The organism is Mycobacterium sp. NGS33 (genome assembly GCF_059812885.1).
This window is the reverse complement of the sequence record NZ_JCALDN010000025.1, coordinates 1-54,444: the sequence shown is the minus strand read 5'-3', so window position 1 is coordinate 54,444 and position 54,444 is coordinate 1. Positions and strand designations below refer to the sequence as shown.

Below are 54,444 nucleotides of genomic sequence, written 5' to 3'. Positions count from 1 at the left end.
CGCCGTCGAACAACACCAGCACTAGCGCGATGGTGATGACCCGCTCCACCACCCGCTCGGACGGCGGCTGCACCACGGGCACGGCGTGCACCGCCACCGCCGTTCCGACCAGCACCAGCAGCGGCACTGGGATTTTGAATCGCTCGGTGAGGCGGTTCGCCAGCACCGCAACCAAACCGACGGCGCTGGAGAACAGGACCATCAGCGCATAACGGAGGCTCTCGTTCACGATGGCAGCAATCGGATGCCGGCGACCACGCGCGGCGCACGCGGTCGACATGCCTCGACCGTCCCGGCCCGTTCGTTGATAACTAGCACGCGCACCTTTCGATCGGTCGACAACGACATCGCCGACCAGACTTCCCGGCACACCGCGACGCAGTCTAGCCGGTCGTGAGATTCACCGGCGCGGAACTGCATTGACAGAGGGCATGGGCCGTTGTCGCCGAACAGTTCCTACCGCGTCAGCAGCGCCACGCATTCGCTGTGATGGGTCAGCGGGAAGGCGTCGAACACCCTGATCTTCTCGACGGTGTACCCGTGCTTGCGGTAGATCCCGATGTCGCGCGCGAAAGATGCTGCCTCGCAACCGATGTGCACGATGCGAGGGACGGCCGCGGCCGCGAGCAGATCGATGACCTCGCGCCCGGCTCCCGCCCGCGGCGGATCCAGTACCGCCACATCCGCTCTCGAGGCGCGCCCGCGCTGCGCGGCCAGCGCGCGACGCACCGAGTCGGTGACGATGTGCACCTGGGGCAGGTCGGTCAGGGCGGCCCGCGCGGCGCGGGTCGACCCGCGGGAGGTGTCGACGCTGAGCACCCGTCCGGAGCGCCCGACCGCCTCGCCGAGCACCGCGGCGAAAACGCCTGCGCCGCCGTACAAATCCCACGCGCGCATCCCGGCGCCGGGCTGCGCCCAGTCGGCGACCAGATCGCTGTAGACGCCCGCGGCGTCGCGGTGCGCCTGCCAGAACGCGGTCACCGGCACCTGCCAGCTACGCCCCGCCACCCGCTGCACCGCCTCGTAGCGTCCCTGGACCACCTTGGTCTCCGTGTGCCTGCCCTGCCGCAGCGTGCGCACGACGTGACGCACGCCGTCGTCGTCGACGGCCACGTGCAGTTGGGCCGTCGGGGGCCACTCGATGTCGTCGATCCCGTCGAGCATGCCGGGCGGCAGCTGCGCACAGCGCAAGTCGGTCACCAAGTCCTCGCTGTGATAGCGGTGAAAGCCCGGCCGGCGGTCGGGGCCGACATCGAGCCGGACGCGGGTGCGCCACCCCGTCGGCGCGGAGTCCGCCAGCGGCTCGGCCTCACCGCTCCAGCGATGCCCCCCTAGGCGCTCGAGCTGATTGGCCACCACTTCGGCCTTGAGCGCGCGGGCCACCTCCGGGCCGGCGAAGGCCAGGTCGCAACAACCGGCGCCGCCCACCCCCGCGATCGGGCACAGCGACGCGGTGCGCCCGGACGCCGGCTCGATGACCTCGAGAACCTCTGCGTGCCAATAGGATCCGCGATCCGCGGTGACCCGGACGCGGACCCGCTCGCCGGGCAGGGCGTACCGGACGAACACCACGCGGCCTTCGTGGTGCGCGACGCAGCTGCCCCCGTTGGCCGGAGCACCGGTGGTCAGCGTCAGCTCCCCCACCGGGGGCGCCGACGCGCGGGACGCGCGCGTCGATTCGCGGGTCAATCGAAGATTCCCCGACGAGCGTCACCCGGCGCCACGTGCGGCTGCAAGGTCTTGCGCCGTTCCGACGAACTCAATTGCCACGGAACCGAAGTCACCATGACGCCCGGCATGAACAGCAGCCGCCCCTTGAGCCGAAGAGCGCTCTGGTTATGCAACACCTGCTCCCACCAGTGACCCACCACGTACTCCGGGATGAACACCGTCACCACGGTGCGCGGCGACTCTTCCCGGGCCCGCTTGACGTATTCCAGGACGGGGCGGGTGACTTCGCGATACGGCGAGGCGATGACCTTGAGCGGCACGCTGATATCGCTTTCTTCCCACTTGTGCACCAGCTCGCGGGTCTCCGCATCGTCGACGCTGACCGTCACCGCCTCGAGAACGTCGGGGCGGGTGGCCCTGGCGTAGGCCAGCGCACGCAAAGTCGGCAGGTGCAATTTGGACACCAGCACCACGGCGTGATTGCGGCTCGGCAGCACCACGTCGTCCTGGGCGGCGGCCTGCTCGGCCAATTCGCGGTTCACGGTGTTGTAGTGCCGGTGAATCATTTTCATGATGCCGAACAGCAGGCTCATCGCGAACAGGGCGATCCACGCGCCGGCGGCGAACTTGGTCACCAGCACCACCAGCAGCACCGCCCCGGTGGACAGCAACCCGACCGTGTTGACCACCCGCGAGCGCATCATCTTGCGCCGCGCCCGCGGATCGGTCTCGGTGCGCAGCAACCGGCTCCAGTGCCGGACCATGCCGATCTGGCTCAGCGTGAACGAGATGAACACGCCGACGATGTACAGCTGGATCAGCGCGGTGACCTCACCGCGGAACGCGATGATCGCCAGCAGCGCCGCCCCGGACAGAAACAGGATGCCGTTGGAGAACGCCAATCGGTCTCCGCGGGTGTGCAATTGGCGCGGCAGGTAACTGTGCTGCGCCAGGATCGAGCCGAGCACCGGGAATCCGTTGAAGGCGGTGTTGGCGGCCAGCACCAGGATGAGGGCGGTCACCGTGGCGATCAGCAGGAACCCGATGTGGAAGCTGCCGAACACCGCCTGCGCCAGCTGGGTGACCAAGGTCTTCTGGTAGTAGTTCGGGGGCGGGCCGGTGAGCTGCCGCGCGGGATCCTCGACGAGCTTGACCCCGATCTTCTCGGCCAGCACGATGATGCCCATCAGCAGGGTGACCGCGATGCCGCCGAGCATCAGCAGCGTCGTCGCGGCGTTGCGCGACTTGGGTTTCTGAAACGCCGGCACCCCGTTGCTGATCGCCTCGACGCCGGTCAGCGCCGCACAACCCGACGAAAACGACCGCGCCACTAAAAACGCCAACGCGAAACCCACGACCTGGCCGTGCTCGGCATGCATCTGGAAACCGGCGGATTCGGCCCGCAGCGGATTGCCCAGCACGAAGATCCGGAACAGCCCCCAGCCGATCATCACCAGGACACCGACGATGAACGCGTACGTCGGGATGGCGAACGCCAACCCGGACTCGCGCACGCCGCGCAGGTTCAGCGCCATCACGAGCAGGATGGCCACCACGCAGAAGAACACCTTGTGCTGGGCCACGATCGGGATCGCCGAGCCGATGTTCGCCATCGCCGACGCCGTCGAGACCGCAACGGTGAGAACGTAATCCACCATCAGCGCGCTGGCGACGACGAGGCCGGCGGTGTCGCCGAGGTTGGTGGTGACCACCTCGTAGTCGCCGCCGCCGGACGGGTAGGCGTGGACGTTCTGGCGGTAGCTGGCCACCACCACCAGCATCACGGCGGCCACCGCAAGCCCGATCCACGGTGTCAGCGCGTACGCCGTCACCCCGGCCACCGAGAGCATCAGGAAGACCTCCTCGGGCGCGTACGCCACCGAGGACAGCGCGTCGGAGGCGAACACCGGCAAGGCGATCCGCTTGGGCAGCAGGGTGTGACTCAGCCGGTCGCTGCGAAACGGCCGACCGATAAGCAACCGACGGGTGGCGGTTGAAAGTTTGGACACGAGAGCCAAGAGTAAGCCCAGACGGGTTTGGCGGTAGCGTTCGTAGGAGAATGTTCGCCGACCGAAACGGCTGGCCGACGTGGGTTGCCAGTTGACGCGGGCCGAGAGGACCTCAAGTTGCGAGTAGTGGTGATGGGCTGCGGCCGGGTCGGTTCCTCGGTCGCCGACGGGCTCTCCCGCATCGGTCACGACGTCGCGGTCATCGACCGGGACAGCACCGCCTTCAACCGACTCAGCCCCGAATACGCCGGCGAGCGGGTGCTGGGACAGGGATTCGACCGAGACGTGCTGCTGAGGGCCCGCATCGACGAGGCCGACGCGTTCGCCGCGGTCTCGTCCGGCGACAACTCCAACATCATCTCGGCCCGGCTCGCGCGGGAGACCTTCGGCGTGAAGCGAGTCGTGGCCCGCATCTACGACGCCAAGCGCGCCGAGGTGTACGAGCGGCTGGGCATTCCCACCATCGCGACCGTGCCCTGGACCACCGACCGCCTGCTCAACGCGTTGCTGCGCGAATCGGAGACGGCCAAGTGGCGCGACCCGACCGGGACGGTCGCGGTGTCCGAGGTCGTCTTGCACGAGGACTGGATCGGGCATCGGGTCACCGACCTGGAGCAGGCCACCGGCGCCCGGGTCGCGTTCCTCATCCGCTTCGGGGCGGGCGTGCTGCCGGAGCCCAAATCGGTGATCCAGGCCGGCGACCAGGTGTATGTGGCCGCGATCTCCGGCCGCGCCGCCGAGGCGGTGGCCATCGCCGCGCTACCCCCGAGCGAAGACCTGTGATGAATTCGAGCGACTACCTGATTGAGGAGCGGCGCCGATGAAGGTAGCTGTCGCCGGCGCCGGCGCGGTGGGGCGCTCGGTCACCCGGGAACTCATCGGCAACGGCCACGACGTGACGTTGATCGAACGCAACCCCGATCACGTCGACGTCGACGCCATCCCGGCCGCGCACTGGCGGCTGGGCGACGCATGCGAACTGAGCCTGCTGGAGTCGGTGCACCTGCAGGAGTTCGACGTGGTGGTAGCCGCGACCGGCGATGACAAGGCCAACGTCGTGCTGAGCCTGCTGGCCAAAACGGAGTTCGCGGTCCCGCGGGTGGTGGCCCGGGTCAACGATCCCCGCAACGAATGGCTGTTCACCGACGCCTGGGGAGTCGACGTGGCGGTATCGACGCCGCGCATGCTGGCGTCGCTCATTGAAGAGGCGGTCGCCGTCGGAGATCTGGTGCGGCTGATGGAATTCCGCAAGGGCCAGGCCAACCTCGTGGAGATCACCCTGCCCGATGACACCCCGTGGGGCGGCAAGCCGGTGCGCAAGCTGCAGCTGCCGCGCAACACCTCGCTGGTGACGATCCTGCGCGGCCCGCGCGTGATCGTGCCCGAGGAGGACGAGCCACTGGAGGGCGGCGACGAACTCCTGTTCGTCGCCGTCGCCGAGGCGGAAGAGGACCTGCAGAAGATGCTGCTGGGCAGCTACAGCCCGGGCGGCGACTGATCAGTCGGTGACGGCGCCGGGCTCCAGTTCGACCGCGGGGGCGTCGGCGGCGGCGATGGCGCGCTGCGCCGACTTGATCGCCGCGTAGGTGGCCAGCGCGGCCAGGGCGGTCAGCGGCCAGCCCATCCCGATCCGGGCTGCCGCGAGCCAACCGGTCCGGTCGGCATCGTACAGCAGGCCCTGCACCACGAACCGGGCGGCGAACACCAGCACCCAACCCAGCGACGCTATGTCGAAGGCGTAGACGGCCCGCGGCACCTCGCGCCAGCGGTCGCCGCGCCCGGTGGCCCAGCTCCACCCGTAACCCACCAGGGGCCGGCGGATCAGCACAGACGCCGCGACGACCACCGCCCACACCAGCGACATCCAGATGCCCAGCAAGAAGTAGCCCTTGGACTCGCCCAACACGTAGGCGATCAGCGCGCACAGCGCGACGCCGAAGAAGCCCGAGAAGGCCGGCTGCGGGGAGTCGCGACGGATGAGCCGCCACACCAGGATCAGCGCGGCCACCGCCAGCGCGGCCACGATCGCGGGAACCAATCCCGACACGCTCGAGGCGATGACGAAGACCACCACCGGAAGAGACGAATAGATGACACCGCTGACACCGCCTGCCTGTGCCAGCAGGCGTTCCGGGCTGATGCGGTTGGTGCTCATGTGTTCCGACGCGCCCGACTCCGGCGGGGTTGCCCCCGGATCTTCGGGGTCAGTCACCGCTGAATTTCGTAGTGCGGGTTGTAGATCGCCTTGCCACCGTTCTCCAGCTTGCCGAGGCGTCCACGCACCCGCAGGGTGCGGCCCGAGTCGATGCCCGGGATGCGGCGCTGACCCAGCCACACGAGCGTGACGGTGTCGCTGCCGTCGAACAATTCGGCGCGCACCCCGCCGGAGCAGGCCCTGCCATTGCACTCGACGCTTCGCAGCGTCCCCACCATCGTGACCTCCTGGCCCCGCTGGCAATCAATCGCGCGTTGCGCGCCGGTGCTTGCGACCTCGTCGGAGAGTTCCTCCGAATCGAGTTGCTCCGGATCCTCCGTCAACCGACGGGTGAGCCGGCGCAGATACCCTTGGGCCCCCATGGCCACTCCTGACAATGCTGATAAGCCTCGACGCTTCCATTTATGCCAACGGACACCGTAGACCTCTTGGTTCCCCAGCGCCAACCGACTCAAACCTCGTGTTGGAGGGCGCGGGAACGGCGGGGCACTATCTAGAGGTGGTGGTCGATCTGCGCGGTGTCACGACGGTGTTGTTGCCCGGAACCGGCTCCGACGACGACTACGTCCACCGGGCATTTTCGGGCCCGTTATCCGAGGTCGGGGCGGTGCTGGTGACCCCGCCGCCGCGGCCCGACCGCTTGATCGAGGGCTATCTGGCGGCGTTGGACGGCGCGGCGCGGCGCGGGCCGATCGCCGTGGGCGGGGTGTCGATCGGCGCCGCGGTGGCGGCCGCCTGGGCGCTGGCCCACCCCGACCGCACGGTCGCGGTGCTGGCCGCACTGCCGGCCTGGGCGGGCGCGCCCGGGTCAGCGCCCGCGGCCCTTGCGGCGCGGTATTCGGCGTCCCAGTTGCGCGCCGACGGGTTGGCGGCGACCACCACCCAGATGCGAGCGTCCAGCCCGCCGTGGCTCGCCGCGGAGCTGACCCGGTCGTGGGGCGCGCAGTGGCCGCACCTGCCCGACGCCATGGAAGAGGCGGCCGCCTACGTCGCGCCGAGCTGCGACGAGCTGGCCGTGCTGGCCGCGCCGCTGGGGGTGGCGTCCGCGGTCGACGACCCGATTCATCCGTTGCAGGCCGGGATCGACTGGGTCGACGCGGCGCCCCGCGCCGCCCTGCGGACGGTGACCCTCGATCAGATCGGGGCGGATCCCGCCGCCCTGGGAGCGGCCTGCCTGAGGGCGCTGGCCGACCTGTAGCTCAACCGCCGGTGGTGGTGCGCAGCTGTTGCATGGCCGACCCGTCGACGCTGCGGCGCGCGGCCGGCTCGTTGGCCGGTGTCTGCTGCTGCCCCTCGGCCTGCTGGGCGGCCTGCTGCGCGGCGGCGGCTTCGCGCAGCTGCTGGGCCATCGGCTCGGGCAGCTGCACGGCCAGCGGCGTGCGCACCGGAAGCGGGGTGTCACCGCGCCGAACCACGGTGTCCGCCAAGGCCGCTCGCGCCTCCTGCTCTAGGGCTTCCATCGTCTCGTGCGGGCCGTTGATGACGCAGCGGATCATCCAGCGATAGCCGTCGACGCCGATGAAACGCACGACGCCGGTGGCGGTGCCGACCACCTCGCGACCCCACGGACCATCCTTGATGCTCACCTGGGCGGAGTCGTTGCGCAGCGACTCGGCGAGCTCGCTGGCCACCTCGCGCCACAGGCCGGCGGTCTTGGGCGCGGCGTAGGCGGCGATGGTGAACCGGCCGTTGGGCGTGACGACCCAGACCGCGCTCGGCACACCGGTTTCGGTCAGCTCGACCTGCAGCTGCCCGGCCTCGGGCATGGGAATCAGCACCGAGCCCAGGTCGAGGCGGGCCAGCTCCGCGACCGCCGGGTCGTCGAAGTCCTCGATGTCGAACGGTCCCTCGAGCTCCTCGGGGCCCGGCTCGTCGGCCGCGACCGCGTCGGCCGCCGGGATGTCGGCGCCCGAGGCGTCGTCGTCTTTGGGTGTGCGCTTACCGAATGCCATCACAAACTCGCATGTCCGCCGGAGGAACCGTGACCACCATCGCCACGGGATGTTTCGGCCAGCCCGGCCTCGTCGAACGACGACACCTCGACCAACTCCATTAATTCGACTCGCTGCACCAACAACTGGGCGATGCGATCACCGCGGTGCACCACGATCGGCTCGGCCGGATCCAGGTTGATCAGCGCAACCTTGATCTCGCCGCGATAGCCCGCGTCGATGGTACCCGGACTGTTGACGATCGAAAGTCCTACTCGCGCAGCCAATCCCGACCTCGGATGCACCAAGCCGACCATGCCGAACGGGATGGCGACCGCGACCCCCGTTCGCACGAGGGCGCGGCGGCCCGGCTCGAGTTTGACGTCTTCGGCGCTGTAGAGATCGATCCCGGCGTCGCCCTCGTGGGCGCGGCTGGGCAGCGGAAGCTCGGGGTCAAGGCGGACGATGGCCAGACTGGTCGACACGGGGGCACAGACTACCCTTGACTGCGTGTCCGATACGCGCGTCGCGCCGCACAACGTGCGGTATCGCGAACGATTGTGGGTCCCGTGGTGGTGGTGGCCACCGGCCTTCGCGCTGGCGGGCATCATCGCGTTCGAGTTCAACATGGGCGTCACCCGCCAGTCGGCCTGGTGGCCGTACGCGGCGCTGTTCGCGGTGGCGGCCGGGGCGCTGTTGTGGCTGGGCCGCATCGAGATCCGGGTCACCGCCGACCCGACCGCGCCCGGCGAAGTGCAGCTGTGGGCCGGCCAGGCGCACCTGCCGGTCACGGTGATCGCCCGGTCCGCGCAGATAGCGCCCTCGGCGAAGTCCGCGGCGCTGGGCCGCCAGCTCGACCCGGCCGCCTACGTCCTCCACAGGGCATGGGTGGGGCCGATGCTCCTGGCCGTACTGGACGACCCGGACGATCCGACGCCGTACTGGCTGGTGAGCTGCCGTCACCCCGAGCGGGTGCTGTCGGCCCTGACACGGTAAGAGCGGCTATCAGGCCGCGCAGTCGGTACAGATCATCACGCCGTTTTTCTCACTGGCCAGCCGACTGCGGTGTTGCACCAGGAAACAGCTCGAGCAGGTGAACTCGTCGGCCTGCTTCGGAATCACGCGCACCGACAGTTCTTCCCCGGACAGGTCGGCACCCGGCAGTTCAAAGTTCTCAGCGGATTCGGATTCGTCGACGTCGACGACGGCCGAGGCCGCCTCGTTCCGTCGCGCTTTGAGCTCCTCCAGCGAATCCTCCGAAACGTCGTCCGTCTCGGTGCGCCGTGGAGCGTCGTAGTCGGTAGGCATATCTCTTCCCCTGCCCTATTGCCTCTGCATGCCCGCGATATCCAGGCATCGCTTTGTACCAGCGTCGAACGCATCCACCAAATGATTCGTGCCCGTATCGCGGCCCATTAAGGTGTGATTTGCGTCACACCCCTGGTTTTACCCTTGCGCTCGTCTCTGAACAGTGGGTTTAGCGTGCCGCTAGAGTGCACCTGTGGTCACGCAAATCACCGAGGGTACAGCGTTTGACAAGCATGGTCGGCCTTTTCGGCGGCGCAACCCCCGGCCCGCCATCATCGTGGTGATTCTTCTCGCAGTGGCCACCGGCGTCATCTGGACGGTCGCCCTGACGCGGCCCGCCAAGGTGCACGAGGCCGCGGTGTGCAATCCCCCGCCGCAGACGGGCGGTTCGACGCCGGCCCAGCTCGGCGAGCAGGTGCCTCGCAGCGCCATGATGGACGTCACGCCCGCCAAACTCGCCGACACCAAGGTTCGCGTCCTCAACGCCAGCGGCCGCGGCGGCCAGGCCGGCGACGTCGCGGGCGCCATGAAAGACCTCGGCTTCGCCCAACCGACCGCCGCCAACGACCCGCTGTATGCGGGCACCAGGCTCACCTGTCAGGGCCAAATCCGTTTCGGCACCGCCGGACAGGCCACCGCGGCCGCCGTGTGGCTGGTCGCGCCGTGCACCGAACTGTTCAACGACAACCGCGCCGACGACTCCGTCGACCTGTCGCTGGGCACCGACTTCAGCGCGCTGGCGCACAACGACGACATCGATGCCGTGCTCGCCACCCTGCGTCCCGGCGCCACCGAACCCTCAGATCCCACGCTGCTGGCCAAGATTCACGCCAGCAGCTGCTGACCGCGGGCGGTCAATCCAGAATCGGATCCAGGCCGTGGAAGCGCTCCAGGACGGCCAGCAGCTCGTCGGCGATTCCGGGCGCGGCGGCCAGCGCCAGGCCTGCCCCGGCCTCCCCGGGCGCGGGCAGGACCACCCGGGCCCCCGCCTCGGACGCGATCAGCGCACCCGCGGCGCGATCCCACACCTGCAGGCCGTGCTCGTAGAAGGCGTCGAGCCGGCCCGAGGCGACCATGCACAGATCCAGTGCGGCCGAGCCGATCCGGCGGACATCGCGCACCACCGGCAGCATGCGCGCCAACAGCGCCGCTTGCGCCGCGCGGCGCTGCCGCGAATAGCCGAAACCGGTGCCCAGCAACGCCATCGACAAATCGTCGACGGCGGCGCTCTGCAACAGCTGCGTCCCCTCGTCGTCGGTGACATGCGCCCCCAGGCCCAGCGCCGCCGAATAGACGCGGTTCCCGACGACGTCGGCGACCGCCCCGGCCACCGACTCGCCGTTGATCTGGGCGCCGACCGACACGGCGTAGGCGGGGATGCCGTAGACGAAATTCACTGTGCCGTCGATGGGATCGAGCACCCAGGTGACCGTCCCGGCGGGCGTGCCCGCCGGGTCGTCGGGCCCGCCGCCTTCCTCGCCGAGAATCGGGTCCCCAGGCCGTAATTCGGCCAGCCGGTCGCGCAGCAGCCGTTCGGTTTCGGTGTCGACCACGGTCACCGGGTCGGTCGGAGTGCTCTTCGATCGCACCGCGCCACTGTCGGGGGTGTGCAAGCCGCCCGCCTCGGGGCCGAAAACCTCTGCCTGCCGTCGCCTCACGAATGCGGCGGCCTCCGCGGCCAAGGTTTCGGCGACCGAGCGCAGCCCTACGAGCTCGTCATCGGAAGGGGTCACCGGTCTATCGGATCACAGTCGCCGGGCTCGCGCAGACGCCACGGACGGCACCGCCGCGGCGCTAAGGTGAGCGGACAGCCCCGTCACGCCGAGGAGATTCGATGACCAGCACCGACTCGACCACGGAGACGCCCGGTGTCGCCGCCGGCGACGGCCGGCCAGCGCGCCGCGGGTTCGGCATCGACGTCGGCGGCAGCGGCATCAAGGGCGGCATCGTCGACATGGACACTGGGCAGCTGATCGGCGAGCGGGTGAAGCTGCTGACGCCGCAGCCCGCGACGCCCTCGGCCGTCGCCAAGACCATCGCCGAGGTGGTCGACGCTTTCGGGTGGACCGGCCCGCTGGGAGTGACCTATCCCGGGGTCGTCACCCACGGCGTCGTGCAGACGGCGGCCAACGTGGACAAGTCGTGGATCGGCACCAACGCGCGCGACATCATCAGCGCCGAACTGGACGATCAGGACGTCGTGGTGCTCAATGACGCCGACGCGGCGGGCCTGGCCGAGGAGCACTACGGCGCGGGCAAAGGGAAGTCGGGACTGGTGGTGCTGCTGACCTTCGGCACCGGGATCGGTTCGGCGGTGATTCACAACGGGACGCTGATTCCCAACACCGAGTTCGGCCATCTCGAGGTCGGCGGCAAGGAGGCCGAGCAGCGGGCGGCGTCCTCGGTGAAGGAGCGCAACGGCTGGTCCTACGAAAAGTGGAGCAAGCAGGTGACCAAGGTGCTGGTGAGCATCGAGAACGCGGTGTGGCCGGATCTGTTCATCGCGGGCGGCGGCATCAGCCGCAAGGCCGACAAATGGGTGCCGCTGCTGACCAACCGCACCCCGGTGGTGGCCGCGGCCCTGCTCAACACCGCCGGGATCGTCGGCGCGGCGATGGCCGCCACCTCTGACGTGACCCACTGATTTCGCCCGGCAGAGCCGTAGTACCCCGCACTGTCGTTACAATGGTGCTCGGCGAATGCCCAACCGACAGCGTGCGGCTACTCATGCTGATACCAACGCCGACATCGACATAGCAGACACTTTCGGTTAACCATGCCCACTACCCACCGAGAGTGAGCCCAAACGAAGGGGTGTAAGTGGCAGCGACGAAAGCAAGCCCGGCAACGGATGGGCCGGTGAAACGCACCGCCACGAAGTCTCCGTCCTCCCCCGCCAAGCGACCCGCGGCCAAGGCTGCCAACGGCTCGGCGCCCGCGAAGCGGGCCGCCAAGACGGCCTCACCGTCCACCAAGTCCGAGGCCGACGGGGCCGCCGACGCCAAGACGCGCGCCGCGGCCAAGGGCGCCGGCGCCAAGGCGCCCTCCGCCCGCGGAACCAAGGCGGCCAAGGGTGGGCCCGCGGATCCCGACGCCCTCGATTCCGACGGCGCCGTCGAGGATCTCGACAACGAACCCGACCTCGAGGCTGAGCCCGGCGAAGACCTCGACATCGACACCGACCTGTCCCTCGACGACCTCGAGGAAGACGTAGCGTCCGACGGCGAAGACGCCGAGGAGGGCGACGCCGACGAAGGCGAAGGCGAGGAAGAGGCCGAGGAAGGGGAGGCCGCAGCCAAGCCCGCCAAGGCCGGCGAGGCCGCGGCCGAGGAGGACGAGGAGATCGCCGAGCCGTCCGAAAAGGACAAGGCCTCCGGCGATTTCGTGTGGGACGAAGACGAGTCCGAGGCGTTGCGGCAGGCCCGCAAGGACGCCGAGCTGACCGCCTCCGCCGACTCGGTGCGCGCCTACCTCAAGCAGATCGGTAAGGTCGCGCTGCTCAACGCCGAGGAAGAGGTTGAGCTGGCCAAGCGGATCGAGGCCGGCCTCTACGCCACGCAGCTGATGAGCGAGCTGGCCGAGCGGGGCGACAAACTGCCCGCCGCCCAGCGCCGCGACATGATGTGGATCTGCCGCGACGGCGACCGCGCGAAGAACCACCTGCTGGAAGCCAACCTGCGACTGGTGGTGTCGCTGGCCAAGCGCTACACGGGCCGCGGCATGGCCTTTCTGGACCTCATCCAGGAGGGCAACCTGGGTCTGATCCGCGCGGTCGAGAAGTTCGACTACACCAAGGGTTACAAGTTCTCCACGTACGCGACGTGGTGGATCCGCCAGGCCATCACCCGCGCCATGGCCGACCAGGCCCGCACCATCCGCATCCCGGTGCACATGGTCGAGGTCATCAACAAGCTGGGCCGTATCCAGCGCGAGCTGCTGCAGGACCTGGGCCGCGAGCCCACGCCCGAGGAGCTGGCCAAGGAAATGGACATCACGCCCGAAAAGGTGCTGGAGATCCAGCAATACGCCCGCGAACCGATCTCGCTGGACCAGACCATCGGCGACGAGGGCGACAGCCAGCTCGGCGATTTCATCGAGGACAGCGAGGCCGTGGTGGCCGTGGACGCGGTGTCGTTCACGCTGCTGCAAGACCAGCTGCAGTCGGTCCTGGAGACGCTCTCGGAGCGCGAGGCGGGTGTGGTGCGGCTGCGTTTCGGGCTCACCGACGGCCAGCCCCGCACGCTCGACGAGATCGGGCAGGTGTACGGCGTGACCCGCGAGCGCATCCGCCAGATCGAGTCCAAGACGATGTCGAAGCTGCGTCACCCCAGCCGCTCCCAGGTGCTGCGCGACTACCTCGACTAGTCGGTCACCCGAACCGGTTGCCGCGCAACCCATCTCGATGCCGGTGTAATCCGGAGGCCAAACGAGCGCTGCCGCCGCGAAATTCGGCTGCGGCGGCGGCCTGGGCCGTCGTACCGTAAGGCGCATGGCCACCAATCGCGCCCGCGTCTCGTCCGGATCCGCCTTCGAATCGGCGGTCGGCTACTCGCGCGCGGTGCGGGTCGGTCCGCACGTGTGGGTGGCCGGAACGACCGGCGCCGGGCCCGCCGGTGACATCGCCGCCCAAACCCGAGATGCTTTGCGCCGCATCGAGATTGCGTTGGATCAAGCGGGTGCCGCGCTCAACGACGTGGTGCGCACCCGCATCTACGTCACCGACATCTCGCGCTGGCGCGAGGTGGGAGCGGTGCACGAGCAGGTCTTCGGTGCGATCCGGCCGGCGGCAACCATGGTCGAGGTATCGGCGCTGATCGCCCCCGAGTTGCTGGTGGAGATCGAAGCCGACGCCTACGTCGACGCCGGACCGAAGGTTCCGTCGTCGCCCGGCGGATAGGCGGTGACCCGGACCACGGCGGCCAGGGGCAGCGGGCCGTACAGGTGCGGGAACAACATCGACTCGGGATCGGTTGGTACACCCAGCTCCCACCGCACCGGAGCGGCGAGCCGGGTCGGGTCGATGTGCAACAGGACGAGGTCGTCGCGACCGCGGTAGAGCCGGTTGGCCGGCAGGTGCACTTGGTCTGGCGTCGACAGATGGATGAAGTCGCCGCCGGCGTCCTCGGGCAGGATCCCGCCCAGCCGGCGGGCCCGCGCCCACTGCTCGGTTCCACACAGGTGCACCAGGACGTCGGGGACGAAGGTCACAATCCGACACCCTAGAGACCGCCTAAACCAAACCTGACCAGGCCGTGAGAAACGACACACCCGATAACGATCGGGGAACAAGGCGAAAACGCCATACGTCTGAGAAAGTGAATGTACGAGAACGGAGAAGCCATGAATGCAACTCTGACGAGTCCCGAACTGACCCGGGCCGACCGCTGCGACCGCTGCGGTGCCGCGGCCCGCGTGCGCGCCAAGCTGCCTTCCGGACTGGAGCTTCTCTTCTGCCAGCACCATGCCAACGAGCACGAGGCGAAGCTGACCGAGCTGGACGCCGTGTTGGAGTTCAGCGAAAGCTAGCCCGCGGACGAACTCGCCCATCGCCAATGTGGGCGGTGGGCGTGATCTTCGGTAATGCTGGACGGGTATGAGCGAGCAGGTCGCAAAACCGTCGCGCCACCACATTTGGCGAATCACCCGCAGGACTCTGTCCAAGAGTTGGGACGACTCGATTTTCTCGGAGTCGGCTCAGGCTGGTTTTTGGTCGGCGCTGTCACTGCCGCCGCTGCTGCTCGGGCTGCTGGGCACCCTGGCCTACGTGGCTCCGCTGTTCGGCCCGGACATGCTGCCCAGCATCCTGCGCCAGCTGATCTCGACCGCGCACAGCGTGTTCTCCCGCAGCGTGGTCAACGAGATCATCGAGCCGACCGTGCGCGACATCGCCAACCACGCTCGCGGCGAAGTGGTGTCGCTGGGTTTCATCATCTCGTTGTGGGCGGGGTCGTCGGCCATCTCGTCGTTCGTCGACTCCGTGGTCGAGGCGCACGACCAGACGCCGCTGCGCCACCCGGTGCGGCAGCGCCTGTTCGCGTTGTTCCTGTACGTGGCGGGGCTGGTGTTCGTGGTGGCGACTGCGCCGTTGGTGGTCTTGGGGCCGCGCAAGGTGGGCGAGCACATTCCGGTCAGCCTGGCCAACGTGCTGCGCTACGGCTACTACCCGGCCCTGATCCTCGTCCTGATGGTCGGGGTGGTGATCCTGTACCGGGTGTCGTTGCCGGAGCCGCTGCCGACGCATCGCCTGATCGTCGGCGCCGCGCTGGCCACCGCGGTGTTCGTGGTCGCCACCCTGGGCCTGCGGATCTACCTGCAATGGATCACCAGTACGGGCTACACCTACGGCGCGCTCTCCACGCCGATCGCATTCCTGCTGTTCTCGTTCTTCGGGGGCTTCGCGATCATGATCGGCGCCGAGCTCAATGCCGCCATCCAGGAGGAATTCCCCGCGGGCAGGACGCATGCGCACCGGCTGCGCCGGTGGCTGCTGTCGCGCTCGCCCGCGCTGGCGAAGGCGGCGGACACGCTGTCGAATCCGGTGACCACCAATCCCATCACCGCGCAACGCGAGGTCGCGCCGGCGGAGCCGCCGGGCTAGGTCAGCCCTTCTTCATCCGGTCGTAGATCTGCTTGCAGTCGGGGCAGACCGGTGAGCCCGGCTTGGCCGCCTTGGTGACGGGAAATACCTCGCCGCACAACGCCACGACGTGATTGCCCATCACCGCGCTCTCGGCGATCTTGTCCTTCTTGACGTAATGGAAGTACTTCGGGGTGTCGCTGCCGGTCCCGTCGTCGACGCGTTCGTCGGTCTCGGTGCGTTCGATCGTTTGGGTCTGCATACCTGTCATTGTGCACTGCCCGGCGGGCCCAGAAACCGCCCGAGCCGGAATCGGCCAGTTGTGGGACAGTGGAGAAATGAAGCACGGCTCCGATCCGGGGTTCGACGGCCGGTTCGATGACTTCGACGGCAACAAAAGCCGTCCGGTGCTCATCACCGCCGCCGCGACCTCGTATGAGGAGCAGCACCGCGCGCGGGTCCGTAAATACTTGACGTTGATGGCATTCCGGATTCCGGCGCTCATCCTGGCCGCCGTCGCCTACGGCGCGTGGCACAACGGGCTGATCTCCCTGGCGATCGTGGCGGCCTCCATCCCGTTGCCCTGGATGGCCGTCCTGATCGCCAACGATCGCCCGCCGCGCAGTGCCGAGGAGCCGCGCCGGTTCGACGACGCCCGCCAGCGCATTCCCCTGTTCCCCCGCGCCGAACGTCGCGCGCTCGAGGCTCCGCGAGAACCGCAACCGGGCTGGCCTCCCGGCGCGCGGGGCGGAATGGATCCCGACTAGCCGTCGTTTCTCCGCAGGGTGCCCCCGCCGCGGACTTCTCAGGACATTCTCAGGTCGGCGGCACATTTCTGCACGTCAAGACGTGTGAGATAGGGAGTCGCTGGGAACTCTCAGAGCTGATCTGTCGTTGAACTCGATGACAGAACAAAGCCGAACGGGAGGTCGCTATGGCGAACGCCAGCACGAGCAGATTTGACGGCGATCTGGATGCTCAAAGCCCCGCAGCGGATCTAGTGCGCGTATATCTCAATGGAATCGGTAAGACGGCACTGCTCAATGCGGCCGGCGAGGTCGAACTCGCCAAGCGCATCGAGGCCGGGCTCTATGCCGAGCACCTGCTCGCAACGCGTAAGCGCCTCGGGGAGAACCGTAAACGCGATCTAGAGGCCGTGGTGCGCGACGGCCAGGCGGCGCGTCGTCACCTGCTGGAAGCCAACCTGCGTCTGGTGGTGTCGCTGGCCAAGCGGTACACCGGTCGCGGCATGCCGCTGCTGGACCTGATCCAGGAGGGCAACCTCGGGTTGATCCGAGCGATGGAAAAGTTCGATTACACAAAGGGATTCAAGTTCTCGACCTACGCGACCTGGTGGATCCGTCAGGCCATCACCCGCGGCATGGCCGACCAGAGCCGCACCATCCGGCTGCCGGTCCACCTGGTGGAGCAGGTCAACAAGCTGGCGCGGATCAAGCGTGAGATGCACCAGAACCTGGGACGCGAGGCCACCGACGAGGAACTGGCCGCCGAGTCCGGCATCCCGGTGGAAAAGATCAACGACTTGCTCGAGCACAGTCGCGACCCGGTAAGCCTGGACATGCCGGTCGGCTCCGAGGAAGAAGCCCCGCTGGGCGACTTCATCGAGGACGCCGAAGCGATGTCGGCCGAGAACGCGGTGATCGCCGAGCTGCTGCACACCGACATCCGCAGCGTGCTGGCCACCCTGGACGAGCGTGAGCACCAGGTGATCCGGTTGCGGTTCGGCCTGGACGACGGCCAGCCGCGCACCCTGGACCAGATCGGCAAGCTGTTCGGGCTGTCCCGTGAGCGGGTCCGCCAGATCGAGCGGGACGTAATGTCCAAACTCCGCAACGGGGAGCGCGCCGACAGGCTACGGTCATACGCGAGCTAACACCTCACTCAAACTAGGTAGCAGACGGTATGCCCGCCGCGTCAGCGGCGGGCATACTGCGTGCCGGGGAGGCGTTACAACCATTCGCGCAGCTGGCCAAGTAGACTCAGCGTCGACGGAGGGTGCTGAATGAACGACCTGGTTGACACCACCGAGATGTACCTGCGGACCATCTACGACCTCGAAGAAGAGGGCGTGACGCCGCTGCGTGCGCGAATCGCCGAACGCCTGGATCAGAGCGGGCCGACTGTCAGCCAAACCGTGTCGCGCATGGAGCGGGACGGTTTACTTCACGTGGCCGGCGACCGCCACCTCGAGCTCACCGACAAGGGCCGTGCGCTGGCCATTTCCGTCATGCGCAAGCACCGCCTCGCCGAGCGATTGCTGGTCGATGTCATCGGGCTGCCCTGGGAAGAGGTGCACGCCGAGGCATGCCGCTGGGAGCACGTGATGAGCGAGGACGTCGAGCGGCGGCTGGTGAAGGTGCTCAACAACCCGACCACCTCGCCCTTCGGCAACCCGATCCCCGGGCTTCTGGACCTGGGCGTGGGCCCCGAGTCCTGGTCCGAGGACGGCCCCCTGGTCCGGCTGACCGAGTTGCCCGCCGGTGCGCCGGTGGCTGTCGTGGTGCGGCAGCTGACCGAACACGTCCAGGGCGACATCGATCTGATCTCCCGCCTGAAGGACGCCGGCGTCGTCCCCAACGCGCGCGTCACCGTTGAGACCAGTTCCGCCGGGGTGACCATCGTCATTCCGGGCCACGAGAACGTCACCCTGCCGCACGAGATGGCGCACGCCGTCAAGGTCGAAAAGGTCTGAGCCGGGCGCTGCCCGCCCGGCGCCGCCGCGCTCACGATTACCCCTACCCCGCCCTGCGGCCGAACGGCCGGCGCGGCGGTAGCCGCACCCCGAACTGTTTGGCCAGCCGGTAGCCGGTCAGCGCCAGGTCCCGGATGTCGTCGGGCCGCAGACCGGACTGTAAAGCGGTGTCCAGCATGCCGCCATCCGATGGTCGGGGTCACACCGCAGCGCCTCCTGCAGCGACACCCCGGCGAGCGGGCCGTCACCGCGGGCGTAGGCGCTGAATGCGATCAGGACCAGCGCCTCGACCCGCCACGGCGGGGGCAGCCGGCGCGCGAGCAGCGCCCACAGCGACTCGGCCTCGCCGGCGCCCTCCCCCACCGCCAGGGCATACAGCATGTCGCGGACCTGCGCGTCGCGCAGCGCACAGCCCAACGCCGCCACCTCCGCGTCCGACAGCGATTCCCCGCCCGCGACACGGGAAGCGGCGGCCATCGCCGCCTCCACGTCGCGGCGGGTGCAGCGCACCGGATGTGCCCGGTGCGCCGCGCGGCGCCGGGCGGCCTGCTTGTCGACCGCAGCGGCCAGCGCGGCGCTGCGTGCCGGGTCGTCGGGCGCGATGACCGCCTGCAGGTCGGCGCGACGCGCATAGAGCCGTCTGCCTTCCAGCACCGCGGCGGCGGCCAGCGGGGAGGCCGCGGGATCCTCGACGACGCCGCTGGACCCGCAGCCCTCGGCGCAATGCCACCGCCCGCCGAGCACCACCTGGTCCACCACGTGGGTGGCGTAGAGCTCAATGTCGTGCTGCGCCAACGCTTCTGCGAGCGCCGCCGAAAGCTGCCGGTATTCCTCGTTGCAGCTTGGGCAGTAGGCCCCGTCCGCGTCGACGATCACCGCGATCACGGCCTCCGGGGCCGCCGCGGCGGCGACCTCCGCCAGGTCCCCCACCCGGTCGATGACCTCCTCGGAGAGGTCGACGCGCATCACCGACCCGAGCTCGCCGTCGCCCAAAGACACCAATATCAATGAATTTTCGGGAACGAAGCCCAGAACGGCGGGCAGCGCGGCGATGAGTGCGCCGGGGCGGGACAGTTCGAAGTCTGCTCGATGCGTCGTCATGGGCACCACGCTGACGGCGGCCACCGTCAAGCGGTGCGCAGGTGCGCGGGTGCGGCGGCGGTGCTGTGGATGAACCCAGCACTGTGCGTTGTGCTGCCTTACTGTTTAAGCCATGAGTTCGGCGCAAGAGTACGACATGGTGGTCATCGGGTCCGGGCCCGGCGGGCAGAAGGCCGCCATCGCCTCGGCCAAGCTCGGTAAGTCGGTCGCGGTCGTCGAACGCGGCCAGATGCTGGGCGGCGTGTGTGTGCAGACCGGCACCATCCCGTCAAAGACGTTGCGCGAGGCGGTCCTCTACCTCACCGGGATGAGCCAGCGCGAACTCTACGGCGCCAGCTACCGCGTGAAGGAGAAGATCACCCCGGCCGATCTGCTGGCCCGCACCCAGCACGTGATCGGCAAGGAAGTCGACGTGGTGCGCAACCAGCTGATGCGCAACCGGATCGACCTGCTGATCGGCCACGGGCGTTTCGTCGACCCGCACACCATCGAGGTCGAGGACCCGTCGCGGCGCGAAAAGATCACCATCACAGGCAAATACGTCGTCATCGCCACCGGCACCCGCCCGGCGCGGCCCTCCGGTGTCGAGTTCGACGAACACCGGGTGCTCGACTCCGACGGGATCCTGGATCTCAAGTCGTTGCCCGCCTCGATGGTGGTGGTCGGCGCCGGCGTCATCGGCATCGAGTACGCCTCGATGTTCGCGGCGCTGGGCACCAAGGTCACCGTCGTGGAGAAGCGCGACGACATGCTCGACTTCTGCGATCCCGAGGTCGTCGAGGCGCTGAAGTTCCATCTGCGCGACCTGGCGGTGACGTTCCGGTTCGGCGAGGAGGTGACCGCCGTCGACGTCGGCTCGGCGGGCACCGTCACCACCCTGGCCAGTGGCAAGCAGATTCCCGCCGAGACGGTGATGTATTCGGCCGGGCGCCAGGGCCAGACCGATCACCTTGATCTGCACAACGCCGAGCTCGAGGCCGACAACCGCGGACGCATTTTCGTCGACGACAACTTCCAGACCAAGGTGCCCCACATCTATGCCGTCGGTGACGTGATCGGCTTCCCCGCCTTGGCCGCCACGTCGATGGAGCAGGGCCGCCTGGCGGCCTACCACGCGTTCGGGGAGGCGAGCGACGGCATCACCGAGCTGCAACCGATCGGCATCTACTCCATCCCCGAGGTCTCCTACGTCGGCGCCACCGAGGTCGAGCTGACGAAGAACGCCGTCCCCTACGAGGTCGGGGTGGCCAGGTACCGCGAGCTGGCCCGCGGCCAGATCGCCGGCGACTCCTACGGGATGCTCAAACTACTGGTGTCCACCCAGGACCTCACGGTGCTCGGCGTGCACATCTTCGGCACCAGCGCCACCGAGATGGTGCACATCGGCCAGGCCGTGATGGGCTGCGGCGGCACCGTGGAGTACCTGGTGGACGCGGTGTTCAACTACCCCACGTTCTCCGAGGCCTACAAGGTGGCGGCGCTCGACGTGATGAACAAGGTCCGGGCGCTCAACCAATTCCGCCACTAACCCCGATGGTGGCGACCCGTTGCGCCCGGCTCCGCCGCGCTGACGATCGCCACTAACAGGCGTCTTGCAGGTCGCCCACGAGCGGATCGCCGGGACCACCCGCCTCGGCGCGAGCCAGCAGCTCCGCGGTGTGCGCGTCGAACGGCGCGGAATACGACATGTTCGCGGCGCAGCCACCCCGCTCCAGACCGCCGATCACCCCGATGAGCGTCGTCCCGCTCACCCAGGGCGCGCCGCTGGTGCCGTCCACCAGGCCCTCGCACGCCAGCGCCGGGAACCCGCTGTCGGTGACCGACGTGGCGGCCTGACAGCCGATGGGTGAACCCCCCACGCCGGCCGGATAGCCCAGCACCGTGACGCGGCTGCCCGGCGGGGGCGTGACGCCCAGCGTCAGCGCCAGGCCGACCCGGGACTCGACGGGAGCGCCGGCCTCGTTGCTGACCCGAGCGATCGCATAGTCGGCGTGCGGGTCTTTGCTGGCGGTCCAGCGCGGATCGAGGTAGACCGCGTCGGCCTTCCACACATCGGCGGGGCCGGGTGCGGCGTCGCCGGCGAAACCGGGAACGAATGTGATCAGCGACGCTCCGGCGAGGCAGTGCGCGGCGGTGATGATCAGGTTGCCGCCCGTCGAATGCACGACGGAACCGGTGCATACGTGCAGCGGGCCGCCGTCGATGAATATCGCCCCGATGCGCCGATCCGGCTCGACCGGACCGGCGACGGCCTTCTGTTCGGGCTGGCTGAGCCGCTGCACGGGGCCGCCGACACGGGGGGCGGACACCGGCGCACCCGAGACATGCTCGACGGGCCGGTGACACGACGTCAGCGACATCGCCACCCCCACCACCGAGCAGAGCATCAGGATCCGAATGCGCATCGCCTTCATCATGCCTGACCGGGGGGCGGCAGGCCGACTCCTACACATCGCGGTGCGCCACGGGGTTTGCTGGCGAGCCCGCGGCTCGCCCCGGGCGCGTTCCCATCGGATTACGCCTGAGAATTATCGCGTTTCAGCTACAAGCGTGACGCGAAGTTCGCTGAGCGATGTGGGTGCCGGCTGATTCGGGGGACACTTGGTAGGGCACCCTGGAAGGACCCCCGAGAGGAGGCGATCGCAGATGGCTCACCACCAAGACCCAGCTGACCGGTACCAGCCGGGGCAGGCCGGCATGTACGAGCTCGAGCTGCCGGCGCCGCAGCTGTCGACGTCCGATGGCCGCGGCCCGGTGCTGGTGCACGCCCTGGAGGGCTTTTCCGACGCCGGTCATGCCATCAAGCTGGCGTCGGCACATCTGAAGGCGGTGCTGGACACCGAGCTGGTCGCGTCCTTCGCGATCGACGAATTGCTGGACTACCGCTCCCGGCGGCCGCTGATGACGTTCAAGACCGATCACTTCACCCATTACGAAGAGCCCGAGCTGAACCTCTACGCGATGCGCGACACGATCGGCACCCCGTTCCTGTTGCTGGCCGGCATGGAGCCGGATCTCAAGTGGGAGCGCTTCATCACCGCGGTGCGGCTGCTGGCCGAGCGCCTCGGCGTGCGCCAGACCATCGGCCTGGGCACCGTGCCGATGGCGGTTCCGCACACCCGGCCGACCACCATGACCGCCCACTCGAACAACCCGGAGTTGATCGCCAACTTCCAGCCGTGGATCTCGGAGATCCAGGTCCCCGCCAGCGCGTCCAACCTGCTCGAATACCGGATGGGCCAGCACGGCCACGAGGTGATCGGCTACACCGTGCACGTCCCGCACTACCTCACCCAGACCGACTACCCGGCCGCCGCGCAGGCGCTGCTCGAACAGGTCGCCAAGACCGCGTCACTGGAGCTGCCGCTGACCGCGTTGACCGAGGCCGCCGAGGTGATTCGGGCCAAGATCGACGAGCAGGTCGAGGCGAGCGCGGAGGTCGCTCAAGTGGTGGCCGCGCTGGAGCGCCAGTACGATGCCTTCATCGACGCTCAGGAGAACAGATCGTTACTAGCTCGCGACGAGGATCTGCCTAGCGGCGATGAGCTAGGCGCAGAGTTCGAGCGATTTCTGGCCCAGCAGGCCGAGAAGAAGTACGACGACGACGACCATGCCTGACCCCCGCAGCACGAGCCCCTAGCCAGACCGGCGTAGCCCGGCCCGACACCAAGGTTGGCGATATGACCGAGCGGAAGCGCAATCCCACGCTCCGCCCGGTGCGTGAAGTCACCGCACCCAGACTCGAGTTCCGCACCATCCACGGTTACAAGCGGGCGTACCGCATCGCCGGTTCCGGGCCGGCGATCCTGCTGATTCACGGCATCGGCGACAACTCGACGACGTGGAATACGGTGCAGGCCAAGCTCGCCCAGCGTTTCACGGTGATCGCCCCGGACCTGCTGGGACACGGGCGATCGGACAAGCCGCGCGCCGACTACTCGATCGCGGCCTACGCCAACGGGATGCGTGACCTGCTCAGCGTGCTCGCCATCGAGCGGGTGACGATCATCGGTCACTCGCTGGGCGGTGGCGTCGCCATGCAATTCGCCTACCAATTCCCGCATCTGGTGGAACGGCTGATCCTGGTCGGCGCGGGCGGCGTGACCAAGGACGTCAACTTCGTCCTGCGGTGGGCCTCGCTGCCGATGGGCAGCGAGGCGATCGCCCTGCTGCGGCTGCCGCTGGTGCTGCCGGCGGTTCAGCTCGTGGGACGCGTCCTGGGGACCGCGCTGGGCAGCACCGGCTTGGGCCGCGATCTGCCCAACGTGCTGCGCATCCTCGACGACCTGCCCGAGCCGACGGCGTCGGCGGCGTTCAGCCGGACGCTGCGTGCGGTGGTGGATTGGCGCGGGCAGATCGTCACCATGCTCGACCGATGTTATTTGACCGAAGCCATCCCGGTGCAGATCGTCTGGGGCACAAAGGATGTGGTGGTCCCGGTCCGGCACGCGTGGATGGCGCACGCCGCGATGCCCGGCTCGCGTCTGGAGATCTTCGAAGGCTCGGGCCACTTCCCGTTCCACGACGACCCGGCCCGGTTCATCGACGTCATCGAGCGCTTCATCGATTCCACCGCCCCGGCCGAATACGACCAGGCCAATCTGCGCAGCCTGTTGCGCACCGGCGGCGGCGAGCGGGCCGTCTCGGGCCCCGCCGGAACCCGCGTCGCCGTACTGAACGCCATGGGGTCCGACGAACGCAGCGCCACCTGATCCCGTCGATCGATGCCGACGGCTTCCGCGCCGTACAGTCGGGCCATGGGGATCGACGTAACGGTGTTGCGGGTGTTCACCGATTCGGACGGCAATTTCGGTAATCCGCTGGGCGTGGTGGACGCCCGCCGGGTCGACCCCGCCGAGCGGCAACGGTTGGCGACCCAATTGGGGTACAGCGAGACGGTTTTCGTGGACGTCCCGGCCGCGGGCTCCTCAACCGCGCATGCCACCATCTACACGCCGCGAACCGAGCTGCCGTTCGCCGGCCACCCCACCGTCGGCGCGACGTGGTGGCTGCGCGAGAGCGGTTCGCCGGTCAACACGCTGCGGGTACCGGCGGGCATCGTGCAGGTGGGCTCCGACGAACACCGCGCCGGCATCGACGCGCGCGCGGAATGGGCGCCCGACTTCGCATTGCACGAATTCGCTTCGGCCGACGAGGTTCTCGCCGCCGACCCGGCCGACTTCCCCGACGACACCGCGCATTACCTGTGGGCCTGGACCGACCGGGCATCCGGGTCGCTGCGGGTTCGCATGTTCGCCGCCAACCTCGGTGTGGTCGAGGACGAGGCCACCGGCTCGGCGGCGATGCGCATCACCGATTACCTCAGTCAGAGCCTGCGGATCACGCAGGGCAGGGGCTCCGTCATCGAGACGACATGGAGCGCCGAAGGCTGGGTCGGGGTGGCCGGGCGGGTCGTCAATGACGGTGTGCGACACCTGGACTGACGGCCAACGCGGGGGCGGGTGGGCTAGCTTTGCCGGTGCAGCACCGCGGCGAGGTGGTCCTGCAGGGGTTGCCCGACCGCACCCATCTGCACGGTGTAGGACAGCTCGTCGCCGTCGATGCGGAAGGAACGGCCAAGCGCCGTCACCTCTTTGGCGCTGGGAGTCAGCCCGACGGTCGTGGTGGCCATCTGCATTTCGATGACGTCACCGGTGACCGAGTAGGTGCCGACCTCGATTTCGGTGATGCCGCTGGGATGCGCCAAAACCAGCTCGACGTGGCCCGGCTGGGGCACCCGGAGATACCCGGTTTCGGCGTGCAGCGGCTTGCCGTCGGCCACCGCCTTGGTTTTCTGCCCGTAGGCCAGAAACGGTTTACCGACGTGGGCGAACACGACTTCCTCGAGGTAGTCGAACGGCGGGATCGTCGGGTACTTTCCCGCGCCCTTGCCGGACCAGGTCCCAAGGAGCGGGGCCAGCGCCGCAAGGTCGGGATGCAAGTCAGTGGGCATGAAAGCGAGCCTAGCCGGGTGACGATGCGGGCCGGGACGGCCCGGTGAGGAGGCCGGCGTTTCAACCCAGCCGGGTGACGATGCGGGCCGGGACGGCCCGGTCAGCCCGGCGCCGTCACGCCGCGGTGATCGCGCAGCGCCTGGATCTCGCGTTCGAAATCGTCCGCGGATTCAAACGAGCGATACACGGACGCGAACCGCAGGTAGGCCACCTCGTCGAGGTCGCGCAGCGGCCCGAGGATGGCCAATCCCACCTCGTGGCTGGGGATTTCCGGCGAACCGGCGGCGCGCACGGTGTCTTCGACCTGCTGGGCCAGCAGGTTCAGGGCGTCGTCGTCGACCTGGCGACCCTGGCAGGCGCGCCGGACGCCGCTGATGACCTTTTCCCTGCTGAACGGTTCGGTGACGCCACTGCGCTTGACCACCGCCAGGACAGCGGTCTCCACGGTGCTGAAACGCCGTCCGCACTCGGGACAGGATCGGCGCCGCCGGATGGCCTGGCCTTCATCGGTTTCGCGCGAGTCGATCACCCGGGAGTCGGGATGACGGCAGAACGGACAGTGCATGACCGCTCCTTCACCGTGCCGACGAACAACCGCAGAACTTTGAGCGTACCCGCGCGCCGATCTGCATGGCTAACAGAGCCGTTTTCGCACAACGGTTGTCAGCCGACCGGAGCGATGAGGGTCTGACCCGCCATCAGGTTGGGCGAGTGCAGATCGTTGAGTTCGCGGATGCGGTCGGCGACCTGAGTGGTCGGCGCCTCGGGCGCGACCCGGTGCGCGAAGTCCTGCAGCGACTCCCCCGCGTCGACGCGGACGACGGCCAGCCGGTCGGGAATGTGGGCCGCGTTGTTGGTGGAGTCGCCGTTGAGCACCTGGCCGACGTTCGCGACGAGCCCCAGCCACAGCGTGATCGCCCCGGCGGCCAACGCCAGCCCGATGGTCGACGCCCAGGTGGTCGCGCGCCGGCGGTGCGGGGCGACCGACATTGCCACCCCGGTGCCGTAATAGCGCGTCGCCGCGCCCGCCGGGCGCGCCGGCGCCGGCCTGCGGGATCGGGTCAGACCGTCGCGTCCATACCGAGCACCCTGCACGGGTCCGTTGATCGGGCGCCGAAGACTGCTGATACGCGGCGCAGGCGTGTGGATGACTGTCATCTTCGTTCCTCCGGTCAACTAGCTCTCGCTCGTGTGTTCGACTCTAATCGCTTGTGTGTTCGAAACCCGAACATTTGAGCGAAGCGTGTCGCACGAGCAAACGCTAGATCACACCACCGACAAGTTCGTCGGCCTTTACCACTGTCACGAGGCCCAAATACCCGATAACCCGAAGAGTTACACATTTGTGATTCACCCGACTTTGCGCCTTTTCCGTCGCCGCCCGCGACGGCGCGACACGCCACTCGAACACATGTTTGATTCTTGTTCGAGTGGCGGCTACATTCATTGCCATGGGCGACAGCAACGACATTTCCTCGGCCGGCCCCGAAGGCCGGTTGCACTCCGTGGATCCCTCGCTGACCGAGCGTCAGCGCACCATTCTGAATGTCATCCGCGCCTCGGTCACCAGCCGCGGCTACCCGCCGAGCATCCGCGAGATCGGCGACGCCGTCGGCCTGACGTCGACGTCATCGGTGGCGCACCAGCTGCGCACCCTGGAGCGCAAGGGATACCTGCGGCGCGACCCCAACCGCCCCCGGGCGGTCGATGTCCGCGGGATCGACGACGACGTGACGGCGCCCGCCACCGAGGTGGCCGGCTCGGATGCCCTGCCCGAACCCACGTTTGTCCCGGTGCTCGGGCGCATCGCGGCCGGTGGACCGATCCTGGCCGAGGAGGCCGTCGAGGATGTCTTTCCCCTGCCACGCGAATTGGTCGGCGAGGGAACGCTTTTCCTGCTCAAGGTGGTCGGTGATTCGATGGTCGACGCCGCGATCTGTGACGGCGACTGGGTGGTGGTGCGTCAGCAGAACGTCGCCGACAACGGCGACATCGTCGCGGCGATGCTCGACGGCGAAGCCACCGTCAAGACGTTCAAGCGCGCCGGCGGTCAGGTCTGGCTGATGCCGCACAACCCGGCGTTCGACCCCATCCCCGGCAACGACGCCAGCGTGCTCGGCAAGGTCGTCACCGTCATCCGCAAGGTCTGACGCCCCGCCGCGTCAGTCGGCGCGGGTGAAACCGTTGGCCAGCGCGACTTCTTCGCTCGACAGCCAGAGTTCGGCGAGCGTGTCCTGATACAGGTCGCTGCCCGGCGTGTAATACAGCCCGTACCGGGCGCTGGCCTTGATCGGATATCCCTCGGGCGCCTGGTACGGGTCGTCGAGCGGCAGGTGGATCGTGGGCCGGCCGTCCGGGCCCGCCAGACCATTGTCCGAGCCGTCCTCGTCGTCGGCGGCGGCGTGCCGTCCGCTTCGCGCCGGCGCCCCGGCCGCGACCGCTCCGGCGACCACCGCGTCTGCCACGTCGGCTCCCCGGTCCTCCGCCGGCTCGGCCTCGGCCTCGGGCTCGGGCGTGGCGAGGTCGAGGTAGTCGTCCTCGGGCTCGGCCGTGTCCAGGGCGCCGGTCACGGCGTCGGTGTCGGGCGGGGTGCGGGGCACCGCGAGGTCAAGGTATTCGTCGTCCGGGTAGGCCTCCTGCGCGTACCCGGCGTCGAGGTCGTCGGCGTCGGCGTAGGCGGCGTCGTCCGCGGTGTCGGGCTCGGCGAGCTCGGGAACCTCGTCGGCGTAGTCGGCGTAGTCGACCTGGGCGGCGGGATAGTCGGCCTCCGACAGCATCTCGCCGGAGACGACGGGGATGGAGTCGGTGTCGACGGCGTCGGGGTCTTCCTCCTCGAACCCGTATTCACTCTCGGCGGGAGCCTGGCGCTGCCAGCTGACCCGCCCGGCATCCGGCGCCGGTTCGGCCGGCGCGCTGAGCGCGAACGCCTCGGCGTCGTGGTCGGAATCGTCGTGCCCCCAGGGGTCGCCGGCGTCGTAGCCGAAGTCCCGGCCCTGGTCGGGCGCATAACCCACGGCGTCGGCCTGTTCGGGCCGGCGCCGGCGCCAGACGAACAGCACCCAGACCAGCAACACGAGCAGCACCAGTACCGGGATGGCGGCCATCAGCCACCACCAGTGCCAGGTGAACTTCTTGGCGTGCGCCGGCATGGCCGAGTTGCTCGGCTGGTTCTGACCCGACACTTGCAGGCCGGACAGGAGCGGCGCCAGGTTGGACGGCTCCGTGCTGAACGTGTTCTTGGCCCGGTTCCACGAGATCTTGCCGCCGGTGAACTGCTGCGAAACCACGTCGCCGTTCACGGCCTGGTCGCCCACCGGCGCGCCCAGCTTGCCGGCGGGGGCGCGCAGCTTGTCCCACGCCGCCTTCATCGCCCCGCGGATGACGAACGCGCCGTGGTCCGACGTCCAGAAGATGACCGGCTTGTCGGCGGCGGAGAAGGTGCAGATTTTGCTGGAAGATCCTATGCCGCCGTCGGTTTCGTTGGTGGTGGGAAATCCGAGGTCGCTGCCGACCGGGCCGCCCAGCGACTCGTATTTGGCCAGAATGTCGCTCTCGACGGCGTTCGCGCCGGTGGCCGGGGTGAAGAACACCTTGCCGCGGGCGAAGTTCTGGGCGATGCCGTCACCGCCGACGGGATACTGGCCGCCCTGCTTGGCGCCCAACGGCCCGGTGGCTCCGCCGGCAGCGCGCCACGCCGTGTTGATCGCCGCGGTGGGATCGATCGCCACCTGCAGGCCCTTCAACTGGTCGGCCAGCGCCGGCGGTTCGGTGGTGAACTGCTTCGTCTGCCGATTCCAGGACACCTGGCCGCCGCTGAATTTCTGCGAGGACACCTCGCCGCTGTAGGTCTCGTCGCCGACCGGTACACCGAGAACCCCGCCCGAGCTGCCCAGCTTGTCCCAGGCGGTGTTGAGGGCGCCGCGCACCACGAACGGGCCGTGCTCGGGGGTCCAGAAGATCACCGGCTTGTCGCTGGCCGAGAAGGTGATCACCCGGCTGTCGGGACCGGACAGGCCCGGCACTTCGTTGATGGTCGGAAAGCCCAGATCGCTGCCGGCCGGCCCGCCGAGCTGCTCGTATTTGTCCAGGACGGGCCCGTACGCGAACTTGGCTCCGGTGGCCGGGGTGAAGAACATCTTGCCGCCGTCGAAGTCCAGGGCGAAGCCGTCCCCGACGGGGTACACGTCGCCCTTGCGGGCGCCCAGTGGTGAGGTGTCGCCGCCGGCCTTGTCCCAGGCGGCCATGATCGCGGCTTCGGCGTCGCCGATCGGACTCGCTACCGCGGTGGGGGCCAACAGCACGGCGGCCAGTGCGGTGGTCGTCAAGCTGACCAGCGCGCTTCCGATCAGCTTGCGCATGTGACCTCTCTGCACCTTCACCAAGCCTCCCAGCCGGCGGATAGGGATCTATCTGCGGCTATGCCCTTACCTGCATAACCGGCGAACGGGCCGTGCTGCGCGGAATGGACCCGCGCACGATCAGCCTTACCGCCGGGCTCGCATTACTTTGCTCCAGCCAACAAGAAATGCGAAGTCGAATCACAAATTTTACAAAAACGGATACCACACCGATGTCGAAATGATGCGCGCCCATGGCCCAATCGCGACCGCCCGCCCCGCCCGTCGTTCGGCGTTGCGGATATCGCACAGAAAACGGCCGGACCGCGGATCGAGCAGCAGCGCCGGACTGCCGACTCGCACAGCGCAATTGCGCCGGACGTGTCCGCGCACCGGGCACGAACGGTCGCCACCGGCCCGATCGCGGGCCTGATTAGGCGCGACGGCACGTCCTGAAGACCTGCGCCGATGGGCCGTGACCCCGCAGCGCAGTCACGCTCTCACCCGCGCCAACCCACGCGCCGTGGCCAGTTTGTCGCCCGCCGCCAGTAGCGCCGGGGCCGTTCCCACCGAATCTTCGCCGCGATGATTCTTTGCCGCTATACAGCAAACGAAACGCTATACGCCGAGGCTGCGGCCGATGATTTCCTTCATGATCTCGGTCGTGCCGCCGTAGATGGTTTGCACCCGCGCGTCCAGATAGGCACGGGCAACGGGGTATTCGCGCATGTAGCCGTAGCCGCCGTGCAGCTGCAGGCAGCGGTCGATCAGGTGCACCTGCTTTTCGGTGCAGTACCACTTGGCCATCGCGGCCTGTTCGGCGGTCAGCTTGTGGTCCAGGTGCAGGCGGACGAACTCGTCGACCATCATGCGGACCACGGTCGCCTCCGTCGCCAGTTCGGCGAGCACGAAGCGGCTGTTCTGGAAGCTGCCGATCGGCTTGCCAAATGCCTTGCGCTCCTTGGTGTATTGCAGGGTCTGCTCCAGCACCTGCTCCATGGCCGCGGCCGCCATGATGGCGATCGAGATGCGTTCCTGCGGCAGGTTCTGCATCAGGTAGATGAACCCCATGCCCTCCTGGCCCAGCAGGTTTTCGGCCGGCACGTGCACGTCGGTGAACGACAGCTCGGCCGTGTCCTGGGCGTCCAGCCCGATCTTGTCCAGGTGCCGGCCGCGCTCGAAACCCTCCATGCCGCGCTCGACGGCCAGCAGCGAGAAGCCCTGCGCGCCCTTGTCCGGGTCGGTCTGCGCGACCACGATCACCAGGTCGGAGTTGATTCCGTTGGTGATGAACGTCTTTGATCCGTTGAGCACGTAGTGGTCGCCCTGCTTGACCGCGCGGGTCTTGATGCCCTGCAGGTCGCTGCCGGTGCCCGGCTCGGTCATCGCAATCGCCGTAATCAGCTCTCCGGTACAGAATTTCGGCAGCCAGCGCTGCTTCTGCTCCTCGGTGGCCAGGGCCAACAGGTACGGCGCCACGATGTCGTTGTGCAGGCCGAACCCGATGCCGCTGTAGCGGCCCGCGGTGGTCTCCTCGGTGATGATCGTGTTGTACCGGAAGTCGGGGTTGCCGCCACCGCCGTACTCCTCGGGCACCGCCATGCCGAGGAAGCCCTGCTTGCCGGCCTCGAGCCAGACGCCACGGTCGACGATCTTCGCCTTCTCCCACTCGTCGTGGTAGGGCGCGACATGGCGCTCGAGGAAGCCCCGGTAGGACTCACGAAACAGGTCGTGCTCTGACTCGAAAAGAGTGCGCTGGTATTTGATGGCGCTGCTCATGGAAAGACCTCCGGCGACTGGGATGCTGCAGCCCAACATATACCAACCGGACGGTTGGTCGGCGGCTGGCGGGGGTCGCCTACGGACGCCGCCGGGGGCCTCGGGTGCGGCTGCGGGGCGCGGAGCGCCCGGTCATCGGGCGCAACGCCCGCTCAGTCGGTCGAGAACTCGCGCAGCCGGCCGGCCAGCGCCACCGGGACCCGGGCCCTGATCCGGGTGCCCTCGGCGTTGTGCTCCTCGTGCTGGACGCGCCCATCGGCGTGCAGGCGGGCGACCAGGTCGCCGCGGTGGTACGGGATCACCACGTCCACGGCGGTGTCGGCGGGAACGGCGAGCTCGGCGATCCGCCGGCGCAGGGCGCCGATGCCGTCGCCGGTGCGCGCGGAGACGAACATGGCGTCGGGCAGCGCGTGACGCAGTTTGGCCAGCGCCAAATCGCTTGCGGCGTCGACCTTGTTCACCACCACCAGCTCCTGCGGCGCCGCACCGTCGTGGTCGGCCCCGTAGTCGGCGACGACGTCGGAGACCACCTGGCGGACGGCGTTGATCTGCGCCAGGGGGTTGGCGTCGGCCCCGTCGACGACATGCACCAGCAGGTCGGCGTCGACCACCTCCTCCAGCGTGGAGCGGAACGCCTCGACCAGTTGGGTGGGCAGGTGGCGGACGAACCCGACGGTGTCGGTGAGGACGAACGGCCGGCCGTCGTCGAATTCGGAGCGCCGGGTGGTGGGCTCCAGGGTGGCGAACAACGCGTCCTGGACCAGCACCCCGGCCCCGGTCAGCGCGTTGAGCAGGCTCGACTTGCCGGCGTTGGTGTAGCCGACGATGGCGATCGCAGGCAGTTCGCTGTGCACCCGACGGCTGCGCTGGGTGTCGCGGACCTGCTTCATGTCCTTGATCTCGCGGCGCAGCTTGGCCATCCGCTCGCGGATGCGCCGCCGGTCGGTCTCGATCTTGGTTTCACCGGGACCGCGCAGGCCCACGCCTCCCCCGCTGCCGCCGGCGCGGCCACCGGCCTGCCGCGACATCGACTCACCCCAGCCGCGCAGCCGCGGCAGCATGTATTCCATCTGGGCCAGCGTCACCTGCGCCTTGCCCTCCCGGCTGGTGGCGTGCTGGGCGAAGATGTCGAGGATCAGCGCGGTGCGGTCGATGACCTTGACCTTCACGGCCTTCTCCAGGGCCGTCAGCTGAGCCGGGGACAGCTCGCCGTCGCAGATGACGGTGTCGGCGCCGGTCGCCAGCACCACCTCCCGCAATTCCTGCGCCTTGCCGGAGCCGATGTAGGTCGACGGGTCGGGCTTGTCGCGGCGCTGGATCAGCCCTTCGAGCACGTGCGAGCCGGCGGTCTCGGCCAGGGCGGCCAGCTCGGCCATGCTGGCCTCGCCGTCGGCGGCGCTGCCGTCGGTCCAGACGCCCACCAGAACGACCCGCTCGAGCCGAAGCTGGCGGTACTCGACCTCGGAGATGTCGGTGAGTTCGGTGGACAGGCCGGCGACGCGGCGCAGCGCCGACCGATCTTCGAGGGCGAGTTCGCCCGTGCTGGGCTCCGGCGCGGCCGGAGAGTGATCGCGAAATTCGGGATGTGTCATAGGCAATACACGATGATGCACGCGAAAAGGGTTTTGTGCACTCGATTTAACGCTGCTGCTGTCGCCACCATTCCTCGCTGAGTTCTCCTTGGGCCACCAGCACGGACGGTCCGCGCAGGAAGCTGGTGGCGTCGGTGATGGTGACAACGACCTCGCCGCCGGGCACGCGCACGGTCAGGGTGCCGGTGGCCGCACCGGCACCGGCGAGCGCGGCGACGGCGGCCGCAACGGTTCCGGTACCGCAGGAGCGCGTCTCGCCGACTCCCCGCTCGTGCACCCGCATGTGTACCGCCCCGTCGGCGGGTGCGGTGACGATCTCGACGTTCACCCCGTCGGGGAACTGAGTCGCGTCGAAGCTCACCGGCGCGGCCACATCCAGTACCGCCAGCGCCTCGGGCGTCAGATCCGGGTCCACACAGGCCAGGTGGGGATTGCCGACGTCGACCGCCAGGCCGGAGAACCGCCGCCCGCCCACGACCGCCTCGCCGCCGCCCAGCGTGTTGGCCTTGCCCATGTCGACGCTGACGTCGGCGGTGGTCGCATCCGCGCGGTGCACGACGACCGGCCGCGGACCTGCCAGCGACCCGACCACGAACTCGTCGCGGGATTCCATGCCGCTGGCGCGCAGGTAGTGCGCGAAGACCCGCACGCCGTTGCCGCACATCTGGGCGACGGACCCGTCGGCGTTGCGGTAGTCCATGTACCAATCGCCGGGATCCACACCGTCGGGCACCCGGTCGAGCACGCCGGCCGACACCGCCGCCCCGGCCGTGGTGACCCGCAACACCCCGTCGGCGCCCAGCCCACGGCGCCGGTCGCAGAGCGCGGCGACCCGCGGTCCGGTCAGGCTCAGCTGGGCGTGCGGGTCCGGCAGCACGACGAAGTCGTTCTGGGTGCCGTGACCCTTGGTGAATTTCACCTGCTCAGGATACGTGGCGCCAGGCCCGCACGGCGGCGTCGAGGACGTCGGCGCGCTGCTCCGGCGTCGCCGCGCCGACATCGAGCCACCGCACCCGGTGGTCCCGCCGGAACCAGGACCGCTGGCGGCGGACGTAGCGCCGGGTGCCGACGAAGGTCTGCTCGCGCGCGGCACGCAGCTGCTCGTCGCCCCCACCGGCATCCAGGGCGGCGAGCACCTGCGCGTAGCCCAGCGCGCGCGAGGCGGTCACCCCGTCGCGCAAGCCCCGCTGCAGCAGCCCGATCACCTCGCCGACCAGACCCTGGTCGAACATCGCGTCGGTGCGCCGCGCCAGCCGGTCGTCGAGAATCGTTGTCTCGCAGTCCAGCCCGACGATGGCGGTGTCCCAGCGCGGCGCGCCGATCTGGGGCGCCGACGCGGCGAACGGCTGACCGGTCAGCTCGACCACCTCCAGAGCGCGCACGGTGCGCCGGGCATCGGTGGGCAGGATCGACGCGGCCGCGGCGGGATCGCGTCGGGCCAGCTCGGCGTGCAACTCGCCCACCCCGACCTCGGCCAGCCGCCGCTCCCAGCGGGCGCGCACCGCGGGGTCGGTGGCGGGAAACGACCAGTCGTCGAGCAGCGACTGGATGTAGAGCATCGAGCCGCCCACGATGACGGGCACCGCACCGCGGGCCGCGATGGCTTCGACGTCGGCCGCGGCGGCGTTCTGGTAGCGGGCCACGGTCGCGGTCTCGGTGACGTCGAGGACGTCGAGCTGGTGATGTGGGATGCCGCGGCGTTGCTCGACGGGCAGCTTCGCGGTGCCGATGTCCATGCCGCGATAGAGCTGCATGGCGTCGGCGTTGACGATCTCGGCCCGGACACCGAGCCGATCGACCCGGTCGGCGAAGTCGAGCGCCAGCTGCGACTTGCCGGTGCCCGTGGGGCCGATGATCGCCAGGGGGCGCACGGCGGCCGTCACACCTGCCAGACGCCGGCGAAGTAGCCCACCCCGTAGGGCGCTCCGCGGTACAGCTCCTTGGCCGATCGGGGGCCCGGCCCGGCCAGCCCGGCCAGCACCTGAAATGCGACCCGTCCCACGATCTGGTCCGGCAGCCTGCCCAGCGCGGCGACGTCGCCGCTGCCCAGCGCGTCGTCCAGCGCCGCTTGCGCCGCGGCGTTGGCGGGGTCGTATCCGCCGGGGGCCGCCGGGGTCAGCGTGTTCACGCCGTCGGCCACCACCAGCACCCCGACCGGCTCGGGCGACCGGTCGATCTCGGCGCGCAGGTGCTCGCCGAGGCGCCGCGCGGTGGCGCCGTCCTGGTCGGCGCGGTAGACCCGGACCTGCGCGCTGGCCTGCGGCTGCGCCTGCCCACGCACCCAGGCGGCCAGCAGCGCGCACACCGGCAGGGGCACGGGCGCCGCGGCGCCGTCGGGTCGCGGAGACAGTTGCACGGGCACGTCGACGCCGAAACCGGCGAACGTGCCCACGGTGTCGGGACCGAATTCGTCGTCGTTGGGGGCCGTCCCGATCGCCACCCAGCGGTCGGGCAGCAGCGCCGCCGCGGCGAGCGTCGCGGCGACCAGGTCGGCCACCTCGGCCGCGGCCGCTCCGGCCAGCTCGGGGACCAGGACCGGCGCCGACGGGACGATCGCGATCGCGCTCAGCACGCCACCAAACTAACGTGGCGGCGCCGACGACCCCGCACTAGTTCGGCACGCCCAGGCGCCGGAGGTCACCACCCGGAGGTGTCGGCCACCACCAGACGATCACTGAAGGGGCCGAAGTCGTCTTCGGCGTTGGCCTCGCGGGGCGGCACTTTTCGCGAGGCACCGTCCCCGCGGGAATCGGACTGATCGATGCTGGCGGCCTCGCCGCGGGCCAGGGCGATCGTGGCGCCGATGACCACCGCGACCGCGCCCACCAGCACGAACGCCATGGGTCCGTGGGCGCCCAGCGTCTCGTCCAGCACCAGCACACCGAGCACCCCGGCGACCACCGGCTTGGCGACCGTCATCGTCGGCAGTGACGCGGTGAGCGTCCCGGCGCGGAAGGCCGATTGCTGGAAGATCATCCCGGTCAGCGCCACCAGCAGCCACGGCACGAACTCCGGCGAGGTCAGCACGGCCATCGGGCCGCGCTCGGACATCTCGACGATGCCCTTGGTCAGCACCGCGAACAGCGCCAACGAGGAGCCGGCCACCACCGCGAGCAGCACGGCCGCGAACGGGCTTCCGGACCAGCGCCGCGCCGCCACCACGCAGGCCACCAGCAGCGGGACCATGACCAGGGCGACGATGATCCAGGTGCGCATCAGCCCGCGCTGCTGGCCGGATGCCGGGTCGCCGACGATGATGACCACCGCAAGCCCGGCGGCCAGGATGAGGGCCCACATCCACTCGCGGGGCATCACCCGGTGATGGGCCAGCCGCGCGTAGATGGGCAGCGCGAACAGCAGCGCGGCCACCTGCAGCGCGGTCACCAGCACCACCGAGCCCCAGGCCAGGGCGGCGGCCTGCAGACTGTAATTGGTGATCGCGGCCAGGCCGCCCAGCCACCACCGGCTGTCCTTGAGCGACATGCGGAACAGTTCCAGGTGCCCGACCGGCTTGTCGGTGATCTCGTGCGCTGAGCGCTGACGGATCACGTCGCCGACCGCGGATGCCAGCGCCGCGCACAAAGCAAGCAACGCCGCGACATCGACCTTCGACATTCTCGACCCCTTCGCCCCTAGACCGTTCGACCCAGCTTTCCCCGGGGCGCAGGCAAATACACGCACAATTTGCGTTCAGTTCAACTACAAATTTATGACGTTCCGCACGTTGCTCACTGCCCCGTAGGTAACCGTTCAACTATTACTTCAGCAATCTATGCATTGCGTGGGATAACTCTAAGAGAAGTACACAGGCCGCTGTGAGTGACGGCTAAGGCCCTTCGCTGCCAGCGTTTTTCGGGACCGGGCCGGCGCGACGGATGGGATGAGTGTCACACCATCGCCGCGCGCGCCCGGGCGAGCCGTCGGCCGCGCCCCTCGCCGCGGCTAGGCGCGCGGCCTGGGCGGCCGTTCGCCCGATCGACCGCCGCCACCCGAGCATCCACGGGGCGTCGGCACACCGCTGGTGCCGGCCCGGTCAGGAATGCCAAGGTGGCGGCGTGGGGCAGAGCAAGCTGCTTGAATATCGTTAAGCGGCTGTTGGGAGGGAACCCCACCTCGGGCCTTCGGCAGCTGCAGGAGACGGTGCCGCTACGCGCGGCAGGTGCGCGGGACACGGACCGCGCGGAAGGTTGCGAAAGGTAGTGACGAGCGCATGACGTCTGACGAGCCTCGCGACGAATCAGCTCGGCCAGTGCCGCGCCCGGGACCGCGTCCCGGCCCCCGGCCGACACCGCGACCCACCACCGCGCATCCGCTGGTGATGCCGCCGCCGAGCAATCCGCATCAGTTCGGGCGGGTGGACGACGACGGCACCGTGTGGCTGGTCAGCTCCGCCGGCGAGCGCATCATAGGCTCCTGGCAGGCCGGCGACCGTGAGGCGGCCTTCGCCCACTTCGGCCGGCGCTTCGACGACCTGGCCACCGAGGTCACCCTGATGGAGGAGCGCCTGGCCTCCGGAAGCGGCGACGCCCGCAAGATCAAGGCGCACGCGGCCGAGCTGGCCGAGACGCTGCCGACGGCGGCCGTGCTGGGCGACATCGATGCCCTGGCGGGCCGGTTGACCACCATCGCCGAGCACGCCGAGGCGACGGTCGCCGCGGAGCGCTCCCGGCGCGAGGAGCATCGGGCCACCCAGACCGCCCGCAAGGAGGCGCTGGCCGCCGAGGCCGAGGAGCTGGCCGCCAACTCGACGCAGTGGAAGGCCGCCGGCGACCGGTTCCGCGCGATCCTCGACGAGTGGAAGACGATCAGCGGCGTCGACCGCAAGGTCGACGACGCCTTGTGGAAGCGCTACTCCGCGGCCCGGGAAGCCTTCAATCGGCGGCGGGGATCGCATTTCGCCGAGCTCGACCGGGAACGCTCGGTGATCCGCCAGGCCAAGGAACGCCTGTGCGAGCGGGCCGAGGAGCTGTCCGATTCGACCGATTGGACCGCGACCAGCGCGGAATTCCGCAAGCTGCTGACCGAGTGGAAGGCGGCCGGGCGGGCGACCCGGGAGGTCGACGACGCCCTGTGGCGGCGGTTCAAGGCCGCCCAGGACGTGTTCTTCGCCGCCCGCAACGCCGTGACCGCGGAAAAGGACGCGGAGTTCCGCGCCAACGCGACCGCCAAAGAGGCGCTGCTGGCCGAGGCGGAGAAGCTGGACACCAGCAACCACGACGCCGCCCGGGCGGCGCTGCGCGCGATCACCGAGAAGTGGGATGCGATCGGCAAGGTCCCGCGCGAGCGGTCCGCCGAGCTGGAGCGCCGGCTGCGCGCCGTCGAGAAGAAGGTGCGCGACGCCGGCGACCCGGGTTGGTCCGACCCGCAGGCCCAGGCCCGCGCCGAGCAGTTCCAGGCCCGCGCCGAGCAATACGAACAGCAGGCCCATAAGGCCGCGGCGGCGGGCCGGACCAAGGAAGCCGACGAGGCTCGAGCCAACGCCGAGCAGTGGCGGCAGTGGGCGCAGGCGGCCGTCGAGGCCCTGACCCGCAAGCCCTAGCTGCGGTCAGGCGCCCTTGGGCGTTCCGGGGTCGTCGCCGTTCTCGGTCGCGGCGGGCTTGTCCAGACCGTCGAGCAGCGAGGTCGACTGCTGCGCCGCGACGCGGCGCCGCTGTTCCTCGGCGGCCAGTTGCACGATGGTGCGCGACCAGACCACCCGGGCCCAGTGGTAGGTCAGCACGAGCACGGTCAGCCAGGCGACGATCAGGCCCCAGCCCGGCCCAGGGTGGCCCGCGGAGACCGTCTGACGCGACCAGATCGCCAGCATGCCCGCGGCGCCCGCGATGGCCGTGCCCGCCAACGCGACCCAGGCCAGCGCCCAGCGCCGCGTCACCAACGCCAGCATCGAGAAGCCCACACCGAATACCAGCGCCAGCCAGGCGAACACCCGCGACGGCAGGGCGACGGCGGCCGCGCCGGCGTGGTGGCTACCGAACAGCACGTCCCAGCCGCGCACGTCGCCGGTGTGCGGCAAGACGAACGACGCCAGCAGCACGAACACCAGGATCGACACGAAGAAGGCCCGCGGGCCGGGGTCGATTCCGCGGGCCACCCGGCGTTCGGCAGCCTCGATCTCGGTGCGCAGGGCGCCGAGCTGTGCGTCGTCGTGGTTCATCTCGTTGTTCATCGTGCACATCCAAGGGGTTCGGCCGGGCCGGCGGGCGGCCCGACTGCGGGCATGCCGAGGCCGGTGCCGCGCGGGCGCTGCCCGGTGGCGTGGGCATCGCCCGCCCGGGTGCGGCGATGCGCGACGACGCCCGCGTCGGCGATGAGGTGGTGGGGTGCGGCCCCGGTGATCACCGTGGTGACGATGTCACCGGGCCTGACCTCGCCTGGTGTGTCGACGGCGAAGTGCACCAGCCGGCCGTCGCGGGCCCGCCCGCTCATGCGGGCGGTGCGGCTGTCCTTGCGGCCTTCACCGGTGGCGACCAGCAATTCGACGGTCTGGCCGATCAACGCCTGGTTGCCCTCCAGCGAGATCGCCTCCTGCAGCTCGATCAGCCGCTCATAGCGTTCCTGCACAACGGCTTTCGGGATCTGCCCGTCGAGTTCAGCCGCCGGGGTGCCGGGCCGCTTGGAGTACTGGAAGGTGAACGCGGCCGAGAACCGGGCCGCACGCACCACGTCCAGCGTGGCGGCGAAGTCCGCTTCGGTCTCGCCGGGGAACCCGACGATCAGGTCGGTGGTGATGGCGGCGTGCGGCATGGCGGCCCGGACCCGGTCGATGATGCCGAGGTAGCGCTCGGCGCGGTACGAGCGCCGCATCGCGCGCAGCACCCGGTCGGATCCGGACTGCAGCGGCATGTGCAGGGCGGGGCAGACGTTGGGCGTCTGAGCCATGGCCTCGATGACGTCGTCGGTGAATTCGGCGGGATGCGGCGAGGTGAACCGCACCCGCTCCAGCCCGTCGATGTCGCCGCAGGCCCGCAGCAGGCGGGCGAACGCGCCACGGTCGCGGGGCAGCTCCGGGTCGGCGAAGGACACCCCGTAGGCGTTGACGTTCTGGCCCAGCAGCGTGACCTCGAGCACGCCGTCGGCCACCAGCGACCTCACCTCGGCCAGGACGTCGTCCGGGCTGCGGTCGACCTCTTTGCCCCGCAGTGACGGGACGATGCAGAACGTGCAACTGTTGTTGCACCCGACCGAAACGGAAACCCAAGCGGCATAGGCGGATTCGCGTGCGCTGGGCAGTGACGACGGGAACTCCTGCAGCGCCTCGGCGATCTCGACCTGGGCGACCTTGTTGTGCCTGGCCCGCTCCAGCAGGGTGGGCAGCGATCCGATGTTGTGGGTGCCGAAGATGACGTCGACCCAGGGCGCCTTGCGCAGCAACGCGTCGCGGTCCTTTTGGGCCAGGCAGCCACCGACGGCGATCTGCATCTCGGGATTGCCGCGCTTGCGCGGCGCCAGGTGGCTGAGGTTGCCGTACAGCTTGTTGTCGGCGTTCTCCCGGACCGCGCAGGTGTTGAACACGACCACGTCGGCGTCGGCACCCTCGGCCGCCCGCCGGTATCCGGCCGCTTCCAGCAGTCCCGCCAAGCGTTCCGAGTCGTGGACGTTCATCTGGCAGCCATAGGTGCGGACTTGGTAGGTGCGCGTGGGCGCGGCAGCGGCGGCCGCGTCCGCGGCGTCGGCGTCGCTCGCCACCATCGAAGTCACGGGGCCATGGTACGGCGGCCGGTCGGCACGCGAGAAACCGCACGTCAGGGCTTAGACCCGGCGCCGCTCCCGTTCGGCCGCCAGCTCGGCGAAGACGACCTCGCACGCCATGTTCTGGCTGTAGCCACGGCGCGCCAGCATCCCCACCAGCCTGCGGGTCACCCGCGCATCGTCGTCGTTGAGCGTTTCCCGGCGCAGCTTGGACCGGACCAACTGCTCCGCCCGGTCCCGCTCGGCGCCGGCGTCGATCCCGGCGAGCACCGAGGTGATCACGTCGTTGTCGACGCCCTTGGTGTGCAGTTCGGCGGCCAGGGCGCGCTTGCTTTTCCCGGCGTGGATGCGGCGGGACTGCACCCACTGCTGGGCGAAGTCGGCGTCGTCGATCAGGCCGACGGAGGCCAACCGGTCGAGGACCCGCTCGCTGACGTCGTCGGGATAGCCGCGTTGGGCCAGCCGGCCGCGCAGCTCCGCGCGGGTGCGCGCTCTCGCGGTGAGCAGGCGCAGGCACAGCGCCCGCGCCTGCTCCTCGCGGGAGGGCTCAGAAGTCGACGGGGGCGGGCAGGACGTCGTCATCGGTCACGACCGCGCCAATGCCGAGCTTTTCCTTGATCATCTTCTCGATCTCGTTGGCGACTTCGTCGTTTTCCTTCAAGAAGGTGCGGGCGTTCTCCTTGCCCTGGCCGAGCTGCTCGCCCTCATAGGTGAACCAGGAACCGGACTTGCGGATGAAGCCCTGCTCCACACCCATGTCGATCAGCGAGCCTTCCCGGCTGATGCCCTGGCCGTAGAGGATGTCGAACTCGGCCTGCTTGAAGGGTGGCGCCACCTTGTTCTTGACGATCTTGACCCGGGTGCGGTTACCGACCGCGTTGGTGCCGTCCTTGAGCGTCTCGATCCGGCGTACGTCCATGCGCACCGACGCGTAGAACTTCAAAGCCTTTCCACCCGTGGTGGTTTCGGGGCTGCCGAACATCACCCCGATCTTCTCGCGCAGCTGGTTGATGAAGATCGCGGTGGTGCCCGAATTGTTCAGCGCGCCAGTCATTTTCCGCAGCGCCTGGCTCATCAACCGGGCCTGCAGCCCGACGTGGCTGTCGCCCATCTCGCCTTCGAGCTCGGCGCGTGGCACCAGCGCGGCCACCGAGTCGATGACCAGGATGTCCAGCGCGCCGGAGCGGATCAGCATGTCGGCGATCTCGAGGGCCTGCTCCCCCGTGTCGGGCTGGCTGACCAGCAGGGAATCGGTGTCCACGCCGAGCTTCTTGGCGTACTCCGGGTCCAGGGCGTGCTCGGCGTCGATGAAGGCGGCGACGCCGCCGGCGGCCTGGGCGTTGGCCACCGCGTGCAGGGCGACGGTGGTCTTACCCGAGGATTCCGGGCCGTAGATCTCCACGACCCGGCCGCGGGGCAGCCCGCCGATGCCCAGGGCCACGTCCAGTGCGATGGATCCGGTGGGGATGATCGAAATCGGCTGACGCGTCTCGTCGCCGAGACGCATCACCGAGCCTTTGCCGTAGCTCTTTTCGATCTGGGCCATCGCCAGTTCGAGAGCCTTCTCGCGATCGGGGGCTTGCGCCATGGTGCCTCTCCTATAGTCGGTGTTCGTCTGACCGGTATCGGTCGGTTGGCGGTGACACTAGAGAAGGCCACCGACAAGTTGACTGGCCGAACGCTCACCACACTAGCCGAACAGGTGTTCGATTCAAGTTCGACACGCCGTTGTGCCCCCGGCACGTGTGGCAACATCGGCTCCCGAAAGGCGCCGACGGGCCTTCTCGGGGCCGATCTGCCCGGGAGGCGGTCGCGAACCCATGGACATCTCCGCCCAGCTGGCCGAAACGGCTTCATACGGAGGCTTTTTCGCTCTGACCGTGGGCGGGGACGCGGCGGGATGGCATCCGGTCGCCCGGTCCTACGCCGACGGTTGCGCCGACCTGGTCGAGGCCACCGCCCGCCGCTACCACACCACGGACCTGCGGATCGGCGCGTCGCTGGTTCACCTCGCCCACGCCGCCCGGCTGTGGTCACCGGTGCTCGCCTGCGCGATCGGCCACGGCGTCGTCCCCGACCTCGATGACCTGCACCGCGCCGACGACGATGCCCGGCTCCGACTGCCCAGACCCGACGGCACGGCCGTCGATTCGCCCGACGCGCTGTACCGGGCCGTGGTCGACGAGCACCTGCAACCGCTCGCCGCCGGCCTGCGGGTCAACCTGGCGCCCGCCCTGCTCGCGGGCAACATCGCCTCGGCGCTGGTGGGCGCCGCGCGGGCCCTGATGGCGGCCCGGCCCGACCTGCGCACCGCGACCGTCGGTATGACCGAGTCGCTGCTGGACACCGGCGTGCTGGCCGGTTCCGGCGTCATCACCGGCCCGCAGCTGGGTTTCCGGCGCCGCAGCTGCTGCCTGTTCTATCGGCTGCCCGGGGGCTCGCTGTGCGGTGACTGCGTGCTGCACCGGGTGCCGCGATAGGGCCGATCGGGCGCGGAGGTCGTTTGCCGCTGTCCCGCCGGGGTATCTGGCCACCATGTCCTCAGCCGCAACACCGTCCCTGCGCGCCATCGCGTTGATCTGCTCGTTGAAGAAGAGCCCGGCGCCGTCCAGCAGCGAGCTGCTCGCCGACCAAGTGCTCGATCAGCTGCGCGGCGCGGGCGTCGAGGGTGAAAAGGTGCGCTGCGTCGACCTGAACCTGCTGCCGGGCGTCGAGGCCGACATGGGCCCGGGCGACGAGTGGCCGGCGCTGCTGGACAAGGTCAAATCGGCGGACATCGTCATCGTCTCGACGCCGACCTGGGTCGGCCACATGTCCAGCGTCGCCCAGCGCGTCCTGGAGCGCCTCGACGCCGAGCTGTCCGACACCGACGACGCGGGACGGCCGGCGATGGTGGGCAAGGTGGCGCTGGCCGCGGTCGTGGGCAACGAGGACGGGGCGCACAAGATCGTGGCCGATCTCTTCCAGGCGCTCAACGACATCGGGTTCTCGATCGCCGCGCAGGGCTGCACCTACTGGAACGGCGAGGCCATGCAGGGCACGGACTACACCGACCTCGACGACGTGCCGGAGGCGGTCGCGTCGGCCACCGGGAATGCGGCGCGCAACGCCGTGCACCTGGCCACCGTGCTGCGGCAGAACGGCTACCCGGCCTACGAATGACGGGCGGCGGTCACCACTGCTCCCGCGGTACGTCGAAGTCGACGCACAACGCCCGCCACACGTCGCGGGGCTCGATGCCCGCCTCGATGGCCTGGGCGGCCGTGCGTCCGCCGAAGCCGCTCAGCACGTGATCCACCAGCACCGAGGACCCGTAGGTGGTGCCGAAGCGCAGCACCACCCGCTCGTGAAACTCCGTTAGCCGCACGCCAGCCAACATACCCAGCCCGCCTGGAACGGACACCTGAGCGCGCAGGCACCTACCTCCAGCTGGCCGGCAGATCGATGATGTGGTTCGGGCAGTCCTCGTGGACCGCGATCGACATGATGTCGCGCGCGCGTTGGGCCGACATGGTGGCCCGCAGCTGCATGAAGGTGTATTCGGCCGGGGCCAGTCCCTGTTGGGCGGCGGCAGGGTCGTCCATCAACTGGCATGCCTGCTGTTCCTCGGGACTGTCGGCGTGCGCGACGGCCGCACCGGCCAGCGAGCCGGCCAGCAGGGCGCCGGCGGCGATTGTCGTGACGATCCTCATCGAATGCCTCCCGTGCCTCCCGCCGAAGCATAAGGCGTCCCGGGCGGCGCGCCGCCGATCATCCGGCCACCGCAAGGGCGTCGCGGCACACCCGGACCGGATCGGCGACGTCGGCGATGCCGGCGGCCGCGGTCTGGGCCGCCGCCCGGTAGCGCGGCGACGACAGCACCTCGTTGACCGCGGCCACCAACGCGTCGGCGGTCAGCGGCCGGATCAGCCGCGCGCTGCCCTGGCGCAGCACCCGGTTGGCGATCTCCCACTGGTCGCCGCCGCCGGGCACCACCACCAGCGGCACGCCGGCCAGCAGCGTCTTGGCCACCATGCCGTGGCCGCCGCCGCAGATCACCAGGTCGGCGTGCGCGAGCAGCGCGTCCTGGCGTCCCAGGCCGACCGCCGCCCAGGGCGGCACCGTCAGTTCCGGTCCGTCCAGCCGTGACACCAGCAGGCGCGAGCCCGCCGGCATGGTCTCCCCCGGCGTCAGGCACCCCAACGCGACCTCGGCCAGGCCTTCGGTTCCGATCAGCGCGGTCGACGGCGCGATGACCACCACCGGCCCGGAGCCGGCCGGGACCTCGAGGACCCGGTCGGTCGGCTCGAAGTGCAACGGCCCGACCAGGACGGCCTCTGCCGGCCAGTCCGGGCGGGGAACCTCCAGCGCGGGCAGCGTCGCGATCAGCCGCCGCAGCGGCCCGGGATCGCGGACGGGCAGGCCGATCTCCGCGCGCGCCATCCCGCGTTGGCGCAGCCCGGCCCGCCAGGATCGCGCCGTCAGCGCGCGCATCGCGGCGTCGCGTAGCCGGCCCCGGATGCCGGTGCCCGGCGCCAGGCCACTGCCGATCGGCGGGAGCCCTTTGGACGGCAGGTACAGCGGGTGCGGGTTGAGTTCGATCCACGGGATGCCCAGCAGTTCGGCGGCCATGCCGCCGCCGGCGGTGATGACGTCGGACACCACCAAATCGGGCGCGAGTTCGCGCAGCGCGGGCACGTTGAGCACGGCCATCCGCGCGGCGCGCCGGTGGATCCTGGCCCCGGCGTCGACGTCGTCGTCGGTGGCGGCCAGCCCGTCCAGCGCGACGGCGTCGATGCCGGCGCCGCGGGCGGCGTCGAGCCATTCGGCTCCGGTGAAGATCGTGGGCTCGTCGCCGGCTTCGGCGAAGCGTTGGCACAGCGCGATCGCCGGGAACGAATGCCCGGGATCCGGCCCGGCGACCACGGCGACGCGCATCGTGCTTACCCTGCCACAGCGCGACGCGGCCACGCGCCTACGCTGACAAGATGACCGAGCTGACTGGGACCACCGTTGCGAACACCCGCACGGTCGAAGGCTTTCTGAATGCGCTGCAGGAGGCGGATTACGACGCCGCGGACGCCGCGCTGGCCGACGACCTCGTCTACGAAAACGTCGGCCTGCCCACCATCCACGGCAGGGCCAGGGCCATCAAGCTGTTTCGCCAAATGGAAGGCCGCGCGGCCTTCGAGGTGAAGATCCACCGCATCGCGGCCGACGGCGGCGCGGTGCTCACCGAACGCACCGATGCGCTGATCTTCGGCCCGCTGCGTCTGCAGTTCTGGGTGTGCGGCGTGTTCGAGGTCCACAACGGGCGAATCACGCTGTGGCGGGACTACTTTGACTTTTTCGACATGCTCAAGGCCACCGCGCGTGGCCTGGCGGCACTGGTGGTCCCGTCGCTGAAAGCGACGTTCTGACACCGCGTTTGGCCGACTAGCCGGTCCCGCGCAGTCCGCCGAGTTCATCGAAGGCCTGCGCCCAACCGAGGAGCCGGTCCGTCGCCCCGGCCAGCTCCGCGCGGTAATGCTGCGACGCGGCCGACCCGTCCCCGTTCGCCGACGACACCAATTGCGCTGCCGCGGTGACCATTTCGTTGTATTGACGAACGCCGGCGGACAGCTGCGCGGTGAACGCGTTGATGGTGGGCACCAGATGCGTCCGGGATTCCGCGCTGGCCTGTGCCGCCCGCTCCATCGACACCACCTGCGCGGCGGTGGACGCCATGGCGGCCGAGGTCCTGGTGGCGGCGGCGGTCAGGTCGCGAATCTCGGCGGTCGGCAACATCGCGCCCCGCTCGATCACCGCCACCAGAGACGAAAATCCGCGCTCCGAGGCGCCCAGCGCGTACATCGCCGGGCGCGCCGCCGAACCCGGTGGCGGTAGCCGGCGCGCGGTGGTGGTCAGGGGCACCGGCAGCGGCTCGGACCGCAGCCAGCGGTAGCGAAGCAGCAACAGCGTCGCCGGGATGGCCATGAAAACCGCGACGCCGCCGGTGATTTCGAGCAGCAGCGCAAACCAGCCCCAGGCCGCGAGCAGCATCGTCACCGCCGCCCAGAACACACATCCGGCGCTGAAGATCAGGCCCCAGCGCAAGGCGCGCCGGCGGCGGCGCAGCTGGCGTGCGCGCGGGTCGGCGGCGGCGCTGAGCTTGCGGGCCACCACGTCGGAAAGGTCGGCCGCGGTGGCCAGTCCCCGGTGCAGCAGCGCGCGCCACGGACCGGGCTGCGACGCCTTCACCGCCATGACGCTCCGACTACTGGCCAAGTGGCTTCTCGGTGACCGAGCCGCCGGCGCTCTCCGCGGGTGCGGGCGTCGCCGGGGTGGTCCCCGCGGCCGGCGTCCCGCCGGTCGGCAGGGCCTCACCGCGCATCGAGGCGCGAATCTGTTCCAGCCGGGAATGACCGGCCATCTGCACGCCGGCCTGCTCGACCTCGAGCATCCGGCCCTGCACCGAACCCTGGGCGAGCTCGGCCGCCCCGATCGCGTTGGCGTAGCGGCGCTCGATCTTGTCGCGCACCTCGTCGAGGCTGGGGACGTTGCCGGGGGCGGCGAGATCGCTCATGGACTGCAGTGAGGCGCTCACCTGTTCCTGCATCTTGGCCTGCTCGAGCTGGCTGAGCAGCTTGGTGCGCTCGGCGATCTTCTGCTGCAGCATCATGGCGTTCTGCTCGACGGCCTTCTTGGCCTGCGCGGCGGCCCCCAGCGCCTGGTCGTGCAGCGTCTTGAGGTCTTCGACGCTCTGCTCGGCGGTCACCAGCTGGGCGGCGAACGCCTCGGCGGCGTTGTTGTATTCGGTCGCCTTGGCGGTGTCGCCGGCCGCGGTGGCCTGGTCGGCCAGCGTCAACGCCTGACGCACGTTGACCTGCAGCTTCTCCACGTCCGCCAGCTGACGGTTGAGCCGCATCTCCAGCTGCCGCTGGTTGCCGATGACCTGCGCGGCCTGCTGGGTCAGCGCCTGATGCGTGCGCTGCGCTTCCTCGATGGCCTGCTGGATCTGCACTTTCGGGTCGGCGTGCTCGTCGATCTTGGCGTTGAACAGCGCCGTGAGGTACTTCCACGCCTTGACGAACGGATTGGCCATGAGTTAGCTCCACCTTCGCTTCTTGGGATCCGGAGGGTCCCCGGATGGGCCTGAACGGCTCTGCGCCTGTCGCTCAATTTAATGGGTCGGCGCCGATCGCCCCACCCCTTACGCGGGATCGGGCCCCGGCGCTCAGGCCAGCGCCAGCGACGCCACCGGGGGGATGACGACCTTGATGCTGGTGCCGCCCGCCCCGTCCGTGGGCGCGCCGACGGCCGTGCGCTCCTCGCTGGCCATCCGCTCGCCGGCGTGGATCAGAACCGACGACAACGGGACGTCCAGTGCGTCACAGATGGCGTTCAGCAGCTCGCTCGAGGGCTCCTTGCGGCCGCGCTCCACCTCGGACAGGTAGCCGAGGCTCACCCGCGCCGAATCGGAGACCTCGCGCAGCGTGCGGCCCTGTGTCGTGCGGGCCTCGCGCAACACGTCGCCGATGACCTCGCGCACCAATGGCGCCATCCCGCCCTCCTTCGTCCGTCGTCCCTGCGCGGCACGTACTGCCGCGGCGGGCGCTCACTAGGTGAACGCCGAGAGCGGTGATCTGGTTCCCGGTCGGCGCCGGAGAATCAGCCGGGTGTGCGGCGCACTTCCCGGACGGTCGACACGACGTAGTCGATGCCGGTGATCACCGTCAGGACGATCGCCGCGCCCATCACCACCGCCGCGACCACCCGGAACGGCCCCGGCGATCCCGTCCAGGGCAGCACGAACAATCCGATGGCCAGCACCTGCACCACGGTCTTCAGTTTGCCGCCCCAGCTGGCCGGGATGACGCCGCGGCGGATGACGGCCAGCCGCAGCACGGTCACCCCGAATTCGCGCGTCAGGATCAGCACCGTCACCCACCACGGCAGCTCCCCCAGCATCGAGAGCCCGATCAGCGCCGACCCCACCAGCGTCTTGTCGGCGATCGGATCGACGAAGGCGCCGAATTCGGTCGCCATGCCGTAGTTGCGGGCCAGCAGCCCGTCCAGCCGATCGGTGATGCAGGCGACCGCGAAAATGACGAAAGCGACGACGCGGAAACCGGTTTCGCGGCCGTCACCGGCAAACAGGGCCAGCAGGAAGACCGGCACCAGCACCAGCCGCAACAGGGTCAGGGTATTGGCCAGGTTGGCGATGTTTGCGCGGCCCGGCGGTCCAGTTAGCGGACCCGTCTGCGGCTGCCCCGACACGGCAACAGAATAGCGGTTGACCAGCACCGCCGTCCGAGATGTCGATACTGTTAGCCGTGAGCAGAAGTCCGCAGCGATATCGGCCGCTGGTTCGGCGCGCGCGAACCTCCGATGTTCCGGCCATCAAGCGCCTGGTCGACACCTACGCCGGGAAGATCCTGCTCGAGAAGAATCTCGTGACGCTGTACGAGGCCGTGCAGGAGTTCTGGGTGGCCGAACACCCGGATTTTCCAGGCCGGGTGGTCGGGTGCGGGGCGCTGCACGTGTTGTGGTCCGACCTCGGCGAGGTCCGCACCGTCGCGGTCGATCCGGAGATGACCGGCCACGGGATCGGCCACGCGATCGTCGACCGGCTGCTCGAGGTCGCCCGCGAGCTCGCGCTGAAGCGGCTGTTCGTGTTGACGTTCGAGACCGAGTTCTTCGCCCGGCATGGCTTCACCGAGATCGAGGGCACGCCGGTGACCGCCGAGGTGTTCGAGGAGATGTGCCGCTCCTACGACATCGGCGTCGCCGAGTTCCTGGACCTCAGCTACGTCAAGCCGAACATTCTCGGCAACTCGCGGATGCTGCTGGTGCTTTAAGCGGACTAGTCGACGTCGGGGTCGCCGCCGTCGGCGTCGCTGCCGCCGCGGATCAGCGCCAGCGTTCCGGCCAGCTCGTCGGGCTTGATCAGCACCTCGCGCGCCTTGGAACCCTCCGAGGGCCCGACGATGCCGCGGGTCTCCATCAGGTCCATCAGCCGGCCGGCCTTGGCGAAGCCGACGCGCAGCTTGCGCTGCAGCATCGACGTGGAGCCGAACTGGCTGGACACCACCAGCTCGACGGCCTGCAGGAACACGTCCATGTCGTCACCGATGTCGGGGTCGACGTCGGTGCGTTCGCCGGTGGGCTTGGCGGCGGTGACGCCCTCGGTGTACTCGGGCTCGGCCTGGTCCTTGCAGGCCGTGACGACGGCGTGGATCTCCTCGTCGGTGATGTACGCGCCCTGCAGCCGGATCGGCTTGCCCGCGCCCATCGGCAGGAACAGGCCGTCGCCCATGCCGATCAGCTTCTCCGCGCCGGCCTGGTCGAGGATGACGCGGCTGTCGGTGAGCGACGACGTCGCGAACGCCAGCCGGGACGGGACGTTCGTCTTGATCAGGCCGGTGACCACGTCCACCGACGGCCGCTGGGTGGCCAGCACCAGGTGAATGCCGGCGGCGCGGGCCTTCTGGGTGATCCGCACGATGGCGTCCTCGACGTCGCGGGGCGCGGTCATCATCAGGTCGGCCAGCTCGTCGACGATCGCCACCACATACGGGTAGGGCCGGTACTCGCGCTGGCTGCCCAGCGGCGCGGTGATCGCGCCCGAGCGCACCTTCTCGTTGAAGTCGTCGATGTGGCGCACCCGGGAGGCCTGCATGTCCTGGTAGCGCTGCTCCATCTCCTCGACCAGCCACGCCAGCGCGGCCGCCGCCTTCTTGGGCTGGGTGATGATCGGGGTGATCAGGTGCGGAATGCCTTCGTACGGGGTGAGTTCCACCATCTTCGGGTCGATCAGGATCATCCTGACCTCTTCGGGGGTGGCGCGCGCCAGCAGCGAGATCAGCATCGAGTTGACGAAGCTGGACTTACCGGATCCCGTGGAGCCGGCCACCAGCAGGTGCGGCATCTTGGCCAGGTTGGCCGAGATGAAGTCGCCCTCGATGTCCTTGCCGAGCCCGATCACCAGCGGGTGGTGGTCGCGCCGGGTCGACGGGGCGGTGAGGACGTCGGCCAGCCGCACCATTTCCCGGTCGGTGTTGGGCACCTCGATGCCCACGGCCGACTTGCCCGGGATCGGCGCCAGCATGCGCACGCTCTCGGTGGCCACCGCGTACGCGATGTTCTTCTGCAGCGCAGTGATCTTCTCGACCTTCACGCCCGGCCCCAGCTCGACCTCGTAGCGGGTGACGGTCGGCCCGCGGGTGCAGCCGGTGACGGCGGCGTCCACCTTGAACTGGGTGAGCACCTCGGTGATGGCGTCGGCCATGACGTTGTTGGCGGCGCTGCGCTTCTTCGGCGGGTCCCCCGCAACCAGCAGGTTCAGCGACGGCAGCGTGTAGGGGCCCTCGACGACCCGGTCCAGTTCCACGGTGTCGTGCTTGTCCGCGGACCGGCCGCGCTTGCGGCCCCGCGCAGAGGGCTGGATGGCGGGCTCGGGCATCGTCGGGATGTCGTCCTGCAGCGCGGCCTGGGCGTCGTCGTCCGGGGACCACGCCGGCGCGGGCGGCTCGTCCGGGATGGGCGGCGCCTCGTCGTGGTGGCCGTCGCGGTCGGCCCCGTCGTCGTCGAACTCGTCGGCATAGTCGTAGGGCTCGTCGTCGTAGTCCTCGTCGACGAACCGGGTGTGGAACAGGTTGCGCATCACCACCGGCACCTCGCGGATGGTGGTGCCGGTCAGCAGCAGCAGGCCGAACATGAAGCCGATGAACAGCAGCGGCGCCGCGATCCACGGCGTGAGCCCGTCCGAGAGCGGGCCGCCGATGGCGAAGCCGATGAAACCGGCCGCGCGGCGGCGGGCGTCGGGGTCGCCCGGCGACCCGGACCACAGGTGGCGCAGCCCGAGCACCGACAGGGTGATCAGGCTGGCGCCCAGGATCAGCCGGGGCCGCACATCGGGGTTCGGTTCGGTGCGCATCAGCGTCACCGCCACCGCCGCGGTGGCGACCGGCAGCGCCAGCACGCCCGCGCCGATGAAGGTCCGCAACGCCATGTCGATCCACGTCCCGACCGGCCCGGCGGCGTGGAACCACGAGCTCGCCGCGACCACCACGGAAAAGCCCAGCAGCAGCAGCGCGATGCCGTCGCGGCGATGCCCGGGGTCGATGTCGTGGGCCCGCCCGATCGACCGGGCCGCGCCGCCGGTCCCCCGCGCGGCCATCATCCAGACGGCGCGCATGGCGCGACCGCAGGTCAGCCCGGCGGAAACCAGCGGCGCCTGCTGACGCCGCCTGGCGGGCTTACCGGCCTTCTTGCGGGGCGCCGCCGGGCGCGCTCCCCGCGACCCGCTGGGGCGCGATGTGGCCTTTGACCTGCTCGTTCGGCTTCCGGAGCGGGCGGCGGTCTTACTGGGCATGCCGGCAAGCGTAGTCGCAACGGCATCATCTACACCACCCGCCACACTGGTAACCGCCCGGCTTGTCGGGCATGGCCCGGATCGGCCCCCAAATCGCGTGAGTAGGGTGACATCCGGTTGCAAAAAGTCGTGCTCGTCACCCACCCCCGCAGCGCCCAGGAGGCCATCAATGCCCGTTGTCGTCGTCGCCACCTTGACTGTCAAACCCGAGTCGGTCGACACCGTTCGCGACATCCTCACGCGGGCCGTCGAAGAGGTGCACGACGAGCCGGGCTGCCAGGTGTATTCGTTGCACCAGTCGGGTGAGACGTTCGTGTTCGTCGAGCAGTGGGCCGACGCCGAGGCGCTCAAGGCGCACAGCACCGCACCGGCGGTCACCAAGATGTTCACCGCGGCCGGCGAGCACCTGGACGGGGCGCCCGACATCAAGATGCTGCAGCCGGTCCCGGCGGGCGATGCGGCCAAAGGGCAGTTGCGGCCCTGATGGCCCGGTCGTCGGAAGGGCCCCTGAAGGGCAAGGTCGCCTTCATCACCGGCGCGGCGCGCGGGCAGGGCCGCGCGCACGCGGTGCGGCTGGCCGCCGACGGCGCGGACATCATCGCCGTCGACCTGTGCGACCAGATCGCCAGCGTCCCCTACGCGCTGGCCACGCCGGAGGACCTGGCGGCCACCGTGAAGCTGGTGGAAGACACCGGCGCACGCATCGTGGCGCGGCAGGGCGACGTCCGCGTCCGCGAATCGCTGTCGGCGGCGCTGCAGGCCGGCCTGGACGAATTCGGCCGGCTGGACATCGTGGTGGCCAACGCCGGGATCGCCCCCATGCAATCCGGTGACGACGGTTGGCACGACGTCATCAACGTCAACCTGACCGGCGTCTACCACACCATCAAGGTCGCGATACCCACGATGGTCAAGCAGGGCACCGGCGGGTCGATCGTGTTGATCAGTTCGAGCGCGGGGCTGGCCGGGGTCGGCAGCCCGGACGCCGGCTCCGTCGGCTATGCCGCCGCCAAGCACGGGGTGGTCGGGCTGATGCGGGTCTACGCGAATCTTCTTGCCGGACAGATGATTCGGGTCAATTCGATCCATCCCTCCGGGGTCGAGACGCCGATGATCAACAACGAGTTCACCCGCGAATGGCTGGCCAAGATGGCGGCCGCGACCGACACGCCGGGGGCGATGGGCAACGCCATGCCGGTCGAGGTGCTCGACGTCGAGGACATCGCCAACGCGGTGGCGTGGCTGGTGTCCGACCAGGCTCGCTACATCACCGGCGTGACCCTGCCCGTCGACGCGGGTTTCCTGAACAAGTAGTCGCCATGGCACGAAACCCGGTTGCGCAGACGGCATTTGGCCCGATGGTGCTGGCCGCCGTCGAGCAGAACGAGGCGCCAGGACGCCGCCTGGTCGACGACGACTTCGCCGAGCTCTTCCTGCCCGCCCCGCTGCGGTGGCTCGTCGGCGCCACCCGCTTCGCACCGGTGCGTCGGCTGCTGATCCGCGGCTCGGAGTTCACCGGTCCGGGTTTATGGGCAAACCTGGCCTGCCGCAAGCGTTTTATCGCCGACAAGCTCAAGGAGTCGCTCGACGACATCGACGCCGTCGTCATCCTCGGGGCGGGCCTCGACACCCGCGCCTACCTGTTGACGCGGCGGGTCCGCATCCCGGTGTTCGAGGTCGATCTGCCGGTGAACGTCGCGCGCAAGTTCAAGACGGTCCGCCGCGTACTCGGCGAATTGCCGCTGTCGGTCCGGTTGGTGGCGTTGAACCTCGAGCATGACGACCTGCTCACCTCGCTGGCCGAGCACGGTTATCGCACCGACTACCGGGTGTTCTTCATCTGCGAGGGCGTCACGCAGTACCTCACCGAGGCGACCGTGCGGCGCACCCTGGACGGCTTGCGCGCGACCGCGCCCGGCAGCCGATTGGTGTTCACCTACGTGCGTAGGGATTTCATCGACGGCACCAATCGCTACGGCACCCGCACGCTGTACCGCACCGTGCGCGAGCGGCGCCAGCTGTGGCATTTCGGGCTGGAGCCCGACGAGGTGGCCGCGTTCCTGGGCGAGTACGGCTGGCGGCTGGTGGAACAGGCCGGTCCCGACGAGCTCGTGCAGCGCTACGTCGAGCCCACCGGCCGCAAACTCAAGGCCTCGCAACTGGAGTGGTCGGCCTACGCCGAGAAGATCTAACCGCCGCGGTTTGCGCGACACGTAAACGTCTGCGAAGACAC

The 54,444-nt window shown here is 69.4% G+C and carries 59 protein-coding genes and 2 pseudogenes (1 of these 61 only partly in view); 26 read left to right on the top strand and 35 right to left on the bottom strand.

The features are described 5' to 3' along the window. From AC5Y5B_RS23900 to AC5Y5B_RS23890, 3 genes are all read right to left on the bottom strand, one after another. Positions 1-229, bottom strand: partial view of a cation:proton antiporter domain-containing protein gene (locus tag AC5Y5B_RS23900; RefSeq protein WP_240631758.1) — the beginning only. Its footprint begins 1,235 nt before the window's first position; only the first 229 of its 1,464 coding nucleotides appear in the window; its start codon is at positions 227-229; the stop codon falls past the left edge of the window. A 227-nt stretch (positions 230-456) separates the two neighbouring features. Next, the gene (locus AC5Y5B_RS23895; RefSeq protein WP_112633568.1) at positions 457-1,644 is read right to left on the bottom strand and encodes a class I SAM-dependent RNA methyltransferase; all 1,188 of its coding nucleotides are present in this window, start codon (positions 1,642-1,644) and stop codon (positions 457-459) included. Positions 1,645-1,685: 41 nt separating this feature from the next. After that, on the bottom strand, positions 1,686-3,680 hold the full coding sequence (locus AC5Y5B_RS23890; protein ID WP_500007030.1) for an APC family permease: 1,995 nt from the start codon (positions 3,678-3,680) through the stop codon (positions 1,686-1,688). A 117-nt stretch (positions 3,681-3,797) separates the two neighbouring features. On the opposite strand from AC5Y5B_RS23890, the gene AC5Y5B_RS23885 reads away from it, so the two are divergent. Beyond that, positions 3,798-4,463 (top strand): potassium channel family protein, encoded by a 666-nt coding sequence (locus AC5Y5B_RS23885; RefSeq protein WP_112633567.1) that lies wholly within the window; start codon positions 3,798-3,800, stop codon positions 4,461-4,463. A gap of 37 nt (positions 4,464-4,500) precedes the next feature. Next, a complete protein-coding gene (locus AC5Y5B_RS23880; RefSeq protein WP_500007029.1) occupies positions 4,501-5,178 on the top strand; it encodes a potassium channel family protein in 678 nt (225 codons plus the stop codon). Here AC5Y5B_RS23880 and AC5Y5B_RS23875 read toward each other — a convergent pair whose 3' ends face one another. Both AC5Y5B_RS23875 and AC5Y5B_RS23870 read right to left on the bottom strand, forming a co-directional pair. Next, the gene (locus tag AC5Y5B_RS23875; RefSeq protein WP_112633565.1) at positions 5,179-5,835 is read right to left on the bottom strand and encodes a DUF3159 domain-containing protein; all 657 of its coding nucleotides are present in this window, start codon (positions 5,833-5,835) and stop codon (positions 5,179-5,181) included. Between the two features lie 53 nt (positions 5,836-5,888). Then, on the bottom strand, positions 5,889-6,257 hold the full coding sequence (locus AC5Y5B_RS23870) for an OB-fold nucleic acid binding domain-containing protein (protein ID WP_112633564.1): 369 nt from the start codon (positions 6,255-6,257) through the stop codon (positions 5,889-5,891). Between the two features lie 137 nt (positions 6,258-6,394). On the opposite strand from AC5Y5B_RS23870, the gene AC5Y5B_RS23865 reads away from it, so the two are divergent. Further along, complete coding sequence (locus tag AC5Y5B_RS23865) at positions 6,395-7,093, top strand: alpha/beta hydrolase (RefSeq protein ID WP_112633578.1); 699 nt, start codon at positions 6,395-6,397, stop codon at positions 7,091-7,093. A gap of 1 nt (position 7,094) precedes the next feature. Here the strand turns inward: AC5Y5B_RS23865 and AC5Y5B_RS23860 are convergent, their stop codons facing one another. Further along, positions 7,095-7,850, bottom strand: coding sequence for a DUF3710 domain-containing protein (locus AC5Y5B_RS23860; RefSeq protein WP_500007027.1), 756 nt, complete (start codon positions 7,848-7,850; stop codon positions 7,095-7,097). Next, positions 7,847-8,311: a dUTP diphosphatase gene (dut, locus tag AC5Y5B_RS23855; protein WP_500007023.1), complete on the bottom strand. Its 465-nt coding sequence runs from the start codon at positions 8,309-8,311 to the stop codon at positions 7,847-7,849. The genes AC5Y5B_RS23860 and dut overlap by 4 nt, the downstream gene beginning before the upstream one ends. 25 nt (positions 8,312-8,336) lie before the next feature. On the opposite strand from dut, the gene AC5Y5B_RS23850 reads away from it, so the two are divergent. Beyond that, a complete protein-coding gene (locus AC5Y5B_RS23850; RefSeq protein WP_500007021.1) occupies positions 8,337-8,822 on the top strand; it encodes a DUF3093 domain-containing protein in 486 nt (161 codons plus the stop codon). Between the two features lie 9 nt (positions 8,823-8,831). Here AC5Y5B_RS23850 and AC5Y5B_RS23845 read toward each other — a convergent pair whose 3' ends face one another. Next, positions 8,832-9,134: a DUF4193 domain-containing protein gene (locus tag AC5Y5B_RS23845; protein ID WP_036468275.1), complete on the bottom strand. Its 303-nt coding sequence runs from the start codon at positions 9,132-9,134 to the stop codon at positions 8,832-8,834. A 193-nt stretch (positions 9,135-9,327) separates the two neighbouring features. Here AC5Y5B_RS23845 and cei point away from each other — a divergent pair, with 193 nt between their 5' ends. Next, on the top strand, positions 9,328-9,978 hold the full coding sequence (cei, locus tag AC5Y5B_RS23840; protein WP_112633560.1) for an envelope integrity protein Cei: 651 nt from the start codon (positions 9,328-9,330) through the stop codon (positions 9,976-9,978). Between the two features lie 10 nt (positions 9,979-9,988). Here the strand turns inward: cei and AC5Y5B_RS23835 are convergent, their stop codons facing one another. Next, on the bottom strand, positions 9,989-10,867 hold the full coding sequence (locus tag AC5Y5B_RS23835; protein ID WP_500007019.1) for an inositol monophosphatase family protein: 879 nt from the start codon (positions 10,865-10,867) through the stop codon (positions 9,989-9,991). 101 nt (positions 10,868-10,968) lie between these two features. Between AC5Y5B_RS23835 and ppgK the strand changes: the two genes are divergently transcribed. From ppgK to AC5Y5B_RS23820, 3 genes are all read left to right on the top strand, one after another. Beyond that, on the top strand, positions 10,969-11,778 hold the full coding sequence (gene ppgK / locus AC5Y5B_RS23830) for a polyphosphate--glucose phosphotransferase (protein WP_112633558.1): 810 nt from the start codon (positions 10,969-10,971) through the stop codon (positions 11,776-11,778). Positions 11,779-11,954: 176 nt separating this feature from the next. Then, positions 11,955-13,499 carry an RNA polymerase sigma factor gene (locus AC5Y5B_RS23825; RefSeq protein WP_112633557.1) on the top strand — a complete coding sequence of 515 codons (1,545 nt, stop codon included), beginning with the start codon at positions 11,955-11,957 and terminating at the stop codon, positions 13,497-13,499. A gap of 124 nt (positions 13,500-13,623) precedes the next feature. Then, positions 13,624-14,031, top strand: coding sequence for a RidA family protein (locus AC5Y5B_RS23820; RefSeq protein ID WP_112633556.1), 408 nt, complete (start codon positions 13,624-13,626; stop codon positions 14,029-14,031). On the opposite strand, the gene AC5Y5B_RS23815 is transcribed toward AC5Y5B_RS23820, so the two are convergent. Then, on the bottom strand, positions 13,986-14,345 hold the full coding sequence (locus AC5Y5B_RS23815) for a DUF952 domain-containing protein (RefSeq protein ID WP_430919223.1): 360 nt from the start codon (positions 14,343-14,345) through the stop codon (positions 13,986-13,988). The two genes, AC5Y5B_RS23820 and AC5Y5B_RS23815, sit on opposite strands and share 46 nt — an antisense overlap. 129 nt (positions 14,346-14,474) lie before the next feature. On the opposite strand from AC5Y5B_RS23815, the gene AC5Y5B_RS23810 reads away from it, so the two are divergent. Beyond that, positions 14,475-14,660: a DUF7455 domain-containing protein gene (locus AC5Y5B_RS23810; RefSeq protein WP_007774888.1), complete on the top strand. Its 186-nt coding sequence runs from the start codon at positions 14,475-14,477 to the stop codon at positions 14,658-14,660. A 67-nt stretch (positions 14,661-14,727) separates the two neighbouring features. Then, entirely contained in the window at positions 14,728-15,732 is a 1,005-nt protein-coding gene (locus AC5Y5B_RS23805; RefSeq protein WP_112633554.1) for a YihY/virulence factor BrkB family protein, read from the top strand. A gap of 1 nt (position 15,733) precedes the next feature. Here AC5Y5B_RS23805 and AC5Y5B_RS23800 read toward each other — a convergent pair whose 3' ends face one another. Then, the gene (locus tag AC5Y5B_RS23800; protein WP_064879665.1) at positions 15,734-15,973 is read right to left on the bottom strand and encodes a DUF3039 domain-containing protein; all 240 of its coding nucleotides are present in this window, start codon (positions 15,971-15,973) and stop codon (positions 15,734-15,736) included. A gap of 58 nt (positions 15,974-16,031) precedes the next feature. On the opposite strand from AC5Y5B_RS23800, the gene AC5Y5B_RS23795 reads away from it, so the two are divergent. The 3 genes from AC5Y5B_RS23795 to AC5Y5B_RS23785 all read left to right on the top strand — a co-directional run bounded on the left by AC5Y5B_RS23795 (position 16,032) and on the right by AC5Y5B_RS23785 (position 18,424). After that, the gene (locus AC5Y5B_RS23795) at positions 16,032-16,478 is read left to right on the top strand and encodes a DUF3099 domain-containing protein (protein WP_112633577.1); all 447 of its coding nucleotides are present in this window, start codon (positions 16,032-16,034) and stop codon (positions 16,476-16,478) included. Between the two features lie 167 nt (positions 16,479-16,645). Then, entirely contained in the window at positions 16,646-17,605 is a 960-nt protein-coding gene (gene sigB, locus AC5Y5B_RS23790) for a sigma-70 family RNA polymerase sigma factor SigB (protein ID WP_007774892.1), read from the top strand. A 129-nt stretch (positions 17,606-17,734) separates the two neighbouring features. Then, complete coding sequence (locus tag AC5Y5B_RS23785; protein WP_067839871.1) at positions 17,735-18,424, top strand: iron-dependent transcriptional repressor DtxR; 690 nt, start codon at positions 17,735-17,737, stop codon at positions 18,422-18,424. A 43-nt stretch (positions 18,425-18,467) separates the two neighbouring features. Here AC5Y5B_RS23785 and AC5Y5B_RS23780 read toward each other — a convergent pair. Then, positions 18,468-19,525, bottom strand: a pseudogene (locus AC5Y5B_RS23780) (DUF4192 domain-containing protein). 112 nt (positions 19,526-19,637) lie between these two features. Between AC5Y5B_RS23780 and sthA the strand changes: the two are divergent. Then, positions 19,638-21,053: a Si-specific NAD(P)(+) transhydrogenase gene (gene sthA, locus AC5Y5B_RS23775; protein ID WP_112633552.1), complete on the top strand. Its 1,416-nt coding sequence runs from the start codon at positions 19,638-19,640 to the stop codon at positions 21,051-21,053. Between the two features lie 52 nt (positions 21,054-21,105). Here sthA and AC5Y5B_RS23770 read toward each other — a convergent pair whose 3' ends face one another. Further along, on the bottom strand, positions 21,106-21,942 hold the full coding sequence (locus AC5Y5B_RS23770; RefSeq protein ID WP_112633551.1) for a trypsin-like serine peptidase: 837 nt from the start codon (positions 21,940-21,942) through the stop codon (positions 21,106-21,108). A gap of 229 nt (positions 21,943-22,171) precedes the next feature. Between AC5Y5B_RS23770 and AC5Y5B_RS23765 the strand changes: the two genes are divergently transcribed. The 3 genes from AC5Y5B_RS23765 (at position 22,172) to AC5Y5B_RS23755 (ending at position 24,969) form a co-directional block, all read left to right on the top strand. Beyond that, a complete protein-coding gene (locus AC5Y5B_RS23765) occupies positions 22,172-23,143 on the top strand; it encodes a proteasome assembly chaperone family protein (protein WP_112633550.1) in 972 nt (323 codons plus the stop codon). Positions 23,144-23,205: 62 nt separating this feature from the next. Further along, positions 23,206-24,237 (top strand): alpha/beta fold hydrolase, encoded by a 1,032-nt coding sequence (locus tag AC5Y5B_RS23760; RefSeq protein WP_500007015.1) that lies wholly within the window; start codon positions 23,206-23,208, stop codon positions 24,235-24,237. A gap of 45 nt (positions 24,238-24,282) precedes the next feature. Continuing rightward, positions 24,283-24,969, top strand: a complete 687-nt coding sequence (locus AC5Y5B_RS23755) for a PhzF family phenazine biosynthesis protein (protein ID WP_112633548.1) — start codon at positions 24,283-24,285, stop codon at positions 24,967-24,969. 23 nt (positions 24,970-24,992) lie between these two features. Here AC5Y5B_RS23755 and AC5Y5B_RS23750 read toward each other — a convergent pair whose 3' ends face one another. The 3 genes from AC5Y5B_RS23750 to AC5Y5B_RS23740 form a co-directional block, all read right to left on the bottom strand. Next, positions 24,993-25,478, bottom strand: coding sequence for a peroxynitrite isomerase (locus AC5Y5B_RS23750; protein ID WP_112633547.1), 486 nt, complete (start codon positions 25,476-25,478; stop codon positions 24,993-24,995). Between the two features lie 101 nt (positions 25,479-25,579). Beyond that, positions 25,580-26,044: a transcriptional regulator NrdR gene (nrdR, locus tag AC5Y5B_RS23745; protein ID WP_112633546.1), complete on the bottom strand. Its 465-nt coding sequence runs from the start codon at positions 26,042-26,044 to the stop codon at positions 25,580-25,582. A 98-nt stretch (positions 26,045-26,142) separates the two neighbouring features. Continuing rightward, positions 26,143-26,637, bottom strand: coding sequence for a LysM peptidoglycan-binding domain-containing protein (locus AC5Y5B_RS23740; RefSeq protein ID WP_112633545.1), 495 nt, complete (start codon positions 26,635-26,637; stop codon positions 26,143-26,145). Between the two features lie 293 nt (positions 26,638-26,930). Between AC5Y5B_RS23740 and lexA the strand changes: the two genes are divergently transcribed. Then, positions 26,931-27,629, top strand: coding sequence for a transcriptional repressor LexA (gene lexA / locus AC5Y5B_RS23735; protein WP_500007012.1), 699 nt, complete (start codon positions 26,931-26,933; stop codon positions 27,627-27,629). A gap of 12 nt (positions 27,630-27,641) precedes the next feature. On the opposite strand, the gene AC5Y5B_RS23730 is transcribed toward lexA, so the two are convergent. From AC5Y5B_RS23730 to AC5Y5B_RS23700, 7 genes are all read right to left on the bottom strand, one after another. Next, positions 27,642-29,837 carry an LGFP repeat-containing protein gene (locus AC5Y5B_RS23730; protein WP_500007045.1) on the bottom strand — a complete coding sequence of 732 codons (2,196 nt, stop codon included), beginning with the start codon at positions 29,835-29,837 and terminating at the stop codon, positions 27,642-27,644. A gap of 597 nt (positions 29,838-30,434) precedes the next feature. Next, positions 30,435-31,595, bottom strand: coding sequence for an acyl-CoA dehydrogenase family protein (locus AC5Y5B_RS23725; protein ID WP_112633542.1), 1,161 nt, complete (start codon positions 31,593-31,595; stop codon positions 30,435-30,437). Positions 31,596-31,747: 152 nt separating this feature from the next. Beyond that, positions 31,748-33,187, bottom strand: a complete 1,440-nt coding sequence (gene hflX, locus AC5Y5B_RS23720) for a GTPase HflX (RefSeq protein WP_500007011.1) — start codon at positions 33,185-33,187, stop codon at positions 31,748-31,750. Between the two features lie 46 nt (positions 33,188-33,233). After that, positions 33,234-34,106, bottom strand: coding sequence for a diaminopimelate epimerase (dapF, locus tag AC5Y5B_RS23715; RefSeq protein WP_500007008.1), 873 nt, complete (start codon positions 34,104-34,106; stop codon positions 33,234-33,236). 4 nt (positions 34,107-34,110) lie between these two features. Further along, positions 34,111-35,058, bottom strand: a complete 948-nt coding sequence (miaA, locus tag AC5Y5B_RS23710) for a tRNA (adenosine(37)-N6)-dimethylallyltransferase MiaA (protein ID WP_500007006.1) — start codon at positions 35,056-35,058, stop codon at positions 34,111-34,113. Positions 35,059-35,066: 8 nt separating this feature from the next. Beyond that, complete coding sequence (locus AC5Y5B_RS23705; protein WP_500007004.1) at positions 35,067-35,759, bottom strand: class III extradiol ring-cleavage dioxygenase family protein; 693 nt, start codon at positions 35,757-35,759, stop codon at positions 35,067-35,069. Between the two features lie 65 nt (positions 35,760-35,824). Further along, a complete protein-coding gene (locus AC5Y5B_RS23700; RefSeq protein ID WP_500007003.1) occupies positions 35,825-36,802 on the bottom strand; it encodes a DMT family transporter in 978 nt (325 codons plus the stop codon). A gap of 595 nt (positions 36,803-37,397) precedes the next feature. On the opposite strand from AC5Y5B_RS23700, the gene AC5Y5B_RS23695 reads away from it, so the two are divergent. Next, a complete protein-coding gene (locus AC5Y5B_RS23695) occupies positions 37,398-38,726 on the top strand; it encodes a DUF349 domain-containing protein (protein WP_112633537.1) in 1,329 nt (442 codons plus the stop codon). Positions 38,727-38,732: 6 nt separating this feature from the next. Here the strand turns inward: AC5Y5B_RS23695 and AC5Y5B_RS23690 are convergent, their stop codons facing one another. The 4 genes from AC5Y5B_RS23690 to recA are packed head-to-tail and all read right to left on the bottom strand — an operon-like array spanning position 38,733 to position 42,464. After that, on the bottom strand, positions 38,733-39,353 hold the full coding sequence (locus AC5Y5B_RS23690) for an Rv2732c family membrane protein (protein WP_500007001.1): 621 nt from the start codon (positions 39,351-39,353) through the stop codon (positions 38,733-38,735). Beyond that, on the bottom strand, positions 39,350-40,876 hold the full coding sequence (gene miaB / locus AC5Y5B_RS23685) for a tRNA (N6-isopentenyl adenosine(37)-C2)-methylthiotransferase MiaB (RefSeq protein ID WP_500007041.1): 1,527 nt from the start codon (positions 40,874-40,876) through the stop codon (positions 39,350-39,352). Before miaB ends, AC5Y5B_RS23690 begins: the two co-directional genes overlap by 4 nt. Before the next feature lie 60 nt (positions 40,877-40,936). Continuing rightward, positions 40,937-41,458, bottom strand: a complete 522-nt coding sequence (recX, locus tag AC5Y5B_RS23680; protein WP_112633534.1) for a recombination regulator RecX — start codon at positions 41,456-41,458, stop codon at positions 40,937-40,939. Continuing rightward, entirely contained in the window at positions 41,424-42,464 is a 1,041-nt protein-coding gene (gene recA, locus AC5Y5B_RS23675; protein WP_007774959.1) for a recombinase RecA, read from the bottom strand. Before recA ends, recX begins: the two co-directional genes overlap by 35 nt. 114 nt (positions 42,465-42,578) lie before the next feature. Between recA and AC5Y5B_RS23670 the strand changes: the two are divergent. Beyond that, positions 42,579-43,356: pseudogene (locus AC5Y5B_RS23670) on the top strand ((2Fe-2S)-binding protein). A gap of 55 nt (positions 43,357-43,411) precedes the next feature. Continuing rightward, complete coding sequence (locus tag AC5Y5B_RS23665) at positions 43,412-44,038, top strand: flavodoxin family protein (RefSeq protein ID WP_112633532.1); 627 nt, start codon at positions 43,412-43,414, stop codon at positions 44,036-44,038. Positions 44,039-44,048: 10 nt separating this feature from the next. Here AC5Y5B_RS23665 and AC5Y5B_RS23660 read toward each other — a convergent pair whose 3' ends face one another. From AC5Y5B_RS23660 to AC5Y5B_RS23650, 3 genes are read right to left on the bottom strand one after another with little or no spacing between them, the layout of a single operon-like run. Continuing rightward, complete coding sequence (locus tag AC5Y5B_RS23660; RefSeq protein ID WP_066860781.1) at positions 44,049-44,243, bottom strand: DUF3046 domain-containing protein; 195 nt, start codon at positions 44,241-44,243, stop codon at positions 44,049-44,051. Between the two features lie 52 nt (positions 44,244-44,295). Further along, positions 44,296-44,568 (bottom strand): hypothetical protein, encoded by a 273-nt coding sequence (locus AC5Y5B_RS23655; protein ID WP_112633531.1) that lies wholly within the window; start codon positions 44,566-44,568, stop codon positions 44,296-44,298. A 58-nt stretch (positions 44,569-44,626) separates the two neighbouring features. Further along, positions 44,627-45,793, bottom strand: coding sequence for a glycosyltransferase (locus tag AC5Y5B_RS23650; protein WP_500006999.1), 1,167 nt, complete (start codon positions 45,791-45,793; stop codon positions 44,627-44,629). 50 nt (positions 45,794-45,843) lie between these two features. Here AC5Y5B_RS23650 and AC5Y5B_RS23645 point away from each other — a divergent pair, with 50 nt between their 5' ends. Then, positions 45,844-46,275 (top strand): limonene-1,2-epoxide hydrolase family protein, encoded by a 432-nt coding sequence (locus AC5Y5B_RS23645; RefSeq protein ID WP_112633529.1) that lies wholly within the window; start codon positions 45,844-45,846, stop codon positions 46,273-46,275. Positions 46,276-46,291: 16 nt separating this feature from the next. On the opposite strand, the gene pspM is transcribed toward AC5Y5B_RS23645, so the two are convergent. The 4 genes from pspM to pgsA all read right to left on the bottom strand — a co-directional run bounded on the left by pspM (position 46,292) and on the right by pgsA (position 49,114). Next, complete coding sequence (gene pspM, locus AC5Y5B_RS23640) at positions 46,292-47,101, bottom strand: phage shock envelope stress response protein PspM (protein WP_112633528.1); 810 nt, start codon at positions 47,099-47,101, stop codon at positions 46,292-46,294. A 10-nt stretch (positions 47,102-47,111) separates the two neighbouring features. Further along, positions 47,112-47,939 carry a phage shock protein PspA gene (pspA, locus tag AC5Y5B_RS23635; protein ID WP_112633527.1) on the bottom strand — a complete coding sequence of 276 codons (828 nt, stop codon included), beginning with the start codon at positions 47,937-47,939 and terminating at the stop codon, positions 47,112-47,114. 132 nt (positions 47,940-48,071) lie between these two features. Then, positions 48,072-48,398: a transcriptional regulator ClgR gene (clgR, locus tag AC5Y5B_RS23630; protein ID WP_112633526.1), complete on the bottom strand. Its 327-nt coding sequence runs from the start codon at positions 48,396-48,398 to the stop codon at positions 48,072-48,074. A 107-nt stretch (positions 48,399-48,505) separates the two neighbouring features. After that, positions 48,506-49,114 carry a CDP-diacylglycerol--glycerol-3-phosphate 3-phosphatidyltransferase gene (pgsA, locus tag AC5Y5B_RS23625; protein WP_500006998.1) on the bottom strand — a complete coding sequence of 203 codons (609 nt, stop codon included), beginning with the start codon at positions 49,112-49,114 and terminating at the stop codon, positions 48,506-48,508. Positions 49,115-49,152: 38 nt separating this feature from the next. Here pgsA and AC5Y5B_RS23620 point away from each other — a divergent pair, with 38 nt between their 5' ends. Then, positions 49,153-49,695: an amino-acid N-acetyltransferase gene (locus AC5Y5B_RS23620; protein WP_112633524.1), complete on the top strand. Its 543-nt coding sequence runs from the start codon at positions 49,153-49,155 to the stop codon at positions 49,693-49,695. Between the two features lie 5 nt (positions 49,696-49,700). Here the strand turns inward: AC5Y5B_RS23620 and AC5Y5B_RS23615 are convergent, their stop codons facing one another. Continuing rightward, positions 49,701-52,211: an FtsK/SpoIIIE family DNA translocase gene (locus tag AC5Y5B_RS23615; protein ID WP_205869126.1), complete on the bottom strand. Its 2,511-nt coding sequence runs from the start codon at positions 52,209-52,211 to the stop codon at positions 49,701-49,703. A 169-nt stretch (positions 52,212-52,380) separates the two neighbouring features. Between AC5Y5B_RS23615 and AC5Y5B_RS23610 the strand changes: the two genes are divergently transcribed. The 3 genes from AC5Y5B_RS23610 to AC5Y5B_RS23600 are packed head-to-tail and all read left to right on the top strand — an operon-like array spanning position 52,381 to position 54,403. After that, positions 52,381-52,695 (top strand): putative quinol monooxygenase, encoded by a 315-nt coding sequence (locus AC5Y5B_RS23610; protein ID WP_500006997.1) that lies wholly within the window; start codon positions 52,381-52,383, stop codon positions 52,693-52,695. Further along, positions 52,695-53,525, top strand: a complete 831-nt coding sequence (locus tag AC5Y5B_RS23605) for a mycofactocin-coupled SDR family oxidoreductase (protein ID WP_112633522.1) — start codon at positions 52,695-52,697, stop codon at positions 53,523-53,525. The genes AC5Y5B_RS23610 and AC5Y5B_RS23605 overlap by 1 nt, the downstream gene beginning before the upstream one ends. Positions 53,526-53,530: 5 nt before the next feature. Beyond that, positions 53,531-54,403, top strand: coding sequence for an SAM-dependent methyltransferase (locus AC5Y5B_RS23600; protein WP_112633521.1), 873 nt, complete (start codon positions 53,531-53,533; stop codon positions 54,401-54,403). Positions 54,404-54,444 lie beyond the last annotated feature (41 nt).

Excerpts from the sequence above, each read along its gene's own strand:
- pspM (WP_112633528.1), bottom strand. The coding sequence starts at position 47,101 with ATGGCGGTGAAGGCGTCGCAGCCCGGTCCGTGGCGCGCGCTGCTGCAC.
- AC5Y5B_RS23880 (WP_500007029.1), top strand. The coding sequence starts at position 4,501 with ATGAAGGTAGCTGTCGCCGGCGCCGGCGCGGTGGGGCGCTCGGTCACC.
- AC5Y5B_RS23800 (WP_064879665.1), bottom strand. The coding sequence starts at position 15,973 with ATGCAGACCCAAACGATCGAACGCACCGAGACCGACGAACGCGTCGAC.
- sigB (WP_007774892.1), top strand. The coding sequence starts at position 16,646 with ATGGCGAACGCCAGCACGAGCAGATTTGACGGCGATCTGGATGCTCAA.
- AC5Y5B_RS23645 (WP_112633529.1), top strand. The coding sequence starts at position 45,844 with ATGACCGAGCTGACTGGGACCACCGTTGCGAACACCCGCACGGTCGAA.
- AC5Y5B_RS23605 (WP_112633522.1), top strand. The coding sequence starts at position 52,695 with ATGGCCCGGTCGTCGGAAGGGCCCCTGAAGGGCAAGGTCGCCTTCATC.
- clgR (WP_112633526.1), bottom strand. The coding sequence starts at position 48,398 with ATGGCGCCATTGGTGCGCGAGGTCATCGGCGACGTGTTGCGCGAGGCC.
- AC5Y5B_RS23770 (WP_112633551.1), bottom strand. The coding sequence starts at position 21,942 with ATGATGAAGGCGATGCGCATTCGGATCCTGATGCTCTGCTCGGTGGTG.
- AC5Y5B_RS23845 (WP_036468275.1), bottom strand. The coding sequence starts at position 9,134 with ATGCCTACCGACTACGACGCTCCACGGCGCACCGAGACGGACGACGTT.
- AC5Y5B_RS23690 (WP_500007001.1), bottom strand. The coding sequence starts at position 39,353 with ATGAACAACGAGATGAACCACGACGACGCACAGCTCGGCGCCCTGCGC.
- AC5Y5B_RS23870 (WP_112633564.1), bottom strand. The coding sequence starts at position 6,257 with ATGGGGGCCCAAGGGTATCTGCGCCGGCTCACCCGTCGGTTGACGGAG.
- AC5Y5B_RS23725 (WP_112633542.1), bottom strand. The coding sequence starts at position 31,595 with ATGAGCAGCGCCATCAAATACCAGCGCACTCTTTTCGAGTCAGAGCAC.
- AC5Y5B_RS23650 (WP_500006999.1), bottom strand. The coding sequence starts at position 45,793 with ATGCGCGTCGCCGTGGTCGCCGGGCCGGATCCCGGGCATTCGTTCCCG.
- ppgK (WP_112633558.1), top strand. The coding sequence starts at position 10,969 with ATGACCAGCACCGACTCGACCACGGAGACGCCCGGTGTCGCCGCCGGC.
- pspA (WP_112633527.1), bottom strand. The coding sequence starts at position 47,939 with ATGGCCAATCCGTTCGTCAAGGCGTGGAAGTACCTCACGGCGCTGTTC.
- AC5Y5B_RS23610 (WP_500006997.1), top strand. The coding sequence starts at position 52,381 with ATGCCCGTTGTCGTCGTCGCCACCTTGACTGTCAAACCCGAGTCGGTC.
- AC5Y5B_RS23600 (WP_112633521.1), top strand. The coding sequence starts at position 53,531 with ATGGCACGAAACCCGGTTGCGCAGACGGCATTTGGCCCGATGGTGCTG.
- AC5Y5B_RS23700 (WP_500007003.1), bottom strand. The coding sequence starts at position 36,802 with ATGTCGAAGGTCGATGTCGCGGCGTTGCTTGCTTTGTGCGCGGCGCTG.
- lexA (WP_500007012.1), top strand. The coding sequence starts at position 26,931 with ATGGGCGACAGCAACGACATTTCCTCGGCCGGCCCCGAAGGCCGGTTG.
- AC5Y5B_RS23785 (WP_067839871.1), top strand. The coding sequence starts at position 17,735 with ATGAACGACCTGGTTGACACCACCGAGATGTACCTGCGGACCATCTAC.
- AC5Y5B_RS23620 (WP_112633524.1), top strand. The coding sequence starts at position 49,153 with ATGTCGATACTGTTAGCCGTGAGCAGAAGTCCGCAGCGATATCGGCCG.
- miaB (WP_500007041.1), bottom strand. The coding sequence starts at position 40,876 with ATGGTGGCGAGCGACGCCGACGCCGCGGACGCGGCCGCCGCTGCCGCG.
- AC5Y5B_RS23665 (WP_112633532.1), top strand. The coding sequence starts at position 43,412 with ATGTCCTCAGCCGCAACACCGTCCCTGCGCGCCATCGCGTTGATCTGC.
- AC5Y5B_RS23875 (WP_112633565.1), bottom strand. The coding sequence starts at position 5,835 with ATGAGCACCAACCGCATCAGCCCGGAACGCCTGCTGGCACAGGCAGGC.
- sthA (WP_112633552.1), top strand. The coding sequence starts at position 19,638 with ATGAGTTCGGCGCAAGAGTACGACATGGTGGTCATCGGGTCCGGGCCC.
- AC5Y5B_RS23740 (WP_112633545.1), bottom strand. The coding sequence starts at position 26,637 with ATGACAGTCATCCACACGCCTGCGCCGCGTATCAGCAGTCTTCGGCGC.
- AC5Y5B_RS23755 (WP_112633548.1), top strand. The coding sequence starts at position 24,283 with ATGGGGATCGACGTAACGGTGTTGCGGGTGTTCACCGATTCGGACGGC.
- hflX (WP_500007011.1), bottom strand. The coding sequence starts at position 33,187 with ATGACACATCCCGAATTTCGCGATCACTCTCCGGCCGCGCCGGAGCCC.
- nrdR (WP_112633546.1), bottom strand. The coding sequence starts at position 26,044 with ATGCACTGTCCGTTCTGCCGTCATCCCGACTCCCGGGTGATCGACTCG.
- AC5Y5B_RS23655 (WP_112633531.1), bottom strand. The coding sequence starts at position 44,568 with ATGAGGATCGTCACGACAATCGCCGCCGGCGCCCTGCTGGCCGGCTCG.
- AC5Y5B_RS23730 (WP_500007045.1), bottom strand. The coding sequence starts at position 29,837 with ATGCGCAAGCTGATCGGAAGCGCGCTGGTCAGCTTGACGACCACCGCA.
- AC5Y5B_RS23820 (WP_112633556.1), top strand. The coding sequence starts at position 13,624 with ATGGCCACCAATCGCGCCCGCGTCTCGTCCGGATCCGCCTTCGAATCG.
- AC5Y5B_RS23805 (WP_112633554.1), top strand. The coding sequence starts at position 14,728 with ATGAGCGAGCAGGTCGCAAAACCGTCGCGCCACCACATTTGGCGAATC.
- AC5Y5B_RS23760 (WP_500007015.1), top strand. The coding sequence starts at position 23,206 with ATGACCGAGCGGAAGCGCAATCCCACGCTCCGCCCGGTGCGTGAAGTC.
- AC5Y5B_RS23750 (WP_112633547.1), bottom strand. The coding sequence starts at position 25,478 with ATGCCCACTGACTTGCATCCCGACCTTGCGGCGCTGGCCCCGCTCCTT.
- recX (WP_112633534.1), bottom strand. The coding sequence starts at position 41,458 with ATGACGACGTCCTGCCCGCCCCCGTCGACTTCTGAGCCCTCCCGCGAG.
- AC5Y5B_RS23695 (WP_112633537.1), top strand. The coding sequence starts at position 37,398 with ATGACGTCTGACGAGCCTCGCGACGAATCAGCTCGGCCAGTGCCGCGC.
- AC5Y5B_RS23810 (WP_007774888.1), top strand. The coding sequence starts at position 14,475 with ATGAATGCAACTCTGACGAGTCCCGAACTGACCCGGGCCGACCGCTGC.
- AC5Y5B_RS23615 (WP_205869126.1), bottom strand. The coding sequence starts at position 52,211 with ATGCCCAGTAAGACCGCCGCCCGCTCCGGAAGCCGAACGAGCAGGTCA.
- AC5Y5B_RS23765 (WP_112633550.1), top strand. The coding sequence starts at position 22,172 with ATGGCTCACCACCAAGACCCAGCTGACCGGTACCAGCCGGGGCAGGCC.
- recA (WP_007774959.1), bottom strand. The coding sequence starts at position 42,464 with ATGGCGCAAGCCCCCGATCGCGAGAAGGCTCTCGAACTGGCGATGGCC.